General features: G+C 59.2%; 52 protein-coding genes, 3 tRNA genes and 11 pseudogenes. 36 read left to right on the plus strand and 30 right to left on the minus strand.

Annotation, left to right across the window (positions count from 1 at the left end):
- The first annotated feature begins 291 nt into the window (after window positions 1-291).
- Window positions 292-432, plus strand: a complete 141-nt coding sequence (locus tag JCM25414_RS22590; RefSeq protein WP_199897647.1) for a hypothetical protein — start codon at window positions 292-294, stop codon at window positions 430-432.
- Window positions 433-440: 8 nt separating this feature from the next.
- On the opposite strand, the pseudogene JCM25414_RS20370 reads toward JCM25414_RS22590, so the two are convergent.
- From JCM25414_RS20370 to JCM25414_RS13320, 7 genes and pseudogenes are all read right to left on the minus strand, one after another.
- Window positions 441-1,597: pseudogene (locus JCM25414_RS20370) on the minus strand (alpha-hydroxy acid oxidase).
- Window positions 1,598-1,600: 3 nt separating this feature from the next.
- Entirely contained in the window at window positions 1,601-2,902 is a 1,302-nt protein-coding gene (locus tag JCM25414_RS20375; RefSeq protein WP_035443488.1) for an MFS transporter, read from the minus strand.
- Window positions 2,903-2,975: 73 nt separating this feature from the next.
- Window positions 2,976-3,902, minus strand: a complete 927-nt coding sequence (locus JCM25414_RS13300; RefSeq protein WP_025841956.1) for a sugar phosphate isomerase/epimerase family protein — start codon at window positions 3,900-3,902, stop codon at window positions 2,976-2,978.
- Between the two features lie 41 nt (window positions 3,903-3,943).
- A complete protein-coding gene (locus JCM25414_RS13305; protein ID WP_025841957.1) occupies window positions 3,944-5,278 on the minus strand; it encodes an MFS transporter in 1,335 nt (444 codons plus the stop codon).
- Window positions 5,279-5,355: 77 nt separating this feature from the next.
- Complete coding sequence (gene denD, locus JCM25414_RS20380) at window positions 5,356-6,180, minus strand: D-erythronate dehydrogenase (protein WP_242403583.1); 825 nt, start codon at window positions 6,178-6,180, stop codon at window positions 5,356-5,358.
- A 230-nt stretch (window positions 6,181-6,410) separates the two neighbouring features.
- The gene (locus JCM25414_RS13315; protein ID WP_025841958.1) at window positions 6,411-7,364 is read right to left on the minus strand and encodes a LysR family transcriptional regulator; all 954 of its coding nucleotides are present in this window, start codon (window positions 7,362-7,364) and stop codon (window positions 6,411-6,413) included.
- A gap of 68 nt (window positions 7,365-7,432) precedes the next feature.
- Window positions 7,433-8,395 (minus strand): LysR family transcriptional regulator, encoded by a 963-nt coding sequence (locus tag JCM25414_RS13320; protein WP_159101776.1) that lies wholly within the window; start codon window positions 8,393-8,395, stop codon window positions 7,433-7,435.
- A gap of 169 nt (window positions 8,396-8,564) precedes the next feature.
- On the opposite strand from JCM25414_RS13320, the gene JCM25414_RS23830 reads away from it, so the two are divergent.
- From JCM25414_RS23830 to JCM25414_RS20400, 7 genes are all read left to right on the plus strand, one after another.
- Window positions 8,565-8,720, plus strand: coding sequence for a hypothetical protein (locus tag JCM25414_RS23830; protein WP_199897642.1), 156 nt, complete (start codon window positions 8,565-8,567; stop codon window positions 8,718-8,720).
- A 2-nt stretch (window positions 8,721-8,722) separates the two neighbouring features.
- Window positions 8,723-9,517, plus strand: coding sequence for a 3-hydroxyacyl-CoA dehydrogenase family protein (locus JCM25414_RS20385; RefSeq protein ID WP_369346081.1), 795 nt, complete (start codon window positions 8,723-8,725; stop codon window positions 9,515-9,517).
- A 466-nt stretch (window positions 9,518-9,983) separates the two neighbouring features.
- Entirely contained in the window at window positions 9,984-10,559 is a 576-nt protein-coding gene (locus JCM25414_RS21925; protein WP_025841960.1) for a biliverdin-producing heme oxygenase, read from the plus strand.
- Window positions 10,552-12,390: an HWE histidine kinase domain-containing protein gene (locus JCM25414_RS20395; RefSeq protein ID WP_051535891.1), complete on the plus strand. Its 1,839-nt coding sequence runs from the start codon at window positions 10,552-10,554 to the stop codon at window positions 12,388-12,390. The genes JCM25414_RS21925 and JCM25414_RS20395 overlap by 8 nt, the downstream gene beginning before the upstream one ends.
- Complete coding sequence (locus tag JCM25414_RS25320) at window positions 12,333-13,097, plus strand: response regulator (protein WP_051535892.1); 765 nt, start codon at window positions 12,333-12,335, stop codon at window positions 13,095-13,097. The genes JCM25414_RS20395 and JCM25414_RS25320 overlap by 58 nt, the downstream gene beginning before the upstream one ends.
- Window positions 13,098-13,227: 130 nt before the next feature.
- Window positions 13,228-14,460, plus strand: a complete 1,233-nt coding sequence (locus JCM25414_RS13340) for a putative DNA modification/repair radical SAM protein (RefSeq protein ID WP_025841961.1) — start codon at window positions 13,228-13,230, stop codon at window positions 14,458-14,460.
- Window positions 14,457-15,878: a UdgX family uracil-DNA binding protein gene (locus tag JCM25414_RS20400; protein ID WP_035443505.1), complete on the plus strand. Its 1,422-nt coding sequence runs from the start codon at window positions 14,457-14,459 to the stop codon at window positions 15,876-15,878. Before JCM25414_RS13340 ends, JCM25414_RS20400 begins: the two co-directional genes overlap by 4 nt.
- Before the next feature lie 228 nt (window positions 15,879-16,106).
- Here the strand turns inward: JCM25414_RS20400 and JCM25414_RS23835 are convergent, their stop codons facing one another.
- The 4 genes and pseudogenes from JCM25414_RS23835 to JCM25414_RS27120 all read right to left on the minus strand — a co-directional run bounded on the left by JCM25414_RS23835 (window position 16,107) and on the right by JCM25414_RS27120 (window position 19,231).
- Complete coding sequence (locus JCM25414_RS23835; RefSeq protein WP_199897644.1) at window positions 16,107-16,631, minus strand: alpha-amylase family glycosyl hydrolase; 525 nt, start codon at window positions 16,629-16,631, stop codon at window positions 16,107-16,109.
- Window positions 16,632-16,654: 23 nt separating this feature from the next.
- On the minus strand, window positions 16,655-17,767 hold the full coding sequence (locus tag JCM25414_RS20405; RefSeq protein WP_199897645.1) for an alpha-amylase family glycosyl hydrolase: 1,113 nt from the start codon (window positions 17,765-17,767) through the stop codon (window positions 16,655-16,657).
- Between the two features lie 152 nt (window positions 17,768-17,919).
- A pseudogene (locus JCM25414_RS20410) lies at window positions 17,920-18,818 on the minus strand (extracellular solute-binding protein).
- Window positions 18,815-19,231 carry an extracellular solute-binding protein gene (locus tag JCM25414_RS27120; protein ID WP_456303458.1) on the minus strand — a complete coding sequence of 139 codons (417 nt, stop codon included), beginning with the start codon at window positions 19,229-19,231 and terminating at the stop codon, window positions 18,815-18,817. The pseudogene JCM25414_RS20410 and the gene JCM25414_RS27120 overlap by 4 nt, the downstream one beginning before the upstream one ends.
- A 520-nt stretch (window positions 19,232-19,751) precedes the next feature.
- Between JCM25414_RS27120 and JCM25414_RS13360 the strand changes: the two genes are divergently transcribed.
- From JCM25414_RS13360 to JCM25414_RS20440, 12 genes and pseudogenes are all read left to right on the plus strand, one after another.
- Window positions 19,752-20,318, plus strand: coding sequence for a Spy/CpxP family protein refolding chaperone (locus tag JCM25414_RS13360; RefSeq protein WP_025841962.1), 567 nt, complete (start codon window positions 19,752-19,754; stop codon window positions 20,316-20,318).
- A gap of 141 nt (window positions 20,319-20,459) precedes the next feature.
- Window positions 20,460-21,857 (plus strand): signal recognition particle protein, encoded by a 1,398-nt coding sequence (gene ffh / locus JCM25414_RS13365; protein ID WP_025841963.1) that lies wholly within the window; start codon window positions 20,460-20,462, stop codon window positions 21,855-21,857.
- Between the two features lie 50 nt (window positions 21,858-21,907).
- Complete coding sequence (gene rpsP / locus JCM25414_RS13370; RefSeq protein WP_025841964.1) at window positions 21,908-22,243, plus strand: 30S ribosomal protein S16; 336 nt, start codon at window positions 21,908-21,910, stop codon at window positions 22,241-22,243.
- Between the two features lie 31 nt (window positions 22,244-22,274).
- Window positions 22,275-22,832 carry a ribosome maturation factor RimM gene (rimM, locus tag JCM25414_RS13375; RefSeq protein WP_025841965.1) on the plus strand — a complete coding sequence of 186 codons (558 nt, stop codon included), beginning with the start codon at window positions 22,275-22,277 and terminating at the stop codon, window positions 22,830-22,832.
- A pseudogene (trmD, locus tag JCM25414_RS20415) lies at window positions 22,829-23,529 on the plus strand (tRNA (guanosine(37)-N1)-methyltransferase TrmD). Before rimM ends, trmD begins: the two are co-directional and overlap by 4 nt.
- A gap of 25 nt (window positions 23,530-23,554) precedes the next feature.
- A pseudogene (gene rplS / locus JCM25414_RS20420) lies at window positions 23,555-23,934 on the plus strand (50S ribosomal protein L19).
- A gap of 43 nt (window positions 23,935-23,977) precedes the next feature.
- Window positions 23,978-25,376: pseudogene (leuC, locus tag JCM25414_RS20425) on the plus strand (3-isopropylmalate dehydratase large subunit).
- The gene (leuD, locus tag JCM25414_RS13395; protein ID WP_025841966.1) at window positions 25,376-26,008 is read left to right on the plus strand and encodes a 3-isopropylmalate dehydratase small subunit; all 633 of its coding nucleotides are present in this window, start codon (window positions 25,376-25,378) and stop codon (window positions 26,006-26,008) included. The pseudogene leuC and the gene leuD overlap by 1 nt, the downstream one beginning before the upstream one ends.
- A 53-nt stretch (window positions 26,009-26,061) precedes the next feature.
- Window positions 26,062-27,113, plus strand: a pseudogene (gene leuB, locus JCM25414_RS20430) (3-isopropylmalate dehydrogenase).
- Between the two features lie 19 nt (window positions 27,114-27,132).
- Window positions 27,133-28,332, plus strand: a pseudogene (locus JCM25414_RS20435) (pyridoxal phosphate-dependent aminotransferase).
- A gap of 10 nt (window positions 28,333-28,342) precedes the next feature.
- Window positions 28,343-29,548, plus strand: coding sequence for a pyridoxal phosphate-dependent aminotransferase (locus JCM25414_RS13410; RefSeq protein ID WP_025841967.1), 1,206 nt, complete (start codon window positions 28,343-28,345; stop codon window positions 29,546-29,548).
- 95 nt (window positions 29,549-29,643) lie between these two features.
- Window positions 29,644-31,323 (plus strand): annotated as a pseudogene (locus JCM25414_RS20440) (M3 family oligoendopeptidase).
- A gap of 40 nt (window positions 31,324-31,363) precedes the next feature.
- Here JCM25414_RS20440 and JCM25414_RS13420 read toward each other — a convergent pair.
- Entirely contained in the window at window positions 31,364-31,912 is a 549-nt protein-coding gene (locus JCM25414_RS13420) for a thioredoxin family protein (protein WP_025841968.1), read from the minus strand.
- Window positions 31,913-32,021: 109 nt separating this feature from the next.
- On the opposite strand from JCM25414_RS13420, the gene JCM25414_RS13425 reads away from it, so the two are divergent.
- Window positions 32,022-32,336, plus strand: a complete 315-nt coding sequence (locus JCM25414_RS13425) for a hypothetical protein (protein WP_025841969.1) — start codon at window positions 32,022-32,024, stop codon at window positions 32,334-32,336.
- On the opposite strand, the gene JCM25414_RS20445 is transcribed toward JCM25414_RS13425, so the two are convergent.
- Window positions 32,309-32,575, minus strand: a complete 267-nt coding sequence (locus tag JCM25414_RS20445) for a DUF423 domain-containing protein (protein ID WP_051535893.1) — start codon at window positions 32,573-32,575, stop codon at window positions 32,309-32,311. The two genes, JCM25414_RS13425 and JCM25414_RS20445, sit on opposite strands and share 28 nt — an antisense overlap.
- A gap of 209 nt (window positions 32,576-32,784) precedes the next feature.
- Here JCM25414_RS20445 and JCM25414_RS13435 point away from each other — a divergent pair, with 209 nt between their 5' ends.
- The 3 genes from JCM25414_RS13435 to JCM25414_RS21935 all read left to right on the plus strand — a co-directional run bounded on the left by JCM25414_RS13435 (window position 32,785) and on the right by JCM25414_RS21935 (window position 34,956).
- On the plus strand, window positions 32,785-33,342 hold the full coding sequence (locus JCM25414_RS13435) for a DUF4142 domain-containing protein (RefSeq protein WP_025841970.1): 558 nt from the start codon (window positions 32,785-32,787) through the stop codon (window positions 33,340-33,342).
- Between the two features lie 12 nt (window positions 33,343-33,354).
- Window positions 33,355-33,894 carry a cob(I)yrinic acid a,c-diamide adenosyltransferase gene (locus JCM25414_RS13440; protein WP_025841971.1) on the plus strand — a complete coding sequence of 180 codons (540 nt, stop codon included), beginning with the start codon at window positions 33,355-33,357 and terminating at the stop codon, window positions 33,892-33,894.
- A 612-nt stretch (window positions 33,895-34,506) separates the two neighbouring features.
- Window positions 34,507-34,956: a hypothetical protein gene (locus tag JCM25414_RS21935; protein WP_148301093.1), complete on the plus strand. Its 450-nt coding sequence runs from the start codon at window positions 34,507-34,509 to the stop codon at window positions 34,954-34,956.
- A gap of 137 nt (window positions 34,957-35,093) precedes the next feature.
- On the opposite strand, the pseudogene JCM25414_RS27050 reads toward JCM25414_RS21935, so the two are convergent.
- The 5 genes and pseudogenes from JCM25414_RS27050 to JCM25414_RS13465 all read right to left on the minus strand — a co-directional run bounded on the left by JCM25414_RS27050 (window position 35,094) and on the right by JCM25414_RS13465 (window position 39,440).
- Window positions 35,094-37,031, minus strand: a pseudogene (locus JCM25414_RS27050) (OPT family oligopeptide transporter).
- 50 nt (window positions 37,032-37,081) lie between these two features.
- Window positions 37,082-37,450 (minus strand): alginate export family protein, encoded by a 369-nt coding sequence (locus JCM25414_RS25325; protein ID WP_369346089.1) that lies wholly within the window; start codon window positions 37,448-37,450, stop codon window positions 37,082-37,084.
- 63 nt (window positions 37,451-37,513) lie between these two features.
- The gene (locus tag JCM25414_RS25330) at window positions 37,514-38,236 is read right to left on the minus strand and encodes a hypothetical protein (protein WP_051535894.1); all 723 of its coding nucleotides are present in this window, start codon (window positions 38,234-38,236) and stop codon (window positions 37,514-37,516) included.
- Window positions 38,170-38,778, minus strand: coding sequence for a hypothetical protein (locus JCM25414_RS25335; protein ID WP_051535895.1), 609 nt, complete (start codon window positions 38,776-38,778; stop codon window positions 38,170-38,172). Before JCM25414_RS25335 ends, JCM25414_RS25330 begins: the two co-directional genes overlap by 67 nt.
- A 95-nt stretch (window positions 38,779-38,873) precedes the next feature.
- Entirely contained in the window at window positions 38,874-39,440 is a 567-nt protein-coding gene (locus JCM25414_RS13465; protein ID WP_025841973.1) for a hypothetical protein, read from the minus strand.
- 221 nt (window positions 39,441-39,661) lie between these two features.
- Here JCM25414_RS13465 and ispH point away from each other — a divergent pair, with 221 nt between their 5' ends.
- From ispH to rnhA, 3 genes are read left to right on the plus strand one after another with little or no spacing between them, the layout of a single operon-like run.
- On the plus strand, window positions 39,662-40,675 hold the full coding sequence (gene ispH, locus JCM25414_RS13470; RefSeq protein WP_025841974.1) for a 4-hydroxy-3-methylbut-2-enyl diphosphate reductase: 1,014 nt from the start codon (window positions 39,662-39,664) through the stop codon (window positions 40,673-40,675).
- A gap of 45 nt (window positions 40,676-40,720) precedes the next feature.
- Complete coding sequence (gene thrB / locus JCM25414_RS13475) at window positions 40,721-41,683, plus strand: homoserine kinase (RefSeq protein WP_025841975.1); 963 nt, start codon at window positions 40,721-40,723, stop codon at window positions 41,681-41,683.
- Window positions 41,676-42,152 (plus strand): ribonuclease HI, encoded by a 477-nt coding sequence (gene rnhA, locus JCM25414_RS13480; RefSeq protein ID WP_025841976.1) that lies wholly within the window; start codon window positions 41,676-41,678, stop codon window positions 42,150-42,152. The genes thrB and rnhA overlap by 8 nt, the downstream gene beginning before the upstream one ends.
- 62 nt (window positions 42,153-42,214) lie before the next feature.
- On the opposite strand, the gene JCM25414_RS13485 is transcribed toward rnhA, so the two are convergent.
- On the minus strand, window positions 42,215-43,159 hold the full coding sequence (locus JCM25414_RS13485) for an ABC transporter substrate-binding protein (RefSeq protein WP_025841977.1): 945 nt from the start codon (window positions 43,157-43,159) through the stop codon (window positions 42,215-42,217).
- Window positions 43,160-43,302: 143 nt separating this feature from the next.
- Here JCM25414_RS13485 and JCM25414_RS13490 point away from each other — a divergent pair.
- A tRNA-Asn gene (locus JCM25414_RS13490) sits at window positions 43,303-43,378 on the plus strand.
- Between the two features lie 19 nt (window positions 43,379-43,397).
- Here the strand turns inward: JCM25414_RS13490 and JCM25414_RS20470 are convergent.
- Window positions 43,398-44,658: pseudogene (locus tag JCM25414_RS20470) on the minus strand (MFS transporter).
- Between the two features lie 140 nt (window positions 44,659-44,798).
- Between JCM25414_RS20470 and JCM25414_RS13500 the strand changes: the two are divergent.
- The 8 genes and pseudogenes from JCM25414_RS13500 (at window position 44,799) to JCM25414_RS13535 (ending at window position 49,797) form a co-directional block, all read left to right on the plus strand.
- The gene (locus JCM25414_RS13500) at window positions 44,799-45,107 is read left to right on the plus strand and encodes a hypothetical protein (protein ID WP_051535896.1); all 309 of its coding nucleotides are present in this window, start codon (window positions 44,799-44,801) and stop codon (window positions 45,105-45,107) included.
- Window positions 45,107-45,589, plus strand: a complete 483-nt coding sequence (gene gpt, locus JCM25414_RS13505) for a xanthine phosphoribosyltransferase (protein ID WP_025841979.1) — start codon at window positions 45,107-45,109, stop codon at window positions 45,587-45,589. The genes JCM25414_RS13500 and gpt overlap by 1 nt, the downstream gene beginning before the upstream one ends.
- Before the next feature lie 64 nt (window positions 45,590-45,653).
- Window positions 45,654-45,730, plus strand: a tRNA-Pro gene (locus JCM25414_RS13510).
- A 21-nt stretch (window positions 45,731-45,751) separates the two neighbouring features.
- Window positions 45,752-45,828, plus strand: a tRNA-Arg gene (locus JCM25414_RS13515).
- Window positions 45,829-46,567: 739 nt separating this feature from the next.
- Entirely contained in the window at window positions 46,568-46,747 is a 180-nt protein-coding gene (locus JCM25414_RS23085; protein WP_148301094.1) for a hypothetical protein, read from the plus strand.
- Between the two features lie 18 nt (window positions 46,748-46,765).
- Window positions 46,766-46,917, plus strand: a pseudogene (locus JCM25414_RS23090) (IS701 family transposase); the annotation flags it as partial.
- A gap of 562 nt (window positions 46,918-47,479) precedes the next feature.
- Entirely contained in the window at window positions 47,480-49,414 is a 1,935-nt protein-coding gene (locus JCM25414_RS13530; protein WP_035443515.1) for a GAF domain-containing protein, read from the plus strand.
- Entirely contained in the window at window positions 49,414-49,797 is a 384-nt protein-coding gene (locus JCM25414_RS13535) for a response regulator (protein ID WP_025841981.1), read from the plus strand. Before JCM25414_RS13530 ends, JCM25414_RS13535 begins: the two co-directional genes overlap by 1 nt.
- 7 nt (window positions 49,798-49,804) lie before the next feature.
- Here JCM25414_RS13535 and JCM25414_RS26770 read toward each other — a convergent pair whose 3' ends face one another.
- The 10 genes from JCM25414_RS26770 to JCM25414_RS20480 all read right to left on the minus strand — a co-directional run bounded on the left by JCM25414_RS26770 (window position 49,805) and on the right by JCM25414_RS20480 (window position 56,234).
- A complete protein-coding gene (locus JCM25414_RS26770) occupies window positions 49,805-49,975 on the minus strand; it encodes a hypothetical protein (RefSeq protein WP_369346085.1) in 171 nt (56 codons plus the stop codon).
- Between the two features lie 8 nt (window positions 49,976-49,983).
- Window positions 49,984-50,508, minus strand: a complete 525-nt coding sequence (locus tag JCM25414_RS26775; RefSeq protein ID WP_369346086.1) for a hypothetical protein — start codon at window positions 50,506-50,508, stop codon at window positions 49,984-49,986.
- Window positions 50,469-50,783, minus strand: coding sequence for a hypothetical protein (locus JCM25414_RS26780; RefSeq protein WP_369346087.1), 315 nt, complete (start codon window positions 50,781-50,783; stop codon window positions 50,469-50,471). Before JCM25414_RS26780 ends, JCM25414_RS26775 begins: the two co-directional genes overlap by 40 nt.
- A gap of 9 nt (window positions 50,784-50,792) precedes the next feature.
- The gene (locus tag JCM25414_RS13545; protein ID WP_148301095.1) at window positions 50,793-51,071 is read right to left on the minus strand and encodes a hypothetical protein; all 279 of its coding nucleotides are present in this window, start codon (window positions 51,069-51,071) and stop codon (window positions 50,793-50,795) included.
- Window positions 51,072-51,078: 7 nt separating this feature from the next.
- Window positions 51,079-52,179, minus strand: coding sequence for a hypothetical protein (locus JCM25414_RS13550; protein WP_159101777.1), 1,101 nt, complete (start codon window positions 52,177-52,179; stop codon window positions 51,079-51,081).
- A 173-nt stretch (window positions 52,180-52,352) separates the two neighbouring features.
- Window positions 52,353-52,928: a nicotinamidase gene (locus tag JCM25414_RS13555; protein WP_035443493.1), complete on the minus strand. Its 576-nt coding sequence runs from the start codon at window positions 52,926-52,928 to the stop codon at window positions 52,353-52,355.
- A 20-nt stretch (window positions 52,929-52,948) separates the two neighbouring features.
- Window positions 52,949-53,896, minus strand: coding sequence for an HlyD family efflux transporter periplasmic adaptor subunit (locus JCM25414_RS13560; protein WP_025841985.1), 948 nt, complete (start codon window positions 53,894-53,896; stop codon window positions 52,949-52,951).
- Window positions 53,897-53,909: 13 nt separating this feature from the next.
- Window positions 53,910-54,104, minus strand: coding sequence for a DUF1656 domain-containing protein (locus tag JCM25414_RS13565; protein ID WP_025841986.1), 195 nt, complete (start codon window positions 54,102-54,104; stop codon window positions 53,910-53,912).
- A 55-nt stretch (window positions 54,105-54,159) separates the two neighbouring features.
- On the minus strand, window positions 54,160-54,360 hold the full coding sequence (locus JCM25414_RS25340) for a hypothetical protein (RefSeq protein ID WP_242403584.1): 201 nt from the start codon (window positions 54,358-54,360) through the stop codon (window positions 54,160-54,162).
- Between the two features lie 29 nt (window positions 54,361-54,389).
- Window positions 54,390-56,234, minus strand: a complete 1,845-nt coding sequence (locus JCM25414_RS20480) for an FUSC family protein (RefSeq protein ID WP_242403585.1) — start codon at window positions 56,232-56,234, stop codon at window positions 54,390-54,392.
- Window positions 56,235-56,256: the final 22 nt, after the last annotated feature.

A 56,256-nucleotide genomic window follows, 5' to 3' on the forward strand; every position in this document is an offset into this window, starting at 1 on the left:
CTCAAAAATCCCCCCCTCATGCATAACGCTACTCAAAAACAACAGGCGGGGAACCGTCAAGAAAAGCTTGTTCACATGGCGGGCTTAGCTCTGCACGCGCGTCATCGCGTATGACGGCGTCTCTTTGGTCCATCCCGAATGCAACCGTAGTACGCTAAGTAAATTGCGTGCCCTTATAGGCTGTCAGTGCTTGTCGTAATTGTCTGGAAGAGCCCAGGGTTCAGAGTATGCTGTCCTTGTCTGCTTCGCAGATACTGGAACTGAGAGGTGACGCCTGATACCAGGTGAGTGATGGGCAAACCACATGATCCATCTGTCACGGTATCCTGGCTTTTCTGGGCAGTTTTATCGGCAGGCTTTGCTGTGCTGACGGCTATTCTTGCAAAGCTCGGCGTAAGCCATCTCGATTCCGATGTGGCGACCTTCCGGTGAGGCCTGCGTCAGGCCTGAACGATGTCTCGGAGAGCCTCACAGGTTTCCGCCCCCAAGAGACACTGATCGATATGGATCTCACGTTGCAGCAGACCAATGGCACGGGTGATCGCTTTTTCGCCACCAAGAGCCGCAGCATAGAGAAAAGGGCGACCGACCAGAACGGCATCGGCCCCCAGGGCCAGACCTTTCACGATATCCGTTCCACGGCGAAAACCGCTATCGGCGAGCACGGTCATCGACCCGCTCTCTGCTTGATGGCGCGCAAGACTTCCATCGGTGAGACGGCACAATCGAGTTGTCTTCCGCCGTGGTTGGAGACAGCAATGCCGTCAGCACCCATTTCGCGCGCGAGTCTTGCATCTTCGGGAGAGAGCACACCCTTGATGATCAGCGCGCCCTTCCAGTAGCGGCGGATCATCTCTGCATGCTTCCAGCTGAAACTGGCATAGCCAGTCACCGCATTGATCTCGCGTGAAAAAATGGAAGGGCGCTGGACAGGATCAATGTTGCTGATCCGGGGGATCCCTCTCTGACGTAAAGTTTTCAGACCGGTTCGATAGAGCCATGAAGGATGGCGGGCCATATCGAAAGCCAGGCGCGCCGTTGGGCGGAACGGCATGGTATAGCCGTTTCTCTGATTGTTTTCCCGGTTAGAGCCGACGGCCACGTCAGCGGTCAGAAAATAGGCACTAAATCCCGCATCGGCCACGCGCTTGACCATGCGTTCGATATTGCTTTCATCGGGTTTCTGATACCCGGCAAACCAGCAACCCGGGTAATGCTGCGCTATCTCTTCGACTGGTGTGATCGCATTCGCACTCAAGATATATGGGATGCGGGCTGCTCTGGCGGCTTTGGCCATGGCGTTATCGGCATCATGGGCGACGACTGCCGAGGCTCCCATTGGCGCGATCATGAAAGGGCTCGCGAAACGCTGACCGAATAACGTGACTTCCTGAGAGCAGGCCGAGACGTCGCGCAGGATGCGCGGTATCAGACGGATACGTTCAAGAGCTACACGGTTATGACAGAGCGTCGTGCCGTCATCGGCGCCACCCTGCACATAGCCGAAAATTGCCTTGGGAAGATGCTTGCGTGCCTGAGCCTCGAAATCGTTCAAATTCAGTATCTGCTTCAGGGGGGCCGATGAAATCCTGGCCATGCTTCAGATCCTCGCTGACTGGCTTGCCGCAAGCGGCAGTTTTTTTCTGGTATTGTTGAGGGGCAGGGGCTCAATGGGGCCTACGATAAAGAGATAGGAAAACGCACCAAGCAGGCCAAAGGCCCCTGTAGCGCAGAGCGGGATCATGAAGGAGCCATGCGTGAGACTCACCATGAGACCCGTAAAACTGGCGATGACGATGCCTGCTATATTGGCGGCGCTGTTCTGCAGCCCGCCCAATGTCGCGACCAGATCGGAGCTAGGGGCGATGTCGGCTGGCAACGACCAGATATTCGCGCCGGTAAAGGCGATACCGCCGAAAGAGACCGAAAGGAGCGCGATGCAGAGCCAGGTTTGTGTGGCGAAGGCCGAAAGAGCGATCACGGAGGACAAGAGCAGCCCGCCAACCAAGCAGCTCTTGCGCGCTACGGTCAGGCTCCAGCCGCGCCTGTGCAATGTGTCGGAGGTCCAGCCACCCAGCCATGCGGCAGGGATAGCTGTCACACCGGGGATCATACCGATCAGCCCGAGTTCCTTCAAAGAGAACCCGTGAGCTGACACGAGATAGCTCGGGAACCAGGTGGCAAAGAAATAGAAGACGAAATTCGCGCAGAAGAACCCGAGCATCATGCCCCACACCGAGCGGTGTTTCAGCAATTGCCTCCACGCGCCGGGCGCCGCCTTGCTGCTGGCGGGTTGAGCTTCTCTCAATTTGGCCAGTTGATGCTGCGATATCGCCGGATGCCGGTCGGGATCATGATAGAGCACAAGCCAGACGATTACCCATATCAGACCCAGCCCGCCTGCGGCGACGAAGGCCAGCCGCCAGCCGAGCCAGCCGATCAGCAGGGCAACAAGGGGAAGAGAAACTGCCGCTCCCGCGCGCGAGCCGCTATCGAAAATACCGGCTGCCAGACCACGCTCGCTTTTGGGAAACCAGAGCGATGCGACCTTGGCATTCGAGGGATAGCTGCCCGCCTCGCCGACGCCGAGGGCCAGGCGAAGGCCGAGAATGCTGAATGGCCTTCGCACCAGCGCTGTCAGCGCCGTGCAGATCGACCACCATATGACCGCCAGAGCATAAGCTGAACGTACACCGAAGCGATCGACGATCATGCCGAAAGGCAATTGCATGAACGCGTAGCTCCAGAAGAACCCGCCTAGGATAACCCCCAGAGTCGCCGGGTCGATATGGAGTTCTTTCGCCATGAAGGGGGCGGCAATGGCAATCGTCGCACGGTCTATGTAGTTGATGGTTGTTGCGGCGAAACAGAGGATGATCATCAGCCAGCGTAGTCGGGGCATGATCTCTCTCCGGTTTGAGGGGGATGCCAGGCAGTTCTCTGCATCGACGGAAGGTCGATGCGGGAGGCTTTGCTTATTTCGGCAGGACGCGACGCAGGTAATCGCGGTTGGTTGCCGCAACGCTCAGACCGTCACCGCCGTAATGTTCAACCAGAAAGGCGCTTTTGAAGCCGTGGGCCAGAGCCATCTTGATGGCTGCCCGGTAGCTGATTACGCCGAATTCGAGCGGTGCGGGGGCCGTCACGACCATACCCGTCGTGGCGTCTTCCGTGCGGAAGTAGTTCTTGACGTGCCAGTACCGCGCAAAAGGCGCGACCTTCTGCATCATCGAGGCCCAGTGCTCGACTGGGCGATGCAGACGCACCAGATTGCCCAGATCGGCATTGATGCCGACATTGGTACAATCGACATCCTGAACGAAGCGCACCGCACTATCGGCGGTCCCGAGATAGGTGTCCTCATACATTTCAAGGGAAAGATCGACACCGACCTCCTGGGCGTGGCGTGCCAGTTCGCGTATGCGTTCGACGGCCTTTTTCCACGTCGCCTTGTCATCCGGGTTGACCGTGCCTTGTGCGGTCCAGAACCACAGCGCCGCCTTCTGGGGCGGGGTCAAGGGATAGAACAGGCCGAATGAGACCTCCTTGATGCCCAGACGGGCAGCGGTATCGATGACGCGGTGGCTATAGGCGAGGTTTTCGTCTGCCTGTTCCGGGTCGATCACCGAGCGGCGGGCGGTCGAGAGCCCCGGCATCGTCAGCCCGGCTTCCTTCACCAGATCGGCAAAAACCTGCTGACGCGCCTGGGGCAGATCGGCGAGCCTGATCCATGAATCGGTAGGGTCGATCTCGGTGAAACCGGCATCGGTCACTTCGGCAAGGGTGGCAGCCCATTCTTCGGGCTTTTGGTCCTGTACGCTCGACCCGTCAGGCAGGATGTTGGCGTATTGGATCATCGCGGCCGCGATCGGCCAGTTGGTACGATTGAGAGGGCTAGACATAGGAAATCTCCTTTTCTGTCTGGAAATCGACGGCCAGACGCTCAATGGGCGGGATGGTGGCTTTCACGATTGGTGCGCGGCAAAAATGCCGCGATAATCAGTCCGACCAGCCCGGAAAGGGCGACGGCATAGAGCCCGGCCGCAGGGCTTTCCCAAAGATGGGAGGCGAAGCTGCGGATATTGGGCGCGGCGAAACCACCGAGATTGCCGAGGGCGTTGATCAATGCGATCGCGCCAGCGGCCTGAACCCCGGTGAAATGGGCAAGTGGGAAGTTCCAGAAAACGGCCTGAACCGTCACGACGCCGGCGGCGGCAACACAAAGCCCGATGATCGCGACAACGCCAGCCTCTGCTCCCGAGACGACCAGACCGATTGCGGCCATGCTCAGGCAGACGAGCAGGCCCAGTCGCGGCGCGTCATGCTTCTGGACCAGACGGGTAATGACGAAAGTCGAAAGAATGGCGAAGGCCCAGGGAATGCCGCTGACCAGACCGACACGGAAGCCGATCTTTTCATGAAGGATCGAGGAGACCTGTTCGGGCAGATAGAACACGACGCCGTAGCTTGCGATCTGCATGACCATGTAAAGCGCGAGAAATTGCAGCAGCTTGCTCGAATGCAGGAGCGCCCCGAGCCTGACGCCGTGATGGCCTGAACCTTCCTTGGCGGCAGCCTCTCTTTGCAGAATGCCACTGAGCGTTGATTTTTCTTCGTCAGTGAGCCAGGCGACATCCTGGGGTTTGTCGGGCAGGACGAACCACGTCGCGACGCCCATGACCACAGCGAGCCCACCTTCGAGCAGGAACATCCACTGCCATCCCGCAAGGCCGAGTAGCCCGTCCAGATTAAACAGCGCCCCCGAAAGCGGATTGCCGAAGGTCATGGCCAGCGGATAGCCGAAATAGAACACGCCCAGCACCTTGGTGCGTTCTTTCTCGGGAAACCAGAAGGTGAGGTAGAGCATGATGCCTGGAAAGAAACCGGCCTCGGCAATACCCAGAAACGTGCGCAGGACAATGAATGACAGATTGCCCTGGGTGAACATCATGCACGCTGAGACCAGCCCCCATGTCACCATGATGCGGGCCATCCAGCGCCTCGCGCCAAGCCGGTAGAGAATGAGGTTGCTCGGGATCTCGAACAGCGCGTACCCGACGAAGAAAACACCGGCACCGAAAGCGAACATCGCATCTGACACGCCGACATCAGTATGCAGCGCCTGCTTGGCCGAGCCGATATTCGACCGGTCGAGAAAGGCGACGATATACATGAGGATGAGAAACGGCAGCAGCTTGGCAAATGCCTTGCCGGTCGCCCTTGTTCTCAGGGTTTCGGGGTTTGTCGGGGGCGCTGTCGGGGAAATCGTGGAAATCATGAGGCTCGGCTCCTCATCGCGCCCCGCTCTGCGAGGTAGGGCGCGGATGTGGTCAGGCTGACGGAAAGAAGGCGATGTCAGGCAATCCGGCCCCCGAGCTCATCGTCGATATGGGCCTGGATGATGGCGTCAAAGCTCTGTTCAGTCGTGAAACCGAGTGCCAGTGCCCGCTGTGGGTCAAAGCCACGCGCCCAGCCCGCAACGATGCGTGCCACGGCTTCGTCGGGCGCGCGCTTGATGAGCGCCACAGCCTTGTCGCCTGCTATACGCCGCAGCGCGGCAATCTGCTCGCCGACAGTAAGGGAGAGGGCTGGCATGGAAAGATTGGGGCGCTCGCCCAGAAGAGAGAGATCGAGTGTTGCCGCATGGCGCAGGAATTGAACGGCCGAACGCGGGCTCGTCATCCAGTGGCGCGTGCTGTCGGGCACGGGAAGGACAGCTTCCTGCCCGACCAGAGGCTCGCGGATGATGCCGGAAAAGAAGCCCGAAGCAGCGCGGTTGGGCTTGCCTGGGCGCACGCAGATGGTGGGCAGGCGGAGCCCGATTCCGTCGAAAATGCCGCGGCGGCGATAATCGGCAAGGAGCAGCTCGCAAATGGCCTTCTGGGTGCCATAGCTCGTCTGCGGCGTCAGGATATAGTCATCAGGAATGACACCGGGGAAGTCGCCTCCGAATACGGCATTGGATGACGCAAAGACGACACGCGGCTTCCATCCATCGCGTGCATTGATATGGCGGATCGTCTCGAAAAGCGTGCGTGTGCCATCGAGATTGACGCTGTATCCCTTCTCGAAATCGGCCTCGGCCTCACCCGACACGATGGCGGCGAGATGATAGATGATGTCCGGGCGACCGCTCAGCAGACGCTCTGCGGCGCCGTGCTGGGTGAGATCGCAGGTCATGGTCTCGCAGGGACCGGCGAACCCGGCGGGAACACTCGGGGCGACGACATCGGCCAGAGTGAGGCGGCTGGTGCAACGTCGCCCTTAAGCGGTCTGCTCACGAGGCTTTCGGTAAATTTGCGCCCGATCATGCCGGCTGCGCCAATGACGAGGATATGCATCTGTGTCACCTTTCCTGTCGGGAGACCCGAATTCAGATGAACGGAACCTATCCGAAAGTTAATCAGGCGCTAGACGCAAGATGGAAACGGGTGATCGGCATTCTTGATCGCCAGCGCCTCTATGGCACTGAAAACCAGCAATGCTGCGGGTGTGAGCGGGCGGTCGGGAAGGCTGATGAGAGAGTAGGCCCCAAGAAAATCGGGCATCGGGACCGAAAGACGACGGATCATTCCGGCATTTTCGTAATGTCTGCTCACACTGCACGGAACGACCGCCAAAAGATTCGAATGCAGCAACAGGTCGATCGTCGCGAACATGGACGAGGCCTCAATGGGATGTGCAGGCAGCGGTAGAAGTGCCGTCGTGAAGGCTGCCTCTATGGCGCGCCGCATAGGGCTCGGGGCGGTCTGGAGAATCCAGCGTTCGCGGGCAACGTCTTCCAGGGTCAGAGTGCCGGGATCGTCGATCGGGTTTGTGCGGCTTGTCACCACGCAAAGCGGCTCACTGGCGAGGTCGCGGCAGTCGAGAGAGGTGGGGCCGTGCAGGCCGAGCGGGCGACCGATCACGAAGTCGAGCCTTCCACTTTCCATGCCGAGCAGAAGGGCGTCGCTGGTATCGACCGATAGCGACAGGCTGATGCCCGGTTGGGAATGGGCGATCTCGGCAAAAACGGGTGAGACGAGCTCCGGCAGGGCTGCGACGATCGACCCAACGCGCACCGTTCCATAAGTGCCTTCCTGCATGGCGTTCATGTCGAGCTGCAAACGGTCGATATCGTTGAGCATCAACCTTGCATGACGTGCGGCAAGAACGCCGCTGGGGGTCGGGAAAACGCCTTGCGACGAGCGCTCGAAAAGACGGGCATTGAGGGCATGCTCGACCTCCTGAAGCAGCTTCGAGACCGAAGGCTGGGAGAGATTCATTCTCTCGGCGGCGCGATGCAGATTATTAGTGGCCTCAAGTTCGAGTATCAGGCGCAGATGCCTGAGTTTAAGGCGATTGATCAGCGAATGGGCCGTCATGAAGCGGGTTCCGGGAAGTAAAGCGTCACACGTATTAAAACGCGCAGGAGAGAGCAGGGGGAGCATGCCTAGCGAGGCTCTGCTGCAGCGTGCCCGTGCATGGTCTGTTTTAGAATCGAAAGGATTGTCAGTGTGGCTGGCGTCGAGGGACGCTCTTTCGAGGTGATCAGCCCCCATGGAGCCACATCGAACAGAAAATCGATGGGAAGGCTGGCAATCTGGCCGATATCCGATTGCAGTTCTGCTGCGGGTGCGGAGAGGATCGTGAGGGCGTCGGTGCGGGTGATATAGGCGAGAGTCATCATCCATGAATCGGAAGAAACGACGCAGGTGGGCAGGGGCAGATCCTGCTCGATAAGGAGTTCCTCGAGACGCTGGCGTGAGCGGCTACCTTTGCGCTGCAGGATCCATGGGCATTTCGAGAGAGCTCGGAGCGAGACAGGGCCATCGCCGAGCAGGGGATGATCGGGACGTGAGGCAATCACCAGCCGCTCGGCAGCAATTTCCTCATAATGCACCGGATAGGGCGAAGGGACGACCGGGCGTCTGCCGAGCATGATATCAATCTGCCCGTCTGTCAGCATCTGGAAAAGCGTGTCGCTGGGGCCACTGCGAATTTCGAGTTCGATCTCGGGATAATCGTCCTGTGCAATGCGCAGCATATCGACAAGAGACTGGATGACCGGGCCGTCAATGGCGCCGATCGAGACATGGCCGATACGCCCGTCAACGAGGGCATTGAGTTCGACGCGCGTTCGCTCAAGTTCATCGAGCATGGTCACGGCGTGTCGTGTCAGGACTTCGCCCGCAAAGGTCGGGATCATGCGTCGGCCTTCCAGACGGAAGAGGCGGATTTTCATCAAATCCTCGAGATCACCGATCAGCTTGGAGGCGGCAGGCTGCGCCATGCCGAGACTTTCTGCCGCAGCCTGGAGGGTCGCATGACGCGAGAAAGCCGAGAGCAACTGCAGATGGCGGAGCTTGAGGCGGGAAGCGATGAACCAGAACGGGCCGAGATGCGGATGCGACATGAGTGATTTCATAGTCAAACGGTTATGTATCAGATGGATACGACTATTGGACGCGCCTCTTAACGGGTGACTATTTCTTCCGCCCGGATCATCGCTGGAACACTCCGTTTTCAGCGTCCATCAAAATGATTGTGAAGGTTGGGCGACATGTCGGTTCAGATCATTAGAAGTGCTGCAGTCATCGGGGCAGGGTATATGGGGCATAGCCCAGAGCCTCGCGGCTGCGGGGATGCGTGTGACCCTTGCCGATATCTCGCCTGAGGCGACGCAGCGGGCACTGGAACGGTTGTTGGGGGAGGCGCGTGCATTTGAAGATCAGGGCTGATCGTGCCGGGCAGCTACGACCGGATCATGACAAATCTTACAACGGCGCCTTCGATCGAAGACGCGGTCAGCGATGTCGATTTCATCGAAGAGGCCGTGTTCGAGCGTGAGGATGTCAAGAAGGAGGTTCTTGGCCGCATCAGCGCGGCGGCCCGCCCCGATGCCATTATCGGCACCAATACTTCGACCATACCCGTGCATGTGCTGGCGCCGATGGTGAAGGGCCAGGAGCGGTTTCTGACAGTACATTTCAGCAATCCGGCACCGTTCATTCCCGGCGTCGAGCTTGTTTCGGGCACAGCTACGCAGCCGGAGGTCGTGGCAACGGTCAAGGAGATGCTGAACCGGGTGAACCGCCAATCGGCCGAGGTGGCCGACCGGCCGACCTTCGTGTTGAACCGCTTGCAATATGTGCTGTTCAAGGAGGCGAACACGATCGTGGAAGAGGGCATCGCAACGCCCGAGGATGTCGATACGATCGTGCGGTCGACTTTCGGTTTTCGCCTGCCCTTCTTCGGTCCGTTCGCCATCGCCGATATGGCGGGGCTCGAGGTCTATGTGAATGGCTTCGTGACTGCGGAAAATGCCTTTGGGCCGCGTCTGTCGTGCCCCGATACGGTCAGGAGACTGGTGGCCGAGGGCAAGCACGGCGTAAAGAACGGTGCAGGGTATTACGGTAGCTACAGCCCGGAAGAAGCGGCAGAACTCGTTGCTTATCGAAACAAGGCTTATGCCAGAATGGCTGAGCTGCTACGTGAATTGGGGCCTTCGCCGCTCGAGAAAAAACGCTCTAGATAAAAATCGGGAAGGCTAGAATCCTCCCTTCTCCTGCTGGCAGAAGCAAGAATGTTCATGAGACGTTCGTTCTTGTCTCTGCCGGATGGTGAAAAGAGTCAGGTCGCGATCACGCATCGCAAGTAGAAACATTTCTTCATGATTCTCTCGCTGGCTGTGAAAGCTCAATAACGATGGAGGTAGTCCTCCAAATTACGATTTTGCAATAGATTGGAAGAAAATCATTGCGTCGCCTTTCTTCCGGTTGAGGGGTAATGGATATGTGTCTAAAAATTTTTTCTTATATATTTGTAGATACATAACTCATTCAATTAATTACTTCATAAATATGGGGGTGATTTGCATTCCTTCATTTTTGAAATCTTGATGTTTACATCTTTGCTCAGGTTGATTTAAATGGGAAGCCATTCACGTATGTGGAACAGGACTGGTCTATCATGTCTGGACGGACATCATTTACAGGATTGCTGTGCTGACTGCCGACGCCACTCGGCGGCAGAAGCTGCGCATGCATGTCCACGAGGCACATGAAAGCCTCGACAGCCTGATCGGTGCTTTGGAAACGAAGCGCGATTATCGGCGGTACCTCTCAGGTATGGCGGCGTTTCGTTTTGCCGCCGAAGCGGCGGTTGAGAGCAGATGTTTTCCGCTATGGCTACGTGACTGGCGCCCGGTTTCCACGCGATCCGCTCTGGAGAAGGATCTCGCGGCGCTTCGTCTGCCTTCCATGACCGTTCCGTCCCTGGTACCACCGGCGACAGATTCTGAGCTTCTTGGCATGATCTATACGCTAGAAGGCTCGGCGCTCGGTGCGCGCCTGATCGCCAGGCGTGCGCTGGCCTTGGGTTTTGACGAGCACAATGGTGCGTCCCATCTTGCTGCCCAGACCGCAGCACCAGCGAATTGGCGTCTGTTTCTCGACCTCCTCGAAGCTGCGCCGATTTTCAATCTCGATGAGGCAGGGGAAGCGGCCACGCGCCTTTTCCAACACGCTCACGACGCCATGATCCTTGTGGATCGCGCAGGGGAAGAAATCCATGGCTGAATTCGGTCAGGTCGATCTGACGAGTTGTGATCGCGAGCCGATCCACCTCCCGGGAAGTATCCAGCCTCACGGTTGTCTCGTGACCTGCTCGGTCAGCGATTTCGTCGTATTGCGTCATTCTGCCAATGCCGCCGACATGCTGGGGCAGCCCGATCTCGCGATCGGGAGCAGTCTGATAGACCTGTTCGGCTCGGATATCGTGCATGATATCCGCAACGGTCTGACGCTCAGTGTGACCCAGCGTCGCCCGGTCTTCTTACTCAATCAGGCACTGGGCGCTGATAAGCCTTTCGATCTCGCAGTTCATATCGTCAATGGTGAGGTGGTTATCGAATGCGAGCCTGCTTCGTCCTCACCCCGCGCCACCAAGTTTCTGACCCAGCTTCACGGTATGATGGATCGGGTACGCAAGACGACTGATATCACCCGGCTCTTCGACGTTGTGACCATGCTGATGCGTGGGCTGCTCGAATATGATCGTGTGATGGTCTATCGTTTCGCCGATGACTGGTCAGGCAAAGTAGTTGCCGAGGCCCGTGCCCTGTCGCTCGAGAGTTTCCTCGGGCAGCATTTTCCGAGCGCCGACATCCCTGCGCAGGCGCGCGAACTCTATCGTCGTTCGCCCATACGGATGATCGGCGATGTCGGCTATACGCCCGTCCCGCTCATTGAGGCGGAGGGGCTCTCCGCATTGGATATGTCGCTCGGGCAGCTACGCAGCGTCTCACCCATCCATTGCGAATATCTCACCAATATGGGGGTGCGCGCCTCCATGTCGATCTCGATCGTGATCGATGGCGCGCTTTGGGGCATGATTGCCTGCCATCACTATGCGCCGCGTATTCTGCCGATTGCGGAGCGCGCCGTCGTGCAGATGTTCTCGGAGTTCTTTGCGCTTCAGGTCATCGTGATTCTTAAGACGACGCGCTTGCAGGTCGCCGAGCGGACGCATGGGCTGATCGAAAGCGTGCTGCGCAACGCTGCCTCGGTCTCGGATATGCCTGCCTATCTGCGCGGGCAAATCAGTCGTCTGGCGCCACTCATCCAGTCCGACGGTATCGCCATATGGATCGATAACGAGTGGACCGGTCACGGTATCTCTGCGCCCAAGGACGTCCAGAACGAGTTTGTGGATCTGGCGCTGCGCAAGGCCGGGACGCAGATCTGGCAGTCGGATCATCTGGTCAAGGACCATCCCTGGATCGCGGCGCATACGGCGCATGTAGCAGGGGTTCTGATCATTCCGATTTCGCCTCAGCCGCAAAACTACGTCTTTCTCTTCCGCCGCGAGATCGTGCAGACCATCAATTGGGGAGGCGACCCGCACAAAACCTACGAGCACGGCCCGCACGGGCCACGTCTCACGCCGCGCCAGAGCTTTGCGATATGGAAAGAGCAGGTGCATGAGCGCTGTCTCCCGTGGTCGAGCTTTGATATCGAGGCTGCCGGACAGTTGCGATCGGCTTTGATCGAGGTGATGGGCGTCTACCACCAGCAGCAGCTTTCCGAACGCGCTGACGCCGATCTGCGTCAGCGTATGCTCAATGAAGAGCTGAATCACCGGGTCAAGAACATCCTTGCCGTTGTGCAGTCCCTGATTGGGCGTCCGGTGGGCAAGGACAGGACGATCGAGGAATATGTCGAGGTTCTGCGTGGGCGCATCAAGGCGCTTGCCAGTGCGCATGATCAGGTGGCCCGGAGTGATGGTGGCGGGTTGTTGCGCACCTTGCTTGAGGCGGAGCTTGAGCCCTATCGTCATCAGCCTCTGCTGTCGTGCTCGAGGGTCCCAATCTCTGGCTGTCCGGCCCCGCGCTCTCTGTTGCCGCGCTGACATTGCACGAACTGGCGACGAATGCCGCCAAATATGGTGCGCTCTCGCGGCCAAGCGGCTGTTTGACCATACGGTGGTTTCTCGATGAGGCGCAGGAAAGCTGGGTGCTGGAGTGGACCGAGGCCGGAGGGCCGCCCGTCACGCCGCCAAAGGGCACAGGGTTCGGCTCGGTTTTGCTAGAGCGGGCAATTCCTCATGAATTGGGTGGCACATCCACGCGTGAGTTCCGCACCGAAGGGTTGTTCATCCGTTTGACTTTTCCGGTGCGTCACGCCGTCATGGTTTCCGAAATGGAAGTCGAGCCTGTCGCGGAAGATCTGCCTGTGGCTACGGCAGCGCAGTCCGAACTGCTTCATGCCGCTTATGTGTTGCTCGTCGAAGACCAGTTGCTGATCGCCATGGAGACGGAGCAGGCGTTGAGCGCCTATGGTGTACGTCATATCCGCACTGTGTCGTCGGTCTACGAGGCTGTGCAGGCCATTCGCGAGCGCAGTCCCGACGTAGCCTTGCTCGACTTCAATCTGGGTAAGGAAAACTCGCACGAAGTGGCCACACTTCTTCGAAAAAAGGACATTCCGTTCCTGTTCGCCACAGGCTACGCGGACAGGACCATGATTCCGGCTGAATTCCAGGATGTGCCGGTGCTGCGCAAGCCCTATTCCATCAAGAATGCCGTGCAGGAATTGCTCAAGGTTCTGCCTTCCTGAGAGGGGGCGGAGGAGCGCAGATCCGGGGGCGGCGTCCGATCCAAAAAAAATACGCTGAGAACCTGATGAACCTCCAGGTTTCTGCTAGCGTGTTCTTGACTTGTTCTGGTGGTTTCCCCATCTGCAGAACATGAAGAAAACCCTCGCCGCCCGTTTGGAAATCCTGTCGGATGCCGCCAAATACGACGCCTCCTGCGCGTCGAGTGGCGTAAGCTCCAAGAAGAAAGCGGGCGAGGAAGGGCTGGGGTCGAAAGCCTCGAACGGGATCTGTCATGCTTATACGCCTGACGGAAGATGCATTTCGCTGCTCAAGATCCTGATGACGAATTTCTGCATCTATGATTGCGCTTATTGCATCAATCGATCGTCTTCCAAGATCGAGCGTACGAGATTTTCAGTTGAGGAGATTATCTGGATCACCCTCGAATTCTACCGCCGCAATTATATCGAGGGGTTGTTTCTCTCCTCCGGCGTGATCCGTTCTTCCGACTACACGATGGAGGAGATGGTGCGGGTGGCGCGTGAACTACGCCTTAAGCATCATTTTCACGGCTATATCCACCTCAAGACCATTCCCGACGCGGCACCTCATCTGATTGAGGAGGCCGGGCTTTATGCCGATCGTTTATCGATCAATGTAGAGATGCCTACAGAAGCAGGCTTGGCCGCCTATGCGCCTGAGAAAGACGCAGGGCATATACGTCAGAGTATGGGGGCATTGCGGCTCAAGATAGAGGAATCGGGCGATCGCAGCCTGAGCGGACGCAAGCCGCGCCGTTTTGCACCGGGCGGGCAGAGCACGCAGATGATCATTGGTGCGGATCGTTCGACCGATCGCGATATTTTACGAAGTTCTGCCTCGCTTTATTCGGGCTATGCGCTCCGTCGTGTCTACTACTCTGCCTTCAGCCCCATTCCTGATTCGTCTCTCGCCCTGCCGGCGCAATCGCCGCCGCTGATACGTGAGCATCGGCTTTATCAGGCCGACTGGATGGTACGTTTTTACGGATTTTCATTTGATGAGATCGTGGCCCAGCGCGAAGACGGCATGCTCGATCTCGAGTTGGACCCGAAACTCGCCTGGGCCTTGCAGAACCGCGCTCTGTTTCCTGTCGATCTGAACCGCGCCAGCCGCGAGATGTTATTGCGCGTGCCGGGGTTGGGGCCGCGCTCGGTGGGGGCGCTGCTGTCAGCCAGACGCCATTGCGCCATCCGGCTGGAAGATGTGGAGCGATTGAAAGTCTCATTGCGCAAGGTCAGGCCCTTCATCGTCACGAGCGACTGGAATCCGGCCCGTTTGATCGATCGTGAAAATCTCGCGGCTGCGTTTCGTCCCCAACCACAGCAGCTTCGTCTGCTTTGAAGCGCATCCAACTCGATGGCGACGCGGATTTCGAGACGTGGAGAGGGCTTGCGCGCGGAGCGCTTGCCGAGTGTCTCGCGCCAGAGCAGGTCGAATGGATAAGCGCAGATCTGGACCAGACTGATTTGTTTGGTCTGGAAACCGGGCAACATGAGGCGCCGTCATCTCCTGAGCCGCGTGCCACGCCGGTGGGTCATCTGCCCAAAGAGGGGCTGGCCCTTCTGCGCACGATTCTTCGCCACCACGACCCAAGACGGTTTTCTCTGGCTTATCGGCTTTTATGGCGTCTTCAGACAGAGCCCGCCTTGCTCGCTATCGCGACCGACCCCGATATCAGGGAGGCAGCGCGCATGACGCAGCAGATACGCCGCGACATGCACAAGATGAAGGCGTTCGTGCGCTTTCGTGAGGCCACACTGCCCGGCAATGAAGGACGCAGGCATTTTATCGCCTGGTTCGAGCCTGAGAATTTCATTCTGGAGAGTGTCGCGCCGTTTTTCGCCGAACGCTTTTCGGACATGGACTGGATGATCCTGACTCCAATCGGCTCCATTCTGTTCGAAAAGGGCAAGCTGATCTGTGATCGGATACCCTGTGCGCCGCCGGACCTGGAAGACGATGTCGAGACGCTCTGGCACAGTTATTACCAGTCGATCTTCAACCCGGCGCGCATCAAGACAAAAGCAATGCGCTCTGAAATGCCGACCAAATATTGGAAAAACCTGCCTGAAACCCGTCTAATCCCGCAAATGCTGGCCGATGCTGAAAACCGTGTTGCGGCTATGGTAGCGCGGCAGAATGACGGTCGGGCTCCAGCCTTTCACGAGCGTCATCAGGCAGAATGGCGAGAGAAGGAGGCTCAGGCCAGTGAGCAGCGCGAGGCGCTTGACGGCCTGCCCGCGCTTTCACGCGCATTGGAGACCTGCCAGCGTTGTGACCTTTGCCGCTATGCGACGCAAAGCGTGCCCGGCGTCGGGCCGGATTATGCGCCGCTCATGCTTGTTGGCGAGCAGCCGGGCGATCAGGAGGATCTGCAGGGCAAACCATTTGTCGGACCAGCCGGACAGGTGCTCGATCGCGTATTGGCTCAGGTCGGTATCAAGCGTGACGAGGTTTATCTCACCAATGCGGTGAAGCACTTCAAATTCGTCTCGAAAGGGCGTCGCCGTATTCACCAGACGCCGGGACGCACCGAAATCGTCGCGTGTTCGCCATGGCTCGAACAGGAGATCAGGATTGTGCGGCCGAAGCTGATCGTGACCCTGGGAGCAACAGCGCTTCAGGCAGTTGAGGGGCGCGTCAGTCGCCTCGGCGCGCTGAGAGGGCAGGTACGTGACGGAAATGCGATACGCCCACCCAGCCTCGCGACGATCCATCCGTCTTACCTGTTGCGCCTGCCCGAGCCCGACAGCTCATGAGGAAGAGCGGCGGTTCAGGCAGGAGCTCTCTATTGCACGCGACTGGCTAAGGGGGCGATGATCAGGTTTGCGCTCAGGCGGAAGCCCGTAGCCAAGTAGCTGGGGCTGAGGTGAGCGAGAACAGGTTTTTTCGCGCATGGGGCGTCTTGCCTGATATGAGCGTGGTGTAGCGAGAGGCGTTTCTTATCTGCCCGGCGTCAAAGCCGGGCAGGACGTCTCTCTGTTTGGTCAGCGGGCTTCTTCAGTCATCCACACAGCGGCATTGGCGGAGAGAAAGCCGGGTTTTTCGATGGCGTGGCTCGCAACGAGGATCTCGCCTGCGGGTAGGGCGACTTCCTTCTCTCCGCAATTGAAGATGACCCTGACAGGTCCGTTGCAGAATTCGACCACATCCTTTCGTTCTGCCGCCCATTCGAGCGTGCCGCGACCGAGGCCGAACGCCTTTCGATGGGCGAGCAGGCTGCGATAGAGCGCGAGAGGCGAGTCCGGGTCTTTTTCTTCCGCAGCGACCGCGTAGTTTTTGTACTGCTCAGGCTGTGGCAGCCAGAGCTCCCCTGTTTCGTTGAAGCCGAGAGACGGGCCTTTCGCCTTCCAGGGGAGGGGAATGCGGCACCCGTCGCGACCAATTTCCTTGCCATCGGTGCGGAAGAAAGCCGGGTCCTGACGGTATTTCCTGTCGAGCTTCGTATGATCGGGCAGGCCAAGTTCTTCGCCCTGATAGAGCGTGGCCGAACCTGGCAGACCGAGCGTCATGAAAATGACCGCGCGAGCGCGTCTCAGCCCAGAGCCTCGTTTGGCTGCTCGTGGGCTGCGTCGATACCCTGAGGGCGAGCGCCCGCATCTTTCAGGCCCAGACGCGAGGCGTGGCGCACCGTGTCATGATTGGACATGACCCAGGCGGTGATGGCCCCGACTTCATGCATGGCTTCAAGCGAGTCCGTGATGATCTCCCGGTATTTGGCGGCATTCCAGCGGCAGAGCAGATAGTCGAAATTGAAGGTCTGCTGCATTTCGTCAGGGCGGACATAACGGGCAAGGCGGGAGAGGGGCTTCACCCAGGCTTCTGCCACCAGCATACGGTCGCCGGGATAGCTGGCCAGAAGCGTGTGCCAGGTGCGATAGATTTCATGCACGCCGTCGCGGTCCCACATCGGGGCATCGCTGGGCGTCTTGTCATCGTCTTCACCCACCATGGTGGCGCGCTCTGTATAGGGAGGCAGGCCTTTTTCCTTGATCAGCCCATGGGCAACATCGATACGGAAGCCATCGACCCCGCGATCAAGCCAGAAACGCAGAACGGATTCAAATTCTGTCCGCACTTCGGGGTTATCCCAGTTGAGATCGGGCTGGCAGCTATCGAAGAGATGCAGGTACCACTGGCGGGGCTTGCCGTCCTTGCGTTCGGGTTCCTGTGTCCAGGCGATGCCACCAAACACGCTTTGCCAGTTATTGGGGGGCTCTGACCCGCCCTTTCCCTGACCGTCGCGAAACAGATAGCGTTCGCGCGCAGCGCTACCCGGTTGGGAGGCCAGCGCCTCCTTGAACCATTTGTGCTGATCTGATGTGTGGTTGGGCACCATATCGGCAATGATGCGCAGCCCATGATCATGGGCTTCTTTTATCATGGCCTCGTAATCGGCGACCGTGCCGAATAGCGGATCGATCTTGCGGTAGTCGGAAATATCGTAACCTGCATCGCCTTGGGGCGACTGAAAACAGGGCGAGATCCAGAGCGCGTCGACGCCTAGCCGTTCCAGATAAGGCATACGGCTAATGATGCCGGGAAGATCGCCGACGCCGTCACCGTTGGAATCGGCAAAGGAGCGCGGGTAGATCTGATAGATGACAGCGTCTTTCCACCAGACTGGAGCTGAACCGTTCTGAGCCATGGTTTTCTTCCGTGATCGTGATGATATCAGAACACGGAGAAATCCGCCCGGTTGGCGCCGTCACACAAAGTTGCGGGCGCCAGAGGAGGAAGGGTCAAGGTGATAGACACAGGCGGCTCAGGAACCGGGGCGCGAACGCCCCGATATGATGCTTATTTCTGATAACCCGCCTGACGGATCACGCGGTTGGTGGCTGAATTGGCCGCACTCAGACCTGAATCGACGGTGTTCGCCCCCGCGATGATCGAGGCGATGGTCTGCCCGACTTGCGTGCCGATCCCCTGGAAGGGGGTGATGTCGACGAATTGTGCGCCGACATAGGGGCGCGGCTGCGCCGTCTGGCCGGACGGGTTGGAGGTTTCGATGGCCTTCAGCACGAAGGACGAGAAGGGGGCGACTTTCTGGTATTCGGGTGACTGATAAGACGAGCTGCGCGTGCCGGGCGGGATATTAACCCAGCCATCGGTCTTGGCGACGAGCTGGATATACTCTTTCGACGTGGCCCATTGAATAAAGGTGCTGGCCGCTTCAGCATGGGTGGACGACGCCGGAATGGCGAGGTTCCAAGACCAGAGCCAGGTCGGGCCGCCCTTGAAGCTACCTGTGGGCAGTGAGGCGAAGCCCACCTTGTCCGCAACGCTGCTCTGCTTGGGATCGAACACGGTGCCAGCTGCGCTGGTCGCGTCGATCCAGATGGCGCAATGGCCGGTAGCGAAGAGCGAGAGATTCTCGTTGAATCCGTTCGCGCTGGCGCCGGGTGGGCCGAATTGCTTGAGAAGCGAGGCATAATAGGTAATGGCGTTGTGCCAGGCCGGAGTGTTTAGCGTTGGCTTCCAGCTCATATCGAACCACTGACCGCCGAATCCGTCACCATGGTGGTGACGATGGTCATGTTCTCGCCCCAGCCCGGCTTGCCACGCAGGCAGATGCCGTAAGTGTCGCTCGCCTTGTCTGTGGTCTTTTCCGCAAATTCGCGGATCTGATCATAGGTCGGCGTCTCGGGCATGGTGATCCCGGCCTTGGCGAACAGATCCTTGCGATACAGCGTCATGACGCTCTCGGCATAGAAGGGCAGGGCGTAGACCTTGCTTCATAACTGACGCTCTCACGAACCGGTGCGATGATGTCGTTCAGATCATAGGCGGCGGGTAGGGTGTCGAATTTATAGAGCCATCCCTGCTTGGCCCAGAGCGGGACCTCGTAATTGCCGATGGTAAGAATATCGAACTGCCCTGCATGGGTGGCGATATCCGTTGTCACGCGCTGGCGCAGCACATTCTCCTCCAGCGTGACCCAGCGCAGATGGATATCGGGATGGGCCTTCTCGAACACGGTCGAAAGCTTGCGCATTTCGATCATCTGCACGTTGTTGACGGTCGCGATCGTGAGCGTCGTATCGGCCTTGGCTTGAGCGACAAGGCCAAAGCCTAGGGCCGCGCTGGCCAGAAGCAGGGTTTTCTTCATGTGGACTGTCCTTGGGTAGGCGCTTCGAGCTGGAGAAGGCGTTTATGGGAGAAGATGCGACAGCCCGGACCGGCGCCGGGCAGTTCGCTTATGTGGCGAAAACGCACCACAACAACTCGTTATCTCGGGAAATGTAACAGGACAGGGGCCGCCCGGAGCGCAGACGAGAGCGCTGCTGCTCGATATTCGGGGGGAGCGCTTCAGGTGTCAGCCCAGACATGGTTCGCATGGCTTTTGTCGATCCGGTTCGTCGCGTGTCACTCGATCGGGAATGCACGGTCGCAGGCTGTCATTCTTTCCTTAAATTAACAAGGAAATGACATGGATGTAACATGAATGTGTTAACCATGACATAAGAGCGCTGTCGCGACGTTTTCATCTCGGTTTTTCGGCAGTAGAGTTTCTGTAACAATCCATACATTCTGTAGTGCTTTGGCCCTCGTTCTCCTTATTCTTCTTGGTAGAAAGTGGTCATAGGCATCGTTCTTGATGTCTTCGCAAATACAGGAAGATGACGAGTATGATCTCGAAGAAGACTTTCAGCATGCTGGCTCTGGCAGCCGCGCCGTCTTTCATGGCGCTGGCCTACGCCCATGCCCCAATGCCGCTCCCGCCCGGACCTGTGGCGCCTCCGGGCCATATGGGGATGGGGCCGATGATGCCGCCCCCGCTGATGAGCATGCTCCATGGCGTCGATCTGACGAAAGAGCAGCGTGACAAGATTCATGCGCTGATGCACGGCCATCGTACCGAGCGTCGTGAAGCCATGCACCAGCGTTTCGACCTCGATCAGAAGATCGGCGCTCTGTTGATGGCCAAGGGGCCTGTCGACAAGACCAAACTCGACGCACTGGTCAAGCAGAAGGAAGCGCTCAATGCGAAGGATGAGGAGGCGATGGCGGTCGACGCTGTTGCAATCCATGATATCCTGACGCCCGAGCAACTCGACAAGGCCCGCACGACTCAGGAAAAGCTCGACGCGCTCGAAGGCAGATCCGTGACCTTCTGCGCCCGCCTCACGCCAAGGGCGATGCAGACAAGGATGAAGCTGACGCCCCCTAATCGAGCGTTGCGCCTCATTTGCTGACGGATCGGGCAGCTACAGGCTCGGGCGCCGCTTTTATCTTGACTTTGCGCGCCTACCCCTTTAGCTGCCTGACCAGATTTGAAACGCCACCTCGCGAAGGCTCGCGCAGTGGCGTCTTTCTGTTGCTTATAAGGGTTCCACGTGTTCGACACGCTTTCTGGCAAACTTTCCGGTGTATTTGAGGGTCTGTCCAAGCGCGGCAGGCTGTCCGAGGTGGATGTTGCCGAAGCGATGCGCGAAGTGCGTCTGGCCATGCTGGATGCCGACGTGGCGCTGCCCGTCGTGCGCGACTTCGTCAACAAGGTGAAGGAAAAGGCCGTCGGAACGGAGGTGCTGGAAAGCATTTCTCCCGGTCAGGCGGTCGCGAAGATCGTCAATGATGCCCTGATCGAGGCTCTTGGCGGCGCTGGCAATGTGCCGCTCAATCTCGCCGCTGTGGCGCCTGTTCCTGTGCTGATGGTCGGTCTGCAGGGTTCGGGCAAGACCACGACCTCCGGCAAGATCGCCCTTCGCCTCCTTACCCGCGAGCGCAAGCGTGTGCTCCTGGCCTCGCTCGACGTTCAGCGTCCTGCGGCTCAGTTGCAGCTCCAGCAGCTGGCCGAGCGTGTTGGCGTTGGTTCGCTGCCGATCATTGCCGGTCAGCAGCCTGTCGAGATCGCCAAGCGTGCGCTCGAAACCGGGCGTCGCGAAGGCTATGACGTCGTCATTCTCGATACGGCAGGTCGTCTGTCGATCGATGAAGCCCTGATGCAGGAAGTGCGCGACGTGCGCGATGCGACCACCCCGGTCGAGACGCTGCTCGTGGTCGATGCCATGACCGGTCAGGATGCCGTGAATACGGCACAGCGCTTCAATGAGGCTGTGGGAATCACCGGTGTCGTCATGACCCGTATGGATGGCGATGCACGTGGTGGTGCGGCGCTGTCGATGCGTGCCATTACAGGCGCGCCGATTAAGCTCGTCGGTCTGGGCGAAAAGCTCGAAGCCCTCGACGATTTCTATCCCGAGCGTGTGGCCGGTCGTATTCTCGGCCTCGGCGACATTGCCGGGCTGGTCGAGAAGGCCAGCGAGGCGCTCGACCATGAAGAGAGCGAACGCGTCGCCAAGAAGATGATGGCGGGCAAGTTCGATCTCGACGATTATGCCTCGCAGCTGCGTCAGATCGGCAAGATGGGCTCGATTTCGGGCATCGTCGGCATGCTGCCCGGCATGGGCAAGCTGAAGGAAAAGCTGGGCGATCAGGATCTCGATACCTCGATCTTCAAGCGCCATCAGGCCATTATTTCTTCAATGACCAAGGATGAGCGCAAGACGCCCGCCATGATCAAGGCCTCCCGCAAGAAGCGTATCGCTGCCGGTTCCGGCACGACCGTGCAGGAGGTTAACAAGTTGCTCAAGCAGTTTGACGACATGTCCACCATCATGAAGCGCATCAGCAAGATGGGCCTCGGTGGCATGAAGCAGATGCTTTCCGGTCTCATGTCGGGCGGTGCTCCCGGCGGGCGGCCCGGCGGTGGCTTTGGCGGCCCGCGCCGCTAACCCCATCCGGCATGAATTCACATAGTTTTCGATACCCTGGAGTTTAAAAAATGAGCGTTAAGATCCGCCTTTCGCGTGCAGGTGCCAAGAAGCGTCCGTACTACCACATCGTGATTTCAGACAGCCGCAGCCCGCGCGATGGCCGCTTCATCGAGAAGGTTGGCGCGTACAACCCGATGCTGCCTTCGGACCACGCCGACCGCATCCGTCTGAACGACGAGCGCATCAAGCACTGGCTGTCGAACGGCGCGCAGGCGACCGATCGTGTTGCTCGTTTCCTCGGCAATGCCGGCCTGATCGAGAAGCCCGTTTACAACGAGCAGCCCAAGCAGTCCGCGCCGAAGAAGCGCGCTCAGGAGCGTGCAGCCGCCAAGGCCGCAGCCTGAGCCATAAACCAGGAATAGGCTTCAGCACTCCATGACATCCGGCACCGCCTCGAGGAATATTCTTGTTGCGACTGTGGGCAGGCCCCACGGCGTGCGGGGGCTCGTGCATCTTTTCGCGGCAACCGACGATCCGGCTTCGGTCGAGGAAATCGGCGTGCTGCGCGATGAGAAGGGCAGCGTCTGGCGTGCGGAATGGCAGGGTCATGGCATCGCGCGTCTGTACGACGCGTCGGGCCGCGCCATCACCGACCGTGACGAAGCCGCGCGTCTCGTCAATCTCAAGCTGTATGTCGAGCGGGATAGCCTGCCCGAAGCGGATGAGGACGAGTTCTATCATGCCGATCTGATCGGTCTGCGTGCCGAAACCCGCGAGGGCAAGGTGCTGGGAACGATCGCAATCGTTCATGATTACGGCGCGGGGGTGAGTCTGGAAATTACCGGGGGCGGGCAGGATCTGATTGTGCCGTTCACCCAGGCCTGCGTGCCCGAGATCGATGTCGGTCTGGGCAGGGTCATCGTCGAGCCACCTCATGAGGTGGAAGTCGAGGGCGATCTGTCGGGCAAGGATGATGTAGCGGTGCGTTCATGACCTGGCGCGCAGATATTCTCACTCTGTTTCCGGACATGTTTCCGGGGCCGCTCGGGTTTTCCCTGGCGGGGCGGGCGCTTGAAGAGGGCGTCTGGTCGATGGGTGTGCATGATCTGCGCGGTTTCGGTCGCGGGCGCCATCGCGCCGTAGACGACACGCCTTTCGGTGGCGGGGCGGGAATGGTGCTTCGGCTGATGTGGTCGCCGAGGCGCTGGACTCGATTGCCGTCGAGGGCCGTCCGATCATCTATCCCACGCCACGCGGCGCGCGTCTGACGCAGGCGCAGTCTCGTGAACTTGCCTCTGGCGATGGTGTGGTGGTGCTGTGCGGGCGCTTCGAGGGTGTCGATGAGCGGGTTCTGGCGCGACGCGATGTCGTCGAGATCTCGCTTGGCGATTTCGTGCTGTCCGGTGGGGAGATCCCCGCCTATGCGCTGCTCGATTCCTGCGTGCGCCTTCTGCCCGGCGTGATGGGTTCGGAGCTGAGCGATGCCGAAGAGAGCTTCGGTGACGGTCTGCTCGAATACCCGCACTACACCAAGCCCGCCTCGTGGGAGGGCATGGATGTGCCGCCGGTTCTGCTTTCAGGGCATCATGCAGCGATAGCGGCATGGCGTCACGAACAGGCATGCCAGACGACCCAGGTCAGACGCCCCGATCTCTGGGCGGCTTATGCTGAAGCCAAGATTAACAGATAAATTTTCGTATTCTCGGAGAAGTAACATGAACATTGTCCAGCAGTATGAGGCGCGCGAAATCGAGCGTCTGACCGCCGCCCGTCCGGTTCCGGAATTCCAGGCCGGTGACACCGTGCGCGTTGGCGTGCGCGTTGTCGAAGGCACGCGTGAGCGCGTTCAGGCTTACGAAGCGTTGTGATTGCCCGTTCCAACAAGGGCCTGAACAGCAACTTCACGGTTCGCAAGATTTCGAACGGTGAAGGCGTGGAGCGTATCTTCCCGCTGTACTCCCCCAGCATCGCCGAGATCGCTGTTGTCCGTCGCGGCAAGGTGCGTCGTGCAAAGCTGTATTATCTGCGTGAGCGTAGCGGTAAGTCGGCACGTATTGCCGAGCGTCCCCGTGACACTGTGAAGACGGCTTCCTAAGTTAAGGTCAGCCCAAACAGGCTTATGAAATAAGGAGAGTGTAGTGGCCCGAACCCTGTTCGATAAAATCTGGGATGACCATGTGGTCGAACGCCTCCCGGACGGCACCTGCATTCTCTACATAGACCGTCACCTTCTACACGAGGTGACAAGCCCTCAGGCTTTCGAAGGCCTGAGGATCTCCGGGCGTCGTTTGCGTCGCCCCGATGCGACGGTTGCTGTGGTCGATCACAACGTGCCGACCTCCGACCGCTCGCTGCCGATCGAGGAGCCGGAATCCCGGCTCCAGATCGAGACGCTCGAAAAGAATGTCGCCGAGTTTGGCGTTCCCTATTTCAAGCTGCGCTCGAAAGACCAGGGGATCGTGCATGTGGTAGGCCCTGAACAGGGCATATCCCTGCCAGGCATGACCATTGTCTGCGGTGACAGCCATACCTCGACTCACGGCGCGATGGGGGCTCTGGCCTTCGGTATCGGCACGTCAGAGGTCGAGCATGTCATGGCGACGCAGACCCTGCTGCAGAAGCCTGCGAAAAACATGCGCATTACGGTTTCGGGGCAGGTTGGTCCCGGCGTGACGGCGAAAGACATCATGCTGGCGATTATCGGCAAGATCGGCACCGCTGGCGGCACCGGCCATGTCATGGAATTTGCTGGCGATGCCATTCGCGCTCTCGACATGGCAGGGCGCATGACGCTGTGCAACATGTCGATCGAGGCGGGTGCGCGCGCCGGTCTGGTTGCACCCGATGAGACGACTTTCGCCTATGTCGAAGGGCGCCGCTTTGCCCCCAAGGGTGAGGATTTCGAAAAAGCCTGCGCTTACTGGCGCACGCTGGCGACCGATGAAGGCGCGGTGTTTGACACCGAAGTCACGCTCGAAGCCGCCGAGATCCAGCCGAATCTCACCTGGGGTACGAGCCCTGAAGACGTGATTGCGATCAATGGTATTGTGCCCGATCCGGCGCAGTTCAACGATCCGGCGCGTGCCCGCCAGGTGCAGCGTATGCTCGATTACATGGGGCTTGAGGCCGGTCAGAAGATCGCGGGTACCAGGATCGACGTGGCATTCATCGGCTCCTGCACCAATAGCCGTATCGAAGATTTGCGGGCTGCCGCGGCGGTTGCCAAGGGGCGTCATGTGGCGCCCGGTGTGCGAGCATGGTGGTGCCGGGCTCGGGCAATGTGAAAGCGGCTGCGAGGCAGAGGGGCTGGATCTGATTTTCCGTGAGGCCGGGTTCGAATGGCGTGAAGCCGGGTGTTCGATGTGCCTTGGCATGAACCCCGACAAGCTGACCTCCGGCCAGCGTTGCGCCTCGACGTCCAACCGTAATTTCGAGGGCCGTCAGGGACCCGGTGGACGTACCCATCTCTGCTCGCCCGCCATGGCGGCGGCGGCGGCGGTTTCGGGCTGCTTTGTCGATGTGCGGGAGATGGCATGATGGACAAGTTCACGACACTCACGGCCATTGCGGCACCGATGCCGGTCGAGAATATCGACACGGATCAGATCATCCCGGCACGTTTCCTCAAGACCATTCAGCGCAGCGGTCTGGGTAAGAGCGCTTTTGCCGCGCAGCGCTATCATGACGACGGGTCGGAGAAGCCCGATTTCGTGCTCAATCGCGAGCCCTATCGCAAGGCCGAAATCCTGATCACGCTCGATAATCTTGGCTGCGGGTCGTCTCGCGAACATGCGCCCTGGGCGCTGCTGGATTTCGGTATTCGCTGCGTGATAGCGCCGAGCTTTGCCGATATCTTTTTCAATAACTGCTTCAAGAACGGCATTCTGCCGATCCGCCTGCCGCGCGAGATCTGTGAGTCGCTCATGGAAGACGCGCAGATGGGGGCGAATGCCCGCATCACCATCGATCTGGAAAACCAGATCGTGCAGCGTCCCGATGGCAGCACTATTGCGTTCGAGGTCGATAATTTTCGCAAACATATGCTGATCGAGGGGCTCGACGATATCGGGCAGACGCTTCAGCACGACAGCGCGATACAATCCTTCGAGCAGAAGCGTCAGAGAGACGAATCCTGGCGCCCCACTATTGTGATGGAGACGGTTTCGTGAGCCAGGCCACCAAGCTACTCGTTCTTCCCGGCGACGGGATCGGCCCCGAAGTCATGCGTGAGGTCGTCAGGATCGTGCGCTGGCTCGGTGAGGCCAAGGGGCTTGCTCTCGAATTGACGGAAGAACTGGTCGGTGGTGCGTCTCTCGCCGCTCATGGCGTGCCGCTGCGCCCCGAGGTGGTCGCACTCGCCAAGGAAGCCGATGCTGTGCTGTTTGGTTCGGTAGGCGATCCGAAATGGAGCCATGTCTCGTTCGACAAGCGCCCTGAAGCCGCCATTCTAGCTTGCGTCAGGAGCTCGAACTCTTTGCCAATCTGCGCCCCGCGCAGGTTTTTGCGCCGCTGGTCGATGCGTCCTCGCTGAAGCCGGAGCTGGTGGCCGGGCTCGATATCATGATCGTGCGCGAGACGGTTGGTGGCATCTATTTCGGCGAGCCGCGCGGTATCGAAACACTGCCCGATGGGTCGCAGCGCGGCATCAATACCGAAGTCTACACGACGTCCGAAATCGAGCGTGTGGCCCGTGTGGCGTTCGAGCTTGCCCGTTTGCGCGGTAACCATGTCTGCTCGGTCGAGAAGTGCAACGTGATGGAGAGCGGTTTGCTGTGGAAGCAGGTCGTGACCGCCTTGCATGAGCGCGAATACAGCGATGTCACGTTGAGCCATATGCTGGCGGATAACTGCGCCATGCAGCTCGTGCGCAATCCCAAGCAGTTCGACGTCATCGTGACGGGCAATCTGTTCGGCGATCTGCTGTCCGATCTGGCTTCGATGCTGACCGGCTCGCTGGGCATGCTGCCCTCGGCCACGCTTGGCCCGGTGCAGGAGAATGGCAAGCGCCATGCGCTCTATGAGCCGATCCATGGTTCGGCGCCCGATATTGCCGGGCAGGGCATCGCCAACCCGCTGGCACAGATCCTCTCTTTCGCCATGCTGCTGCGCTATTCTCTCAAGCGTGAGGAAGAGGCGGCTCTCGTCGAGAAAGCTGTCTCGAACGTGCTGTCGAGCGGCTTGCGTACAGCCGATATCATGTCCGAAGGTATGAAGCGCGTTGGCACCGAGGAAATGGGTGCCGCCGTTCTTCAGGAAATGCAGAAGCTGGCCTGAGAGCCAGCCGGAGGAAGATATGTCCCTGATCGCTGCCCGGCTCAACCGGATCTCCCCCAGCCAGACGATCGCCATCTCGCAGAAAGCGCGGGCCTGAAAGAAGCGGGGCGGGACATTATCAGCCTCTCCGCCGGTGAGCCTGATTTCGAGACGCCTGAAAACGTCAAACAGGCCGCCTTCGACGCGATTGCGCGAGGCGAAACACGTTATACCGATGTTGCGGGCACGCCCGCCTTGCGCAAGGCTGTTGCGGCATGGTTGAACCGCGATTTCGGCCTCGACTACAAGGCTGAGGAAATCGTGGTTTCCACGGGCGGGAAACAGGTCATTTATGACGTGTTCACCGCGACACTCGACGCGGGGGATGAAGTCATCATCGGCGCCAGCCTGGGTTTCCTATCCCGACATCGTGGCATTGGCCGATGGTACGCCTGTGGTGGTGCAAACCAGGCCTGAAAACGGTTTTCGTCTCGACGCCGAGGCGCTGCGAGCGTCCATTACCCCAAAGACCAAATGGCTGGTGCTAAACTCGCCCTGCAATCCGACGGGCGCGGTCTATTCCGGGGCCGATCTGCGCGCGCTCTGCGATGTGCTGCTCGATCATCCGCGTGTCTGGGTGCTGACCGACGATATTTACGCCAAGCTGGTCTATGACGGGCTGGTCAGCAAGACGCTGGTACAGGTCGAGCCGAAACTGCGCGAGCGTGTGGTGACGATGAACGGTGTCTCGAAAGCCTATGCCATGACCGGCTGGCGCATCGGTTTCTCCGCTGCACCGGTCGAGCTCACCAAGGCGCTGATCAAATTGCAGGGTCAGAGCACGAGCAATCCCTGCTCTATCGCCCAGGCTGCCGCGCTTGAGGCTGTTACAGGCCCTCAGGATTTTATCGGCGGCATGGTTTCGGTTTACCAGGAGCGCCGCGATCTCGTTCTGTCGATGCTGGCTCAGGCGCCGGGTCTGACCTGCATTCGCCCCGAGGGGGCGTTCTACGTCTTCCCGTCCATTGCGGGTGTGATCGGCAAGAAGACGAGCACGGGTAAGGTAATCGAGAATGACGAGATTTTCGTCACCGAATTACTTGACGAAACGGGCGTCGCCGCCGTGCATGGCAGCGCGTTCCTGACGCCGGGTTATTTCCGTATTTCCTACGCCACCGACACTGAGAGCCTGCGCGAAGCCTGCACACGCATCCAGCGTTTCTGCGCTTCCCTGAGCTGAGAACCTAATCATGAGCTTTCGTCTGGCACAGCGTCTTCAAGGGCTGCCGCAGCCCGCAACGATCGCAATGTCGGCGAAAGCTCGGGCGCTGAAAGCGCAGGGTGTCGACGTCATTTCTCTGGCGCTGGGCGAGCCGGATTTTCCCTCACCGCCTGAGGCTGTCGAGGCGGCCTATCAGGCCGGTCTGCGTGGCGATACCAAATATCCGCCCGTGGGCGGACAGCCTGTGCTCAAGACCGCGGTTGTGAAGAAATTCCGCGATGAAAACGGTCTGAACTACGCGCCCGAAGAAATTCTGATCGGCAATGGCGGCAAGCAGCTCATCTATAATGCGTTTGCTGCGACCATCGATCCGGGTGATGAGGTCATCGTGCCCGCGCCGTATTGGGTGAGTTATCCGATCATCGCGCAGATGTTGGGGGGCGTGCCTGTGGCGGTGACCTGTCACGAAGAGGACAGGTTTCGTCTCAAGGCCGAGGCGCTGCGCGCTTCCATCACTTCGCGCACGCGATGGCTCGTCCTCAATTTCCCGAATAATCCGAGCGGCGCCATTCTGGAGCGCGACGATCTCGAGGCGATTGCTGCCGTGCTGCGCGAGGCGCCGCATGTTTTGGTCATGGCAGACGAGATTTACGAGCATCTGACGTTTGACGGCAAAACCCATGCCTCTCTGGCCAGTGTCGCGCCCGATCTCAAGGACCGTATTCTGACGATCAACGGCATGGCCAAGGCCTATGCCATGACAGGCTGGCGTGTCGGCTTCTGCGGTGGTCCGGCGCCACTGATCAAGGCCATGACCAGCATCCAGAGCAATGCGACATCGGGCATCTGCACTTTGGCTCAGGCCGGGGCTGTTGCGGCGCTTGCGACATCGCCAGCCGGTCGTGACGCCATGCGCGATGTGTATCAGTCGCGCCGTGACCTTGTGGTGTCGAAACTGCGCGCCATGCCGCATGTGACCTGCGCCACGCCCGAGGGAGCATTCTACGCCTTCCCCGGTATCAGCGGTGCAGTGGGCAAAACGAGTGCCGCAGGGCGCGTAATCGTCGATGATGTTGCTTTTGCCGAAGCCCTGCTCGAAGAGGCGCATGTGAGTGTCGTACCGGGGAGCGCCTTCGGTCAGTCGGGCCATATACGCCTGTCTGTCGCGGCTTCGGACGCGCTTCTGATCGAGGCTTGCGCAAAGCTCGAGCGGTTCCTTCTGGCGCTTGTCTGACGGAATCGCGCCTGATTGAAAGGGACGAACCAGGCAAGGCCGGGTTGACCGAGGCTTGACTGGACGAAGCCGGGCCGGAATGCGACCATGAGCGCATGATCACATCCTTTCCCGAATTCAATACTCTGGATTTTCCGACACCCACGCGAGAGACCCTCGATCAGGCCTATGCGGCGATAGGCGCTGCGCTGGATGGTGGCGATCTCGCGCGTGGGCTCGCGCTTTTCGACGCCCAGCGTCGCGCCTATGAATCCTGGTCGGCTCTGGTGGAGCTGCGCTTTTCGCAGGATACGCGCAACGCCGATTACGTTGCCGCCCGCGACTACGCCGATAGTCTGACACCCTATGCCACCAATCTCGAGACACAGATCAAGAAGCGCGTTCTCGCGCGTCGCGATGAGGCAGCAGCGCATCTGGACGCGCATGTGCTTGCGCTCTGGGATGCAGACATCACCACATTTGACGTGCGTATAGAGGCCATGCTCGCAGAAGAGGCGCGTCTTTCGGCGGAATATACTGCCCTGCTTGCCGCCGGGGAAATCGCCTTTCGGGGGGAAAGCCATAATCTCTCCGGGCTGGAGCCCTTCCAGCAGGACCCTGACCGCGTCACACGGCATGAGGCTGAGGCCGCGCGCTGGGGATTCTATGAGGCGAACGGCGCGCAGCTCGACCGTGTTTTCGATGATCTCGTGCGCCTGCGCACCGGCATGGCCCATACGCTTGGTTTCGATTCCTATATCGATCTCGGTTATCGTCGTATGCGACGCACCGACTACAATGCGCAGGATGTCGCGCGTTTTCGCGAGCGTATCGCGAGCCATGTCACGCCCTTGGTTCAGGCCCTTTTGCAGCGCCGCCAGCTGGAAATGGGATGGGACAGCCTGAAAGCCTGGATGAGGCGCTGGTTGATCCGAGAGGCAATCCTGGCCCTGCAGGCGATTACGATCTGATGATCGCGCGGGCGAAGGAGATGTTCACCCGTCTGGACGAGAGCGGCGAAATGGCCGCTTTCTTCTCGGAGATGGTCGAGAAGAATTATCTCGATCTGAAGAACCGTGCCGGCAAGGCGGGAGGCGGTTTCTGCACGTCATTTGCGACGCAGGGCACACCGTTCATTTTTGCCAACTTCAATGGCACTCACGGTGATATCGGCGTGTTTACCCATGAGATGGGTCACGCTTTCCAGAACTGGAAAAGCCGCGATCTGCCCATGATCGACATGCTCTGGCCGACCATGGAGGGGGCGGAGATCCACTCGATGGGCCTCGAATTCCTGACTTGGCCCGAGATCGATCTGCTGGTGGAAGAGGGGGCAGGTGAGCGGTATCGGCGTCTGCATCTGATCGAGAGCCTGAGCTTTCTGCCTATGGTGCATGTGTCGATCATTTCCAGCACGAGATCTATGCCAAGCCGGGGATGAGCCCTGAAGAGCGCCACGCCACATGGCAGAGGCTGGAGAAGCAATATCTACCCTGGCGCGATTGGGTGATCTCGCCTATCCGGCGAAGGGGGGCCGTTGGCAGGCCCAGCGCCATATTTACGGGTCGCCCTTTTATTATATCGATTACACGCTGGCGCTCTGCGTGGCGCTTCAGATCTGGCTGATTGCCCAGGTCGATGCCTCGCGTGCACTCGAACTCTATCGCGGGCTGTGTGAGGCGGGGGGAAGTCAGGCCTTCTGCACGCTGGTGCGCAATGCCGGGCTGACCGTACCTTTTGAGGACGATGCTCTGGCCGAAATCGTGGATGAAGCCGAGCAGATGCTCATGATGTGAAGAGATGCCCCCTCTCTCGCGAGAGGGGGCAGGGCCGATTTCAGCCGCGGCGGTTCCATTTATCGAGCAGGTCGAGCACCGATTGCGACGACATGGCACGCGCATTGCCGAGCGTGTTTGCCCCATCGGCATTGAGTAGCTTGCGGCCCGGTGTGACGATCAGCACGGTCGGGACTTCATGAATCGTAACGCCGAATTGCTGGGCGATATCGAGATTCTTGTCGATGCGCCCGACATTGACCGGCACGACCACAAACTGGGATTCGAGCCATTGCGCGACTTCCGGCTGATTGAAAAGCCCGGCCAGCATGCGGCAATCGGGGCACCAATTGCCGCCGAAATCGATCAGGACCTTGCGCTTCGTACGTGCTGCCGTTGCAAAGGCCTCCTCAACCTGGGTCTTGGCGAGGGCGATATCGGGATAAACATCCTTTGCCGGCGTGATCTGCACCGAGCTGTCGATCTTCGGCGGTGCCGGCGGACCGTCTTCGGCGAATGCCGTGCCGCTTGCATAGGGAAGCGCAACGGGAGCAAGCGCGGAGAGGCCGAGGGCGAGGGAGGTCAGGACGCCAAATTTGCGTTTCAGCACGATGCGGGCCTTTCGGAACTTGAAAAAGGTTTGGGGGCGGGGTGGTTGAAAAACAGCGAGAGTATGAAATGTTTCGTCCCGTCGGGGAATACAAGAGCACAAAGGGCCAATGATGAAACAACGTAATGAAGCGCAAGGGGCAACGGGAGAAGTTTCTATCACCACGACCCTGCTTCGCACGACAGGGCTCGTCGGGCTGACGCTTGTGTTGGCGATTCTGATCCGGTTCGTTCCGTTCCTGTCGCATGGCGTACAATGGGTGGCGGGAACGGATGCATGGCAAAAGCTCTATTCCCTGCTTGGCATCGATACCAGCCTGGGCCGCGAGCAGCTCATTCTGGTCGGCATCATGCTTTGCTGCTTTTTTGTTGCGCTTGGTGTGCAGACGGCGCTGGTCTATTTCATCGCACGTTTGAAGCGGTGAGCGAAGCAGGCCAGAACGGCCAGACTCAGCCATGCCAGCATGGTCAGCGTGCCACCGAAAGGCGCCAGAAACGCGATATTCGGCCCTTTCAACGCCAGTGAGGCAACTGGCAGGGTAAAAAGCAGCGTGCCCAGCGCCATTGGCAGAGCGACCCAGCGCAGAATGGCGCTACCGCTGACGCCAAGTGCGAGCAGGGCAAGCACATGCCACATCAGCATTTCAACCCCGCGTGACAACATGGCTCGTCCGCCGGTGACGAAGGCTGATCGGGCAGATGTGCGCCCAGGGCGGCCAGCATGACGGCGAGGCAACCGAAAATGCCGCAGAAAATGAAAATCAGACGTTGCATGGCAGCATGGGCGGAACACTTTCGTCTTCAATGGGTTCAGATCAAGGTATCTGGCAGTCTATGCCAGTCCTCATAGAGTAAGAAGTAAAGGTCATCATCATGAAAGCTGGTTTCTGGATCGGATTGGCGGCCCTGCCGCTTTGCGCGTGCACGCCCGGCTATCCGCGTCTGCCCCCCCTGCCAGACAAGGCGCCGCCTTTCACGACGGCTGACGCGGCGTTCCTGCAGCAAGCCAACGAGCACGATCTGACCCAGATCGCGCTGAGCAAACTCGCTGCGGACCATGCACGCGCGACCGAGGTGAAGGATCTCGCGCAAACGACCGAAAAGAACTACGACGCGCACCGCAAGACGCTGGCGACACTGGCAAGCAAGCATGACCTCACTCTGACCGAAACGCCTCTGGCCAGCGATCAGGCGACGATCGATCGCGTGTCGCATCTGCATGGACCGGCCTTTGACAAGGCTTATGTAACAGCGCTGCGTAACGAGTCGCAGGGGAATGAACAAGCCATCGCCTCGGCAGCTACCACGAAGGACAGCGATATCAGGAATGCGGCGGCAGGGCTGCAGACATTGGATAAGCAGGTCATCTCATCGGCCTATAGCTGGATGCCTAAGCTTGCTGTGCGCAAGACGCACAAATCCACGCGCTGAGAGGGGCTGCTCGTGAGTGTTCGTCTCGACAGGATTGTTACCCGCGGCGGTGATCAAGGCATGACCTCGCTCGGAGACGGGGCACGTATCCGGAAGGATGATCCCCTGATCGAAGCGATGGGGTGCGTCGACGAACTCAATGCGGTGGTAGGGCTCGTGCGGCTGCATTGCCCAGGTCGCGATGCGCTGGCCCGCATCCAGAACCTCCTTTTCGATCTGGGGGCGATTCTTTGTATCCCGGAGCGTGAGGATGATGGGGGGCGTGTCGCCGAGGGCGTCATCTGGCTAGACTCCGAGATCGTCGCCTTGCGCGAGAGCCAGCAGCCTCTGACGAGCTTCGTTCTGCCCGGTGGGTCGGTCGGAGCAAGCTGGGCGCATATGGCGCGTGTCGTGGCGCGGCGCAGCGAGAGGCGTGTCGTGGCGCTCGATCAGGCGCGTCTTGCCTCAGCCGTGAAGTTTTTGAACCGTTCCAGCGATTATTTCTTCGTGCTTGCGCGCCATATGAACGATGATGGTCGCTCTGACATTTTGTGGCAGCGCGATCAAACCTGAAATGGATGTGTGGAGGAGGCGCTGCGCCCGTATCCTCCACACAATGTCTGTCAAAATGAAACGAATGCTGTATCGCAACAAGTTTTTGTGATATTGCTCAAAAGAGCGGTAAGCGGGGCCATTCTGGTTTCTGCAAATTCGTGCCTGATCTATTCTTTCCAGAAATTACGAACCTGATTGCCGAAGGTCGATTCACTTCGTGGGAAGAAAAAATCAGTAATTCACAGGTTTTTAATACTGCGTATTCTTTCTTTATCCAAGTAACATCTGTCGCCCGGTTCTTTTCTACAAGGAGAGCCCTTGAGGTGACAATTATGGCGATTTCGTTTAGGAGCAGGCCGCAAGACAAGTTCGGCCTTCCTAGAGATCAGGCGCAGAAGCGCATGCTGGACGAGCCGAGACGGGCGCATAAGATCAAGATGATTTTCTCAAATCGGAAGACATAAAGTGGGTATCGACTCAGATTTTTATAATAACGATACGAACCAGGATGGTGAGCTCAGCGAGGATTCACTTCGCCTCGCGCTGGAGCGGCTGGGCTCCAAAAGTAACAAGAGACATTCGCAGGGCGGCCATCAGAAAGTTGCTCCTGACCAAAGGCGCCGCCGCTTCGTGCAGGAGGGGCAGGTCGTCGTCGAGCATCATCAGCTCTCACGCGCCAGTCTGCGCGCGCCATCTTCTCAGGGTGACGACCACGGAGAAGAGCTGTCACGTATGCGTAATCTGCTGAAGCACGAGCAGCGCCGTGCGGAGGACGCCCAGCGTGATCTGGGGAATGTGCAGGTGCAGTTGCGCACGCTTGAAACCCATCTCGTTCATGAAAAACTGCATGTGACCGAGTTGAAAGCGAAATGTGCCGAGGCTGAGCAGGCGCTGCTCGAAGCTCAGGTTGAGCTTTCCAGACTACGCGAGGAAAACCAGAAGCGTCGCGTCGAACCAGTGGTGGCGGTCGAGGGAACGGTAGAGCCCGTTATCAAGAGAGGCAGAGGGCGCCCGCCGCGTGTCAAGGAAGTTTCTGTCCTGTCTGGTGACCCCGAGCCGGTGCGCTGGTGGAAAGAATAGACTCTCTGCCGGGTTCCGCATGCAGGTGCATCGCATTTGAGGCAATAAAAAAGACCGACCGGGAAGTCTCTTCCGGTCGGTCTTTTTGTATTGGGCCTGTTGGCGCCCGATCGGCGTGAAGAACCGGGGCCGATTGATCAGAGAGCGCGACTGGCTTTGCGTAGCGTGCGTGCAAACCAGACAAGGCAGAGGGCGAAAAGGGCGATACCCGTCAGATTCTGGAAGGCCTCGCCGACCGGGATGGTCAGCAGATCGGTGTGGCCGGTCATGCCGCTGAGCACGGCGATAACCACACCGATCAGGCTTTCGCCAACAATGAACCCCGAGGCGACCATAGTGCCAGTGCTGTCATCGCTGTGAGACGCCCCATGGGGCGTACGGTCGAAAAAGAAGGCGATGATGGCGCCAATGGCGATGGTGACCGACACATCGGCGGGAAGATAAATGCCCATGCCAACGGCGAGCGGCGGCATGGCGAGATTACGGATTTTCAGCAGACGATCGATGATGATCAGGCGACGCCAATCGCCGCGCCGATCAGGATCATGGTCCAGTCGAGATTGCGCAGCAGAATGCCTCGGGCGATGTCGGCCATCAAGGCAGGCTGCGGGGCGGCAAGAGCCCGCGACGGGTCCATGTCGGGGCGTGGCAGGGTACTGCCGAAACCGTAAGCCTGATAGAGCACATTCAGAACTGGCGGGATGACGAGCGCGCCGACGACGCAGCCGACGAGGAGCACGACTTCCTGCTTCCACGGCGAGGCACCCACCAGTTGCCCGGTTTTCAGATCCTGCAGGTTGTCGTTTGAAATGGCTGCCGATCCGGTGAGTGCCGTCAGAACGAACAGGATATAGGCGATGGCGCTATGCTGATCATGGGCCGAGAGCGCGTCGGGCACGAGGTGGAGGGCTTCCAGCGAGTAGCGCCAGGCACAGGGCGACGACGCTGATGATCGAAATCCCCGAGATGGGCGATGACGACGAGCCGATGATACCCGCCATATAGCCGCAGGCGCTCGCCACCAGAAACCCGATGAAGAGGCAGGCAGCGAGCCCGAGGCCCAGCATGACGACGAGATAGAAATCATGCGGCGTGATCGGCCAGAGGAAGAGCGTGAAAAGCGCACCAAGCCCGAGAATGAGGGCACCGAGCAGCAGGTTCATGACGATGGGAGGGAGATCGCGATCTGTCTCGTCCAGGCTGGCGCGGTGGGTCTGTGAAAACGCCTCGCGTAATCCGCGCAGGACCGGGCCGATAAGCGAAAAGACCGTCCAGCATGCTGCCACGGCGATGGTGCCCGCCCCCATGAAGCGGATCTTGTGGACCCAGAGCCCAGTCGCGAAATCGGCCGCAGAAACCCCGGCAGGATGCACGACCACCGTGCAGAGCCACGGCACGCCAACGCCCCAGCCGATCAGGACACCTGCAAGCATCGCAAGCCCGCCGCCGAGGCCGACGAGATAGCCCGTGCCGATCAGGGCGAGCGAATAGGCGCCCTGAAGGCGAAAGACGGAGGGGCCGAGGGAGAATGTCGCGCTCCAGCCATCCCTGATGATTCTGACACCCGTACTGAGAAATGTCAGGCCAGCCGCAATCAGACTGCCGCGTATCAGGGCTTTGAGCGCCTGCTGGTTGCCCTCGGGGGAGGCTACGCGCAGAATTTCGGCACAGGCAACGCCCTCGGGATAGGGCAGGGCGCTGTGGGTGACCAGGGCGCGTCTCAGGGGGATGGTGAACAGCACGCCCGTAGCGCCGCCGAGCAGGGTGATGAAAAAACTCTCCCAATACGGAAAGCCGCTCCAGAACCCGATCATGACCAGACCGGGTATGGTGGCAAACACGCAGCTCAGCGTGCCTGCGGCCGAGGCCTGGGTCTGGACCAGATTGTTTTCGAGAATGGTGCTGCCGCCCAGCGCCCGCAGCACCGCCATGGAAATGACGGTCGCGGGAATGGAGGAGGCAAAGGTAAGGCCGATTTTCAGGCCCAGATAGACGTTGGAAGCGGTGAAGATGATCGTGATCAGGGCGCCGAGAACGAGTCCTCGAATGGTCAGTTCCCGTGTCGCCGAAGTCATGCTGTCTCTCTGTCTCGATAACGTAAGGAACAGGTCCTACGACGAAGTGTCTAGAAACGGAAGACGAAGTTCGACTGGTAATAGCTCCCGCTCTTTCCCCCTGCCGCCCGCAATCCGTCAGACCCGATGAAGCGGGCGCCATATTGTGTCCAGGTCAGATGGCGGTTGAGCTGTAATGTCAGGGATGCCTGGGGCACGATGCCGATAAAACCACCACGCAGATTGGTGAAAGCATAGACGCCGGAAGGGCCATAGACGGCATCGTCAGTAGAGGCGCGCCAAAAAAGCGGGCTTTTGAACTGAAGGCTGAGCCAGTTGCGCGGCGTCAGGCGAATGACCGGCGACAGGCTGACAAGGTTGCTTGGTGCGATATAGGTGGTGGTGTCGAGGTAATTGGTCTGCGGGTTGAACGGCGCGATATAGGTGCCGACGGCGCGTCATTGCGTCGCGACGAACCGCCGGAATAGAGATCGGCCTGGAGCCTATGAAGGGATGAAGCGGCGAGGGGGTGTGGCGATAGCCGCAATCGCATTGAAGGCGTAGGCCGAGACAGTGCGGTTCTGCCCTGTGCGGTTCAGCTCGAAACTGCCGCCCTGATAGAGCCCACCCACTGAAAATTCGAAAGAAGGTGCGCCGCCGTACCAGCGGAACCCGTAATTCTGTCGCGCCGTCGTGCCGCTGAGTGTCGTCTTGTTGTAAGGCAGTGCTGCCGAGCTCCCCCCCACCCGAAAGGCGATGAGGAAAAGATCGAGGAAGGACGAGATCCGTTCCGATCCGAGCGCGAAGGAGGGAGGCGCCCATGTGACGTCCAGGCCGTGCAGGCGCGTGCTCCAATCGACACGATCATGGAACATCTTATTGAAGGTGATGTTCGTGCCGACAAAATCGTACACATCGGCGCGCATGCGCGGCCAGATGGCGTAGCCACGCACACCGTTCCAGGCAAGCGGTACGTCCGGCGTTTCGCGGTTGTAAAGAATATAGGACGGGGCATCGAGAAATTGCTGTCGCCCAATGATCAGCCCGGTCTTTGCCTTGGCGAGCCTGGTTCGCAGCTCGACAAAGCCCTGTTGCAAATCAAGACGCTTTCGAAACGTGGCGTTGTAGCCGTAGCCCCCCCAGCCCGCAGCATCGCCATTCACGAGCTGGCCGAAAAACCGGACATGCTCACCGAGATGCAAATCGGCGCCGTAGAGGTTGCGCACGGCAAAACGCCCTGATCCGGTGTGCCACGCGTGCCGAGAAACGGCGCCTCCTCCGACCAGTTGCGCAGGCGCGTTTCGCCTGAAAAAGTGAGCCACCAGGAGCCGTTGCGCGTGAGAGGGATGTATTTCAGCGGGTCGAACAGATCGTCGTGGCGTTTCTTGTCGCGCAGGAATGACCAGTCTTCTGCCCAGGGCGCGATACCATAACGACCTACGGGCCCGAACCCGGCAGATTCACCGTTGCCCCGTGTAAAAATGCCCCAATCGCCCTGGGTGCCATGGGGCGCCTTGTTCTGCAGGGGGGTGACGCGCCGCGGCTGCCCGACCGGACCAGCATGGGGATAATTCTGGATTTCCGGTCGCTGGGTGCCGTTGACTGTGAGATGCTCGTCGGTCGCTGTCGGGTCGACCAGCTTTCGGGCCTTGGCCTGAACGAGCGCAGGGGGGCTATCGACAGCGGTTGGGAATGTTGCAGCATAAGCGACACAGGGAGACACGCCTGCAAGCAGGAAGAAAGCAGGCAGGGCGTGACGAGAGCGCATGGCAGAACGTTCCGGAGAGAAGATAGTTCTCCAGATTATCAGCGTGGAAACTTATTACAACGTGTTTTTAATAAAGCACGTTTCCAGATAGTCTATTAATTTGTGTGAGCCGTAAATTTTGCGGGGCGCAGATGGGTCTGGTTGTAATCAAGCTGCTCATGGCTGAGCTGAAACCCGACCTTGAGTGCGTAATTGGTCTGCTGCAGATCAGGCGAGGCGGGCACGTCAATGATTCGCACCGGGGTGCGCAGCGTCACTGTCGACTGGTTGCCTGCGAAAGAAACGGGAAAATCGAATTCCTTCTTTTCGAGAATCTTGCCGTCGCGCAGCACCGCTACGAAATAGGGCAGAACGATATCCTTGCCATCGGAGGCTGGGCCGCGCTCGACAACGACGGAAAGGCTCAGGCGAGAGCGCACGCTTTTCTTGGGGCCAGCTTCGCAATTGCCGGTCAGACCGCTCATGCCAGCATGGGTCACCAGGCTGCCGGCATCGAGGCCATGGCCATCATACTGGTAGAAATCGGCCGCCCGGCTGAGAATCTCGACCGGGGGGCAGGTAGGCGCGAAGGCACTCTGATCGTCTTGGTTGCACGCTGTCAGGGCGGCCGAAGAACCGATCAGGGCGAGAAGGGGCAGGAAGTGGCGGGCGGATCTGGTCATGGACAAGGCTCTTCGTCTATTCACCGGTGCGGAAAACGAGCCCGGTATGGTAAGAAGGCGACACGACGCCGAATGATCGTGCAATGACGGGCTTGCATACTGGCAACGGGTTGCGTAGCTCCCATATGCGAGCCCATATCGCGAAGCGTTGCATCATTCATCATGCGTGCTGCCTTGGGGCTTGTTCGCATATACCGCCTGCCGTGAGATTGGGGAACACCATGCCCGACACCTTGACCACTTCACGCCCGCAAGCGTCCTCGGAACAGGGATCTGAAGCGCAAACGCTTCGTGTCCTCCTGGCCGGGCCGCGTGGCTTTTGCGCCGGCGTCGATCGGGCCATCCGCGTGGTGGAAGAAGCTTTGCGCCGCTATGGCGCGCCCGTCTATGTCCGCCATGAGATCGTGCATAATCGCACCGTCGTCGAGAATCTCGAAGAGCAGGGCGCGATTTTCGTTGAAGAGCTCGACGAAGTGCCCGCCGATGGTCATGTCGTGTTTTCGGCTCACGGCGTGCCGAAATCGGTGCCTGCCGAAGCGCAGCGCCGCAACCTGCTTTATCTGGATGCGACCTGTCCGCTTGTATCGAAGGTCCATCGCGAAGCCGAGCGTCATTTCGCCGGTGGCGGTTCCGATGCCCGCCATATTCTGATGATCGGTCATGCAGGCCACCCCGAAGTGGTCGGCACCATGGGCCAGCTTCCGAACGGCGCTGTGACGCTGATCAACGATGCGGAAGAAGCACGCACCGTGCAGCCTGCCGACCCGTCGCGCCTTGCCTTCATCACGCAGACGACACTCTCGGTCGACGATACCTCCGAGATCGTGGCGATTCTGCGCGAGCGTTTCCCGCTGATCGAAGGGCCGAAGAAGGAAGATATCTGCTACGCCACCACCAATCGCCAGGAAGCGGTCAAGGCGATTGCGCCTGAGAGCGACCTGGTGATCGTGATCGGCTCGCCCAATTCGTCGAATTCGCAGCGTCTGCGTGAGGTGGCCGAGCGTTCGGGCGCCAAGCGAGCCCTGCTGGTGCCCAAGCTCGCCTCACTTGACTGGAGCGCGCTCGAAGGAGTGAGCACGGTCGGCATCACTGCGGGGGCATCGGCGCCTGAATCTCTGGTTCAGGAAATGGTCGATGCCTTGTCGACACGCTACAAGCTTCAGATCGAAGAGCGTATCGTGAAGAAGGAAAATGTGGCGTTCCGTCTGCCGAGCCCGCTCGGCGAGCCTGTCTGAGGGCTGACGAAACCATCATGACCTTCCTGTTTTCCGCCTGAGATCATGGCGGTCTATACAACCATACCGTCGGAGAGGCTTGAGACCTTTCTGGCGGATTACGATCTCGGGCCGCTCGTGCAGATCGACGGCATTGCCGAGGGTGTCGAGAATACCAATTACCTGCTCGAAACAGAGGCAGGACGGTCCATTCTCACGCTCTACGAAAAGCGCGTTCGTGCCGAAGAACTGCCCTGGTTTCTGGGGTTGATGCAGCATCTTTCCCGCCGTGGGCTTAAATGTCCGACGCCAGTCGTCGCTCGTGACGGGGTGGCGCTTCGCCGCCTTATGGACAAGCCTGCATCCATTACGACTTTTCTGCCAGGCCGACCGATTACGACGATTACCCCTTCTGCCTGTTTCAGCCTGGGGCAGTCTCTGGCACGCTTTCATCTTCTGGGTGAGGATTTCAGAGCGAAGCGGGCGAATTCTCTCGGGCCGCAAGCCTGGAAGCCCCTTCTTGATTCCTGCAACGGCGCGGGCGATTCGCTTCGTCCTGACCTGACGTGCGAGCTTGGCGAGGCCATCGGCACTGTGCTGCGCGACTGGCCCGCACAAGGCGCGCTTCCGACGGGTCAGATCCATGCAGATCTGTTTCCCGATAATGTCTTCTTTCAGGAAGGCAGTGTATCCGGTCTGATCGATTTCTATTTCGCCTGCACGGATTTGCTGGCCTATGATCTGGCGATCTGCCTCAATGCCTGGTGCTTTCCGGATGACGTCACGGCGTCGCCCGCGCTGATGGCCGGCCTGATGGGGGGATATCAATCGGTTCGCCCGCTCAAGCCCGAAGAGAAGGCAGCTCTTCCCGTCCTCGTGCAGGGGGCGGCGATACGCTTCCTTTTGACCCGGCTTTATGACTGGGTGAATACGCCACAAGACGCCATCGTGACCCGCAAGGACCCACTGGCTTATTATCACCGTCTGATGGCATGGCGTGACGACGCGAAGGGGCTTTTACATGTCTGAAGATGACAAGGCCCCTCTGCCCGACGATGCCCCTTTTGTCGAAATCTGGACCGATGGCGGGTGCAAGCCCAATCCGGGGCCGGGTGGCTGGGGGGCGCTCCTTTGCTCCATGGGGCATGAGCGTGAGCTTTCGGGCGGTGAGCAGGAAACCACGAATAACCGTATGGAACTGACTGCCGCTGCTGAAGCGCTCGAGGCACTCAAGCGTCCCTGCAAGGTCACGCTGCATACGGATAGCGAATATCTGCGTAATGGTATCACGCGCTGGCATACGGGCTGGGTGCGTCGCAACTGGCGCAATGCTGCCGGTGACCCTGTGAAAAATCTCGATCTCTGGAAGCGTATTCTGGCAGCGGAGAAGCGCCATAAGGTCGAATGGCTCTGGGTGCGCGGCCATAGTGGCAATGTGAATAACGAACGCGTCGATCAGATCGCGACAGCTGCCCGCGAATCGATCGAGCACGGCTGACTGAGCGCTACGGGAGAGCGGTCAGACGCCTCTCTCCCGTTCACCCTTGATCGAAAGAGGGCTCAGACGGCGAGGCAGATGCGATGGGCGATATCGGTCGTTTTGTCGGCATCGGGCATCAGGCCGATCAGTTTGAGTTCATCGACATATTGCTCGACCTGCACCCGGAAGGGATGCCCCGTCACAGCGTGACTCGCGATTTCACGATCGAGCATACCCTGGGCTTCTTCCGGCGCATCGGTGTCCTTCTTCCATAAACGCGCCAGTTCGTCGCGATGGGCCGGAAATTCGTTCTGTGCATCCTGCAAGGCGGCGGTGAGCGCTGCGGCAAGGCCTGGATCCTGCGTCAGAGCCTTGGTGGCCACCCCCAAAGTGAGATCGATCCGCTCTCGTTCGGCGCCGGTCATGCTGTCGAGCATGTTCCAGCTCACACCTTTGGTCTGTTGGAGGATTCTCCATCCAATCGGATCATGCACGGCGACGGCATCGAGATCTCCGGCACGAAGGGCGTCGGCCATGTCATCGGCAGTGATCGCGACCCATTGTACCGAATCGGTCGGATGCAGGCCACGGCGCCGAAGCTGGATGCTGACAAATCGGCGATCCGCTCCTTCGAGACTCAGGACACCGATCTTTTTGCCGGCGAGATTGCCGATTTTGTGCAGATTGAGAGCGCGTCTGACGAGCAGACGATAGCTGCCGCCGCGCACACCACAGGCGAGGCGCGCAGGCAATTCGTTTTCCTCATCCTGATAGAGCGCAGGCAGCCAGTCGAGCAGGGGGCTCAACGCCGCATCGGCGCGATTGGTGACGACCGCGTCGATGGCGCTGTTGCCACCTGGTGTTTCCACCAGATCGACTGTCAGATTGTAGCGTCCGAAAATGCCCTGCTGGCACAGCCAGAGCAGGGGGTCGTAATCGGGTTCAGGCCAGGCGAGACGGATATGGCGCTTCTTGCCATCGGTCTGAATGGGCTTGTGACGATGGAAGAAGTTCCGCGTTTGCAAGGCTGTAGCAGGATAACGCCCCCTGCACCCATGAGAAGAAGACGACGGGAAGCGCTGCCATCAGAAGAATGACTCCATATGCAAAAAAAATGACAAAGGGGGTTTACCCCATGAAAAGCTTTCGCTAGATAGTGCCTCGCCGGTCCCGAATAGCTCAGTTGGTAGAGCAAGCGACTGTTAATCGCTGGGTCGTAGGTTCGAGTCCTACTTCGGGAGCCAGGCATTTTTCCCCTTAAAATCATGTTTCATCCGGCCTGATCGTATCGAGGCGATCGAGCGTCCACAGACGCGGAAACATCCTGATCCAGAGCCCTGCGACGATCAGTGTGCCGATACCGCCCGCGACGACAGCGGCTTCGGTTCCAATGGCGGTGGCCAGCATGCCGCTCTCAAATTCCCCCAACTGATTGCTGGAGCCGATGAACAGCATGTTGACGGCCGAAACGCGGCCACGCATGCCATCAGGTGTTGCCAATTGCGTCAGTGCCCCACGTACGACCACGCTCACCACGTCAGCCGCGCCGAGAACAGCGAGAGACAGCACTGACAGGGCAAGAGAGTGCGAGATGCCGAACACGATCGTGGCGATGCCAAAAATACCGACCGAAGCGAACATGATCGGCCCGGCATGGCTCTTGAGCGGATAGCGCGCAAGGAACAATGAGCCGAGCAGGGCGCCGATTGCGGGAGAGGCTCTCAGAATGCCAAGCCGATGGGGCCAAGATGCAGGATGTCATCGGCATAGACTGGCAGCATGGCAGTGGCGCCGCCCAGCAACACGGCGAACAGGTCGAGGGAGATGGCCCCCAGCAGATCGCGCCGACGACGCAGGAACGCGATTCCGCCAAACAGCGATTCGAGGCTCATGGGCGAGCGGCTTCCCACATAGGGGCGGAGCTTGAGAAGTGTGGTCGAAATCAGGGCGACCGAAAAACCTATGGCACAGGTCAGGTAGCAGAAATCGGCGCCCAAGCCGTAAAGCAGGCCCCCGAGAGACGGCCGATGATCGAGGCTGTCTGAAACAAAGACGCCGAAAGAGCCGCCGCCTTCGGGAATTGGGCGGGTGTGGCGATCGAGGGCAGAAATGTCTGCTGACACGGGCCTTCGAAAGAGCGCAGCGCGCCGAAACAGGCGACGAGTACATAAAGTGCCCAGGGAGCGAGCTGTCCTGTGAAGCTCAGGAGCGCCATGGCAAACGCGCCAATGATCTCGATTGTCTGACAGATCTGCACAATACGCTTGCGATTATAGCGATCGGCCACATGGCCAGAGATGAAGACCAAGGCCAGCATGGGCAGAAACTGCGCAAGGCCGATGAGGCCGAGTGCCGCCACGCTATGGGTCAATGCATAGGTCTGCCATGCGACCGCAACGGCAAGAACCTGGGCGGAAAGCGCGGAAAGGGTGCGCCCGGCAAGAAAGGGGCGCAGGCCGACGATGGCGCTCAGGGCATCGTTTGGCGCGGGGGAGGGTTCAGTGGGGGTATGGGGGTCTGGCATGGCGTCTTCACTATAAGCAGAGGGCGTGAGGCAGAGCCAGCGCGCAGCCGTATCGAGTCGATTGCATTTCGACGGCCTTGCAGGCAGGTTCCGCCGATGAACCCAGAACGTGATCTCCCCGCCGAATCGCGGCATCCGCCATGCCTTCCGATCCTGTGCAGCCCGATATCCGTGTCGGGACAGTCGCCTCGGCGCGAGAAGAGGGCGATAAAATGATGCTCTGGATCGATTTCGGGGCACTTCTGGGTGTCCGCCGCGCCACAATGGCCCTCACGAAACGCTATGAGGCGCCGCAGCTTGTTGGCAGGCAAGTTTGTGCTGTGGTTAATCCGCAGCTGCATACCGCTTCTGTGAATCAAGTTCTGGCGCTCGGCATGCCTGATCGTTCCGGCGACATGGTTCTGATCTGCCCGGATCGCCGGGTGCCAGATGGAGGAAAATTGTTCTGATGGCTACCAACTACGCAACCGTCACCTGGGACCAGCTGCATCGCGATGCGCGTACCCTTGCCTCGGCCCTGATGGCGCGTGGCGCGTTCAAGGGCATCGTTGCTGTCACACGTGGCGGTCTGATTCCTGCTGCTATCATTGCCCGTGAGCTCGATTGCCGTCTTGTCGAATCCATTTCGGTCATCAGCTATTCGGGGGAGAGCGCGGAGGACCAGAAGCAGCCACGCGTGGTCAAGGCTCCTGTCGCTGCGGGCGATGGCGAAGGGTTTCTGGTGATCGACGATCTGGTCGATTCTGGTGAGACGGCCAAGGTCGTGCGCGACGTGCTGCCCAAGGCGCATTTTGCCTGCCTCTATGCAAAACCCAACGGTAAACCGCACACCGATCAATATGTGATGGAAGTGGCGCAGGATACCTGGGTGCTGTTCCCGTGGGACACCGCACCGCTCTTTGTGCCGCCTCTGGCGCGTAACCTCGGATAATTCTTCACTTTTTTCAAAAACGCGTCTTTCACCCTGTCGCGAGTTGCGGTAGGGTCCGCGCGTTCGGGGCGTGGCGCAGCCTGGTAGCGCGCTTGTTTTGGGTACAAGAGGCCCCCGGTTCGATTCCGGGCGCCCCGACCACCACCAGGGTTCAAGAGGTAAGCGCCCTTAGCTCAGTTGGATAGAGCAACAGCCTTCTAAGCTGTGGGTCGCTGGTTCGAATCCAGCAGGGCGCGCCATTTTTCCAGACATTTGGCCCCCTGAGTTTGCAGATTGTTTCCATGCACTATGGGTGGGTTGCCTAATCTCCCACGAGATCAGCCTTGCAGCGCTTATTCCGAGCAGGACAGTCCTTGTCGTCTGATGCTTCGGTCTGCGATTGCGGCCTCTGTGCGCAGCCTATGCCTTGGCCAGCTTGTCACACTGGCGCTGCGCCGGTCCCCGCGCTGCCGGTGCGGGGATTCCGGCATCTTTTCTCACTCTGCTGCGCGTTCATCCGGCTGGAAAAGAGTGCGCGTCCAAGCTGGGTTCATGCTTGTCTCGGCCGTAATCCCGCGCAAAGGTTAAGCTCCTCGGTGCTTAACGCTTGGCGATTTCGGGCCGCTCTGGCGCCCCTGACGCATTATTAGCCTGACAGGGCGACGAGAGTGAGCAAGCAACCAACCATTGACGACGCCATAAGTCTGTCGATGGTGGAATATCCAAATCTCTTCGATCGCAATTGATCGTCAGTCTCTGGGCATTGTTGAACTAATAAAGAATGGATAAATCGAGAGTATAGCCGCGAAGGAGGGGAGCGTCCTTTTCGCGCCCGATCTTTCGGCCCCAATAGCAACCGCGCAATAATCTTCGGGCTTACATACCGGCGGCCGCTCATTCCTTGTCCTCCACGAGCGGCGTACCCGACAACTTTCATTTCTGAATTCAGACTGGCGCTACAGTTGCGCTTTTCTGGGAGTTCTGAGTCTATGGGTAACCATGATTTTGAGCGAGATGAATGGCGCGACCTCTGTTGAGGATCTCCTTGTACTGACGCTGGAGGCGCTACGGGACGTCAAGGCTGGGATGAGGCCGGTGTTCGGGCAGGAGCGGATTGCTGTGTCTGCAGGACGCTTCTTGGAAACGCTGCTGGGTAATGAGTCACGCGAGACAAGGTGAATGCGCGCTGAGGCAGCGGTCGAAGGAAGGCGCTGGCGGATAGAGGAAGGCTATTGGAAACCGCGAGAAACGAGTTCGGCCTTGATCATAACGAGACCTGCTTCTGGCACGGCTCACAACGCCATGTCTCGCTGGTCATGCTCGCCTACGCGATGATGGCCGCCGTGCGCTCTTAGGCCAATGCCGCGGCGCTCAGAAGAAGCCCATTGCCAACACGCAAAAGCTCATCTGGTGGTCAATCCAGGAACTCCGCCGCTTCGCCGCGAAGGCCACACAGGCTCAGATCCCTATCCCGCATATCCTCCGATGGTCCGTCTTTCGGCGGCCCCATCAAGCCACCGCATATCTCTCACGCACCCAAACAAAGGCGCAACTGTAGTGCTAGAATTGCGGGCGATCTCACCTTGAGCGGCACGTTCATGATGGCGCTCTGTGCCATTCTCGCCCGCTTCTCGCCGAGGCCGGCTCAAGGCTCACGCTGCAATTCTCTATCTGCTCGTCATTCGTATCGCGATGAACACCAAGCGTGCGGCTAATGCGGACGATGAGCGGCTTGGGTCCTGAATGCATCGCATCGGCAGGAATCGTATTTCCCGGCAAACGAGCCCTTTTTTAGTCTTGCGGCTTTTATTTGCGCTTCTGGAACGAACCAAATCGTCGTAGGAGCGAAGGCGGAACAGAGTCCGGATGCCCGGTCATGCGCTGGAGCCGAAATGTCGCTTGGAATTAGGCATGGTCGATAAGAAGCCTCGCTCGATCGGTATCGAAGCCTATGAGATTTTCGATACGCCACCTGAGCGTGGCTATGACGATCTCGTCTCTCTGGCGGCACAGATCTGCAACACGCAAACTGCGATTGTGAGCCTGATCGGCAAGGATCGCCAATGGTTCAAGGCGCGTTTTGGCACCTCGCTATGTCAGACAGCGCTGGATGGTTCGATCTGTCGCTGGGTCGTCGATCATGACTGTCTGATAGAAGTCGAAGACCTCACGACCGACCCGCGAACACGTCAGAGTCCTCTCGTCCTGGAGGCGCCGGAGATCCGTTTTTACGCGGGCGTGCCGTTGCGTACGCCCTTCGGTACGATCGGTGCATTGGCTGTCATCGACGATGCCCCACGTCCGGGTGGCCTGGTCCCGGCACAGCGTGAGGCGCTGGCCAAACTCTCCAGTCTCGTGGTTGACCTTCTTGAGCTCCGCAGGCGCAGCGCAGCGCTCGATGCGACACAGAAACGCTGGCACAGCCTTTTCCAGACCATGGATGAGGGATATTTTCTTGCGCAGGCGTTGCGCGATGAAACAGGCCGCTTCTTCGACTGGGTCTATCATGAGGTCAATCCGGCCTGGGAGCGCCATGTAGGTATTCCGGCCGCTTCGGTTATCGGCGCAACCTATGCAGCGCTTTTCCCTTTTGTGGAGGCTGACTGGATCGATCTTGCGGCGAAAGCGCTGGACAACGATCAGCCCGTTCCATTCGTCCAGCGCGTCAAGGCGACAGGGCGCTGGTATGAAGGCACGTTTTACCCGGTCGGCCAGGGATTTTTTTCAGCAACGTTCCGGGATGTTACCAGTCAGATCGCCTCGCGTAATCGTCAGGCCGGTCTGATCGCTCTTGGCGACGTGTTGCGCGACGAACGCGATATTGGAATCATGATCAGTCAGGCCATGGCCGTGATCGGCCAGGCCCTGAGCGCCGACCGGGCGACGTATGGTGAACTCGATCATGATATCGAGACCATCTCTGTCGCCGAAGGGTGGGCTCTGCCCGGCATGCCGCCCATCAAGGGCGTCTATCGCTTCGACGATTACGGGCGTCTGCGCGAGACGCTTCTCGCGGGCGAGGCGCTCGTCATTACCGATATCCTGACCGACCCACGCACACGCGATGATAGTGCGGGGTGGCTCGCCCTCAAGGCGCGTGGCGTCATCAATGTGCCGGTGCGTGAGGACGGACGAAATGTCGCGCTCATGCTGGTGCATTTTACTGCGCCTCACGACTGGACGAGCGAGGAAATTCCCTGGCTTCATAATGCCGCCGATCGTCTTGAACTCGCCATTGCGCGCAGGCGGGCAGACGAGCTTCAGAACGTGATCAATGGCGAGATTGCCCACCGATTGCGCAACACACTGGCTATGGTTCAGGCCGTTGCACGCATGACGCTGCGCGATGCGCTGTCAAAGGAGGAGGCAAGTCGGTTTTATGAGCGGCTGCAATCTCTGGGGCGTGCCCATGATCTGCTTCACTGCGACGAACAGCGGGCTGCAATACTTGGCGATCTCATCGCCAATATTCTGAAAGATGCTTCTGTATTCGAGCGATGCCAGATTATGGGGCCTATTCTGCGTCTTGGCTCGCGAGCTGCCATGTCCACCGCGTTGCTCATTCACGAAATGACAACAAATGCCTGTAAACACGGGGCGCTTTCAGTATCTGAAGGCAGAGTCATTATCACATGGCAGATTGAGCCGACACAGACGGGGAGCGATCTCGTGCTCTTCTGGCAGGAGCTAGGCGGTCCGCCCGTCAAGGAACCAACCAAAGGTGGCTTCGGATCACGTTTAATATCCTTTGGACTCATTGGAACGGGAGGCGTTTCCCTGCGCTATGAGCAGGAAGGTCTGTCGGCCAGCTTCCGGGCCGACGCAGAAAAGATCATGAGGACGTAATGGCGCATTCACTGGATTACGGACATCGACAGGCAACGACCGTGCTGGTGGTTGAAGATGAACCGTTGCAGCGCATGAGCCTCATGGATTTGCTCGAAGAGGCGGGTTATGCGGTTGCTGAGGCTTCCGATGCCGATCAGGCGCTGATCATTCTTGAGAGTCGACCTGACATTCGTATCGTCTTGGCCGATGTTGATATGCCTGGTTCGATGGATGGGCTGCGTCTGGCCGCTCTTGTGCGAGATCGCTGGCCTCCCATCGAGATTATCGTGACCAGTGGGCGCGGTATTCCTCAACTGGCGAGTATTCCCGCCAGAGCGATGTTCCTGCCTAAGCCCCTCAACGAGCAGCGTATCAAGGAAGCACTTTCGCTTTTTTGCTGAGCCTGTCTCAGGAGGCTTGGTTGTCTGACGTCTGCGCTGCAGGCTTGCGATGCGCTGCCACACAGCACAGCACACTGGCAACGATAAAAATGAATGACGCAAGTTCCAGCGAATGCGGCATCCGTTTCTCCCACAAGAAACCGTAGAGCAGCGCAAACAGCGTTTCGAACAGAATCATCTGTCCGGTCAGGGTGAGGGGTAACAGGCGCTCATGCGGTTCCATAACGCGTTGCCGCAAAGAGAGGCGATGACCGCGACGCCGATAGAGACAGTGGCAAAACGTTCCCATGCGGCCAGATCATGCGTTGTCTGGTCGAACAGAAACGCCAGCGGCAGCATGATTACTGCCTGAGCGCCGGTCATGAGCCCGGTAAGTAAATTCCAGTCATGGGCCGATACATGATGCAGGCGCGCCAGTGCGTGGCTGTTCCCGACGGCAAAACCCGTCCAGGAGGCCAAGGCCGCACAAGCGCAGAGCAGGCCTATCAGGCCGCTCGAACCCGGATCGTCGGATATGGGTCCGACATGAAACAGGGCCTGCCAGCCGATGCAGAATGCGCCTATCATGCAAAAGAACAGCGATGGGGCAAGCTTCAGGAAAGGGGGGGCGTCCTTTTCGCGGCTGCCGATGATCGTCACCGCGACGGGCATGAACCCGATCACAAGTGAGGTCAGGGCGATGCCACCTTTCTGCACCGCCATCGAGAGCATGACGTAATAGAAGCTGTTGCCGAAAAACGAGAGCCAGAAGAGCCCATGCCAGTCGCGCCCACGCAGGCTGCGGCACAGAGAGGGTAATCTCTTGCTGACAAGGCACAGCGCGATGAGCCATAGGCGAGATAGCGCCCGGCAGCGAGGTCGAGAGGGGGGAAGTCGCGCGCGAGTTCAGGCGCGAGAAAGACCAGCCCCCACAGAGCACCGGCGCCGGCGCCGCATAATACACCGAGAGGAAGATTCTTCTGGGGGGGATTTGGGCTGCGGCTCATGCTGCTCTTCTAGCTTGAGCCGCACGACCTGTCTCGCCTGCGACGACTGGTGCGCGCCGTTGTGAAGCCAAAACGCAGGCGTGCGATACCGAGACAGAACCCGGTCAGGCAGAGGGCGCTGACGCCGCAAAGGAGGGGCAACGCAATAAGGAGCCGCGCCGTGGATGTGCGCAGCCAGCCGAAGAAATCAAGATCGTGTGGCCCGTAAATGAACCAGCGCGATCCTATGGCGCCAGTGTCGACAAGTTTTAGCTGTGCGCCGCTTCGCACGTCGAGATAGAGGCTCACGCCATCGTCACCCGTTATGCGAAGCACCGGAAAAGGACGTTTTGAGATGGTGGGTAGAGAAATAGTAGGAATCTTCGTGGTCGAGTGTAGTCACGCTTGCGGCGAGGCCTTGTCTGTAAAGATTCTGCCGCAGGGGCTCACCTGTCAGAGAAACGGGCGATAGCGTCAGATCGAGCGCTCTGTTTTTTCCGTCATTGTCGATGACCGATAGAAAAACCGTGCCGCCCCACGCGCTGAGCCTGATGTCGCGAAACATGTGTCCGGGGTGCGCGCGCAGTGTCGAAATGAGGGCTTCCAGCTCGGATGACGAAACGGGCCTGTGAAGGCGCGCGACCCAGTCCGGCGCGGGGCCAAGCTCGAACAGGCCTGCGGGATTCATGCTCAAAAACCCGGTCGTGATCCAGGAAAGCAGCATGAGGCCGAAAATCAGCCCGGCAATATGATGCAGGAAATGCACCCCCTTGTAGGGGGAGAGACGTCGCCCTGCTCCAAGGCGTCGCCAGCCAATCCAGAGCCCCAACGACGTCAGCAATATGCCCAGGCCGGACAGGATGATGAGCGTGTTCACCCAGATCCTTTGATGGCGCTTGAGAAGAGACGGATAGAGCCAGTGCGGTATCGCCCCGAGCCACGACCAGAAGCGGGTCGCGCTTGTGGTCGCCTGAACCACATCGCCGGTTACTGGTGAAAGATAGACGAGGCTCTTTTGTGGGTCATCGAGGGCGTAGCGATAAAATCCCGACTGATGGCCTTTCGTGTTGAGGATCCACTGATCATCGTCGCGCAGCCCCTCGAAATGTGCCGAAACGCGTGCCAAACCAGCATAGCGTGCCGCCTCGTCCTCAAGATCGTGTGCTGAGAGAGACAGCGTCCTGCCAGTGTTGAGATCGAAGCTTTTGACAGCACCTGTCTCAGCAATGGCCTGAAGAACGGGAAGAGATCCGGCCATTACGATCCGAAAGGATCGGTAAGAACCATCCAGCGAGGGCAGAATGACGGCAGTGCCGAGCTGGAAGCGCTCATGCGCCAGACTTGCTCGTGTCTCGTCGGGTTGTGGCCAGGCTTTCCAGAGCATGACGAAGCCGGAGAGACACCAGATGCACATCATCAGCGAGCGTGATTCCAAGCCAGCGATGGAGCAGAAAAACCGACCTGACAATTCTTTTCCGAAAACGCGTCTTCATACGCGAGGCGGACAGATCATGATCGACGCATCACGAGCGGGATGTTCGCATCGTGACGGCTTGAGGCGCCGCATCAGTCCTAACCGGACTTCAGAAATCACGTCAGATCGATCTGCACGCCGAGAGCAGCGAGCTCGCTCAGACAGAGTGTATCGTCAGCTGCTATCCCGCGACAGGCTGCCCGTTTGACGACTGTCTCGAAACCCAGTTTGCGTGCATCCGATGCGGTGGCCGCCACACAGAAATCGAGCGCCAAGCCGCAGATCGTGACGTGATTGATATTGAGGCCGCGCAGAAGGGCATCGAGCCCGGTCGAATGACGCTGGTCATTATCGAAAAAGGCGGAATAGGAATCGCATGCCGGATCGAGCCCTTTGTGCACGATATGGCTCAGGCGGCTCTGATCGAAATGCGACGAAAAATCTGCGCCCTGTGTTCCGGCGACGCAATGGATTGGCCAATCTCCCCCTTGTGGCGCGAAGGAAACATGGTTCTCAGGGTGCCAGTCCCGGCTGGCAATACGCGCATCGAAGGCCTGCGTCATGAGCGCATTGACAGCAGGCAGAACAAGATCGCCGTCAGGCACGGCGAGCGTGCCCCCTGACAGAAAATCATTCTGCACGTCGATGACGAGCAGGGCGCGACGGGGCGCTGCAGGCAATGAAGAGGCCATGAGAAGAAACTCCGCGTGTCTCAGTGACCGATAACATGGCGCATGTCGTCACCGAAATGATGCAGGGCGTCTTTTGCCGACATATGTCGCCTGTGTCCGTTTTCAGCCACAATGGTGACGGTAGCGGTCATGCCTGCGGCCAGGTGCAGGTCGGGCGGCAGCTGGTCGATATGAACGCGCACAGGAATGCGCTGTGCCAGACGCACCCAGGTATAGACCGGATCGACAGACGGCAGGCCTTGGGTCGCGGTGGTGGCGTTCATGCTCGAAATGCCGCGTGTGATGCTCTCGACATGACCGAAAACCGGGTGGTGGCCACCCATCAGATCCATTCGTACCGGGTCACCGATTTCGATATTATGGATCTTGGTTTCCTCGAAATAGCCGTCCACCCAGTAGGAGGCTGAGTCGATGATCTGGATATTGACGTGTCCTGCTGTGGCGAAATCGCCGGGCCGCATCAAGAGATTGGTGACATAGCCATCCAGAGAGCTATGGACGATGGTGCGATCGAGATCGATGCGTGCCTGACGCAAGGAAGCCTCAGCCGCATCATATTGCGCACGGGCCTGAGCGGCAGCGGCAGAAAACTGCTGCTTTTCTTCCGCCGAAACCGCAACACCGGGAATGATGCGGCGACGCTGATATTGCGAAATACGGAAATCGAGATCGGCTTTTCGCTCGGCAAGGTTGGCTTCGGCGGTCGCTACCCGCACTTTGAAATCGAAGGGGTCGATGACATAAAGCACGTCGCCGCGATGCACGAATTCATTGTCATGCACACGCACGTCGATGATCTCGCCTGAAACACGCGGCGCCATATTCACCACCTGCGCGCGCACCTGACCGTTACGGGTCCAGGGGGCAGCGGTATAATAATCCCACAGAATCACGATAACGATCCCTGCAACGACGAGGATCGACAGGGTGATGAGCCATCTGATCAGGCGTGAGGCACGAGCGAGCACGATCGGGAATCTTTCACATGAGCCAGGTATAAAGCCCGAGCAGGCAGACAAGCAGGCCGAACTGGGCGAGGGGCGGATTCCAGAAAAACCGCCAGAGATTGAGCCTGCCGAAGCACCAGCGTATGAGCGCAAGCGTCAGCAACGCCAGAAAGAGATTGGCGACAAAAGCCGAGACGAGTACCCCTTCAAGATCGATCACCTCACTCACCGCGTATTTCTCCGGTCAGGGCAGTTCTGTGCGAGGGGGCTCTCATGGGGTGACGCTACCATCTTGAGCGTCCCAGCCCGAAATGCATGAGCGTCGAGCGATTATCGGCGAGTGTCGAGCGGACGGCTTCGAGGCTGCCGGCGCAGAGAATGGCGATGGCGCGTTCTCTCGGCGTCGCGTCCCGGGCGAGAGCGAGAAAGGAGGCGCTCAGTCGCGGCAGGGCGAGGGCGAGCGTCGGGAAAGATGCCGAACTCACCAGATGTCGTGCTTCGCCTGCAAGAGCGTTTAGGCACATGCATTGATCGGCCTCACGCAGATAATGCCGAACGCGTGCCAGCGTGGTGGCAAGATCTTCCAGCGTGACCAGACGATTGAAGACGTGACGATTGACCGGACGTTCGGCGCCTGCCTGCTGGCGGGGTGGGCGTGAAGCTGTTTCGTCCACGTCAGCAGCTGAACGAGGCGGTCATATTTCTGGCTGAGCAGGGCAGCTCCTGCCGGTTTGCCTCTGCCTCTGAGCTGGGATTCGAGATCCTGACCGATCGAGGTCGCAATGCGGAAGCGCCGGCTGCGCGGCGTTGGCGGAAAAAGCAGGACCAGGATGATGAAGGAGATCACGCCTGAAATCAGGTAGAAGATATTGCGCGCGATGAAGGCGAGGGGATCGTAATCCTGATGATTGCTCAACCCCAGGATGATCGGAAAAAACGCGCCGTAATTGAAGCCGATCGCACTTGTGCGTGCATTCAGAAGCATGATGCAGGCGAAAATAGTATGGGGCAGAAAGACCAGTGCCAGAGCCCCGAAGGCCGCAATATGGGGCAGAATGAGATAATTCATGATGGCAGCGACAAACACGGCCAGAGTGAGACCCAATATCGCGCCCATCCCGAATTTGGACGTGTCCAGCGCCGTCGAGGCAAGGGTGAGAATCAGCGCCGCCTGAGACAGTGCCGCCATGGAGGCAGGCTGTCCGCTCGCGATACAGAACCCGGCCGTGATCGAGAAACCAAGCAGCACCCGCAGGGCGTTGATGAAGGCGGCGACATGATCGGGGTGCTGAGCGATCTGTGCGAGTTTGAGCGCCTCGCCCGCAGGCGTGGCATATTGCAGCGTATTGATGCCAGTCGAGATATGCAGGCGATTGCTCAGAAGCACCGCTGCCCGCTCCAGATAATGCGCATCCGTGGCATCGGGATGATAATCCGGTTGTTCTTCCCGTATGGCTTCGATCAGCGAACCGACAGTCTCGAAGCGATCGCTGTGGTCCTCTCGCAACTCATGCCACGCCAGAACGTGACGCCGTGCGAGAGCGGAGACGTTTTTCGTACGCAATATATGCGCGATGGCGCGCCCTGAACCGAGCACTGTCAACATGCCGATAATCGCCAGTCGCGCCCCAGCCGTACGCCGGGTCGAGCGGTCGATTTCGGTCTTGGCATAGGTGATCTGGGCCGAGAGCGAGAGAATATCGCCTGCAAGTGCGGTGGTTTCCATCGCATCCGCTACGCTCTCGCCCTGCACGGCCTGTCGACCGAATTCGCGTATCTGGCGCGCGCGGGCTTCGAGCCCGTCGGCGAGCTTCTGCCATGCCTTGGGAGAGCCGGTGAGCATGTTCACGAAGGCGACCGACGCGATGCCGATGGCCACGCAACTCGCCCGTGAGAGGGCAACATCGAAGACATCCTGCGGCGTATCGACCACATTGATGGCGACCAGCGCGATGGTGTAGCCGGCAAGCAATGCGCCATAGGAGCGAAAATGCCGCTCCAGCGAGCCGATATAGGTGCATCCTGCAAGCCAGAGGGCGCACCCTCCGAGCATCATGCCGCGATCCTGACTGAAACAGGCGATGAGCAGGATCGAGGCTGCCCCTCCAAGCGCCGTGCCGATCAGTCGATACAGGGCTTTGGAAAGGGCCTGGCCTCGCAGGGGCTGGGTAATGATCATTACCGTGACGGCAGCACCGGCGGGCGCGTCGAGCTGCGCCCAGAAGGCCGTGGCCAGCGCCAGACAGACAGCAGCCCAGCTTCGAAGTGAAAAACCGATCCATCCGGGAGGGAAGGGTGGGTTGGGCAGATCGCCGGGGCGTGGCCACCAGCGTATGCGCGTCTCAACCCCCTCGGTCATTCGGCTCCATCCAGAAAACTGA

The organism is Asaia platycodi JCM 25414 (assembly GCF_000614545.1).
Taxonomy (GTDB): domain Bacteria; phylum Pseudomonadota; class Alphaproteobacteria; order Acetobacterales; family Acetobacteraceae; genus Asaia; species Asaia platycodi.

What these genes read in the sequence shown, in the direction of transcription:
- JCM25414_RS22590 (WP_199897647.1), top strand. Translation starts at nt 292, where the DNA reads ATGGGCAAACCACATGATCCATCTGTCACGGTATCCTGGCTTTTCTGG.
- JCM25414_RS20375 (WP_035443488.1), bottom strand. Translation starts at nt 2,902, where the DNA reads ATGCCCCGACTACGCTGGCTGATGATCATCCTCTGTTTCGCCGCAACA.
- JCM25414_RS13300 (WP_025841956.1), bottom strand. Translation starts at nt 3,902, where the DNA reads ATGTCTAGCCCTCTCAATCGTACCAACTGGCCGATCGCGGCCGCGATG.
- JCM25414_RS13305 (WP_025841957.1), bottom strand. Translation starts at nt 5,278, where the DNA reads ATGATTTCCACGATTTCCCCGACAGCGCCCCCGACAAACCCCGAAACC.
- denD (WP_242403583.1), bottom strand. Translation starts at nt 6,180, where the DNA reads ATGACCTGCGATCTCACCCAGCACGGCGCCGCAGAGCGTCTGCTGAGC.
- JCM25414_RS13315 (WP_025841958.1), bottom strand. Translation starts at nt 7,364, where the DNA reads ATGACGGCCCATTCGCTGATCAATCGCCTTAAACTCAGGCATCTGCGC.
- JCM25414_RS13320 (WP_159101776.1), bottom strand. Translation starts at nt 8,395, where the DNA reads ATGTCGCATCCGCATCTCGGCCCGTTCTGGTTCATCGCTTCCCGCCTC.
- JCM25414_RS20395 (WP_051535891.1), top strand. Translation starts at nt 10,552, where the DNA reads ATGGCTGAATTCGGTCAGGTCGATCTGACGAGTTGTGATCGCGAGCCG.
- JCM25414_RS13340 (WP_025841961.1), top strand. Translation starts at nt 13,228, where the DNA reads ATGAAGAAAACCCTCGCCGCCCGTTTGGAAATCCTGTCGGATGCCGCC.
- JCM25414_RS23835 (WP_199897644.1), bottom strand. Translation starts at nt 16,631, where the DNA reads ATGACGCTCGGTCTGCCAGGTTCGGCCACGCTCTATCAGGGCGAAGAA.
- JCM25414_RS20405 (WP_199897645.1), bottom strand. Translation starts at nt 17,767, where the DNA reads ATGGCTCAGAACGGTTCAGCTCCAGTCTGGTGGAAAGACGCTGTCATC.
- JCM25414_RS27120 (WP_456303458.1), bottom strand. Translation starts at nt 19,231, where the DNA reads ATGAAGAAAACCCTGCTTCTGGCCAGCGCGGCCCTAGGCTTTGGCCTT.
- JCM25414_RS13360 (WP_025841962.1), top strand. Translation starts at nt 19,752, where the DNA reads ATGATCTCGAAGAAGACTTTCAGCATGCTGGCTCTGGCAGCCGCGCCG.
- rpsP (WP_025841964.1), top strand. Translation starts at nt 21,908, where the DNA reads ATGAGCGTTAAGATCCGCCTTTCGCGTGCAGGTGCCAAGAAGCGTCCG.
- rimM (WP_025841965.1), top strand. Translation starts at nt 22,275, where the DNA reads ATGACATCCGGCACCGCCTCGAGGAATATTCTTGTTGCGACTGTGGGC.
- leuD (WP_025841966.1), top strand. Translation starts at nt 25,376, where the DNA reads ATGGACAAGTTCACGACACTCACGGCCATTGCGGCACCGATGCCGGTC.
- JCM25414_RS13410 (WP_025841967.1), top strand. Translation starts at nt 28,343, where the DNA reads ATGAGCTTTCGTCTGGCACAGCGTCTTCAAGGGCTGCCGCAGCCCGCA.
- JCM25414_RS13425 (WP_025841969.1), top strand. Translation starts at nt 32,022, where the DNA reads ATGATGAAACAACGTAATGAAGCGCAAGGGGCAACGGGAGAAGTTTCT.
- JCM25414_RS20445 (WP_051535893.1), bottom strand. Translation starts at nt 32,575, where the DNA reads ATGTTGTCACGCGGGGTTGAAATGCTGATGTGGCATGTGCTTGCCCTG.
- JCM25414_RS13435 (WP_025841970.1), top strand. Translation starts at nt 32,785, where the DNA reads ATGAAAGCTGGTTTCTGGATCGGATTGGCGGCCCTGCCGCTTTGCGCG.
- JCM25414_RS25335 (WP_051535895.1), bottom strand. Translation starts at nt 38,778, where the DNA reads ATGCGCTCTCGTCACGCCCTGCCTGCTTTCTTCCTGCTTGCAGGCGTG.
- JCM25414_RS13465 (WP_025841973.1), bottom strand. Translation starts at nt 39,440, where the DNA reads ATGACCAGATCCGCCCGCCACTTCCTGCCCCTTCTCGCCCTGATCGGT.
- ispH (WP_025841974.1), top strand. Translation starts at nt 39,662, where the DNA reads ATGCCCGACACCTTGACCACTTCACGCCCGCAAGCGTCCTCGGAACAG.
- thrB (WP_025841975.1), top strand. Translation starts at nt 40,721, where the DNA reads ATGGCGGTCTATACAACCATACCGTCGGAGAGGCTTGAGACCTTTCTG.
- rnhA (WP_025841976.1), top strand. Translation starts at nt 41,676, where the DNA reads ATGTCTGAAGATGACAAGGCCCCTCTGCCCGACGATGCCCCTTTTGTC.
- JCM25414_RS13500 (WP_051535896.1), top strand. Translation starts at nt 44,799, where the DNA reads ATGCCTTCCGATCCTGTGCAGCCCGATATCCGTGTCGGGACAGTCGCC.
- gpt (WP_025841979.1), top strand. Translation starts at nt 45,107, where the DNA reads ATGGCTACCAACTACGCAACCGTCACCTGGGACCAGCTGCATCGCGAT.
- JCM25414_RS23085 (WP_148301094.1), top strand. Translation starts at nt 46,568, where the DNA reads ATGATTTTGAGCGAGATGAATGGCGCGACCTCTGTTGAGGATCTCCTT.
- JCM25414_RS13530 (WP_035443515.1), top strand. Translation starts at nt 47,480, where the DNA reads ATGGTCGATAAGAAGCCTCGCTCGATCGGTATCGAAGCCTATGAGATT.
- JCM25414_RS13535 (WP_025841981.1), top strand. Translation starts at nt 49,414, where the DNA reads ATGGCGCATTCACTGGATTACGGACATCGACAGGCAACGACCGTGCTG.
- JCM25414_RS26770 (WP_369346085.1), bottom strand. Translation starts at nt 49,975, where the DNA reads ATGATTCTGTTCGAAACGCTGTTTGCGCTGCTCTACGGTTTCTTGTGG.
- JCM25414_RS26775 (WP_369346086.1), bottom strand. Translation starts at nt 50,508, where the DNA reads ATGCTCTCGATGGCGGTGCAGAAAGGTGGCATCGCCCTGACCTCACTT.
- JCM25414_RS26780 (WP_369346087.1), bottom strand. Translation starts at nt 50,783, where the DNA reads ATGAGCCGCAGCCCAAATCCCCCCCAGAAGAATCTTCCTCTCGGTGTA.
- JCM25414_RS13550 (WP_159101777.1), bottom strand. Translation starts at nt 52,179, where the DNA reads ATGATGTGCATCTGGTGTCTCTCCGGCTTCGTCATGCTCTGGAAAGCC.
- JCM25414_RS13555 (WP_035443493.1), bottom strand. Translation starts at nt 52,928, where the DNA reads ATGGCCTCTTCATTGCCTGCAGCGCCCCGTCGCGCCCTGCTCGTCATC.
- JCM25414_RS20480 (WP_242403585.1), bottom strand. Translation starts at nt 56,234, where the DNA reads ATGACCGAGGGGGTTGAGACGCGCATACGCTGGTGGCCACGCCCCGGC.